Source organism: Agromyces sp. C10, assembly GCF_023217995.1.
Classification (GTDB): Bacteria; Actinomycetota; Actinomycetes; order Actinomycetales; family Microbacteriaceae; genus Agromyces; species Agromyces indicus.
Genome location: NZ_JALPSX010000008.1, coordinates 57241 through 114911 on the forward strand (window position 1 = coordinate 57241; position 57671 = coordinate 114911).

Consider the following 57671-nt stretch of genomic DNA (forward strand, 5'->3'; position numbering starts at 1 on the left):
ATCCGGCGCACGAGCGCGGCGAGCGGCAGCGGGTACACGCGGAGCACGAGCACGCACGCGGCGAGCGCCAGCAGCAGGGGCGCGGCCGCGAGGAGCGGGTCGACGCCGACGCTCGCCGACCCCGCGGTGCCCCGCTGCTGGAGCAGCATCACGGATGCCACGGCGACGATGACGACGAGGGCCTCGACGACGACGCGGGCGCGCCCGGCGCCCGACGTCCCGAGGTCGGCTCTCGCGCGGCGCAGCGGACTCAGCGCGGGCGCGCGCGCGACGAGGACGGCGGCGGGCGTGGCCGCGAGCACCGCCGCGAGCGGCCAGCCGGCGACCGAATCCGCCTCCGGCGTCGCCGCGATGCCGACGGCGGCGCCGACGAGAGCGGCCGGAACGCCGATCGCGAGGCCCTCGAGCACGAGGACGCCGCGCAGCTGCGCCGGTGACGCGCCTCGCGCGGCCGCCAGCTCGAGGCCGGGCCGACGGCGCTCGAACACGACCTGGACGGCGAGCACGAGCACGGCGATCGCGACGCCGAGCGGCCCGGACGCGACGGTGGCCAGCACGGTGTCGACGGATGCCGCCGCGGCCGTCGCGGCGTCGAGCTGGTCGCGCAGCCCGGAGGTGAAGCCGACGTCGCCCACGGTCCGCACCGCGAGGTACGGCACGTAGGTGCCCGGCGGCGCGTCGGGGAGCGTGACCTCGACGGTCCGCCCGGAGCCGAGCACCTGCTCGGTGCTCGCGAGCTCGCCGAGCTGGGCCGCGATCCTCGGGGCGTCCGCCGCGCGGATGCCCGCGTCGTCGATCGGGATCCACGCGTCCATCCGCAGCGCCAGCGCGAGCGGCGCGAAGTCGGGCCACGACGCGGGGTCCAGCCATCCGACGGCCGTGTACTCGGGCGGCGCGAGGCCGTTGTCGACGACCGACGCCCGCAGGCCCGTCGGCACGTGCGTCCAGAATCCCGCGGCGGCGTCGACGGGTTCGACGGTCCCGGCGAGCCGGACCCCGACCGGGATGCCGCTGTAGTCGATGTTCCGGACCTCGCCGATCGTCCAGCGCAGGTCCTCGGCGACCGGCCGGGCGAGCACGATCTCCATCGGTTCCTCGCGGGGCTCGGCGAGCGGTCCCGGAAGCGGCGCCGGCCACGCGCCCTCCACGAGCCGCACGTGCTCGCGGAGGCGCGGGTCGAAGCCGGGCTGGATGCGGTAGACCGGACTCGCGGGGCTCGCGCCCGGCACCTCGGCGCGAACGGGCCCCGAGACGGCGACCACCATCGGGTCGCCCGTGGCGGCGCGCAGCGGCTGCGGCAGGGCGTCGCGGATGGCGCGGAGGCGCTCCTCCTGCCCGCCCCACACGGCCTCGACGTCCTCGCTCAGGGAGGTGCCGCGCACGGAGGGCCCGGCGTCGGGACCGAGCGGCGTGGTCGCGGTGAGGTCGAGCTCGACCGCCGGCCGCTCGGCCAGTCGTGTCGCGAGCGCGTCGCTGTGCACGGCCGCGACCGCGCGCGGCACCGCCATGGCGAGGGCGGCCGCGGCGCACACGAGCAGCGCGACCGCGATCGACGGCAGCGGGCCGGAGGCCCACTGGCGGAGCAGGAGTCCGGCGGCGGAGGTGCGGGAGCGTCGGGCGGTCATCGGTCCGCGTCTCCCGGTCGGGCGCTTCCCGCGCGCACGCGGACCTCTCGGGCCGCCGCGACCGCGACGAGGAGGGCGCCCGCGACGAGGGCCGCGAGCCCGAGCGCGAAGGGGGTCCAGGTCGGTGCGTACGTGGCGGCGAGCCCCGGGGCCGCCGATGGCACGGCCGCCCGGCCGAGGTCGGGCGCCGTCAGCAGCCCCACGGCCACGCCGATCGCGATGCCGATCACCGTGGCGGTCAGGGCGACCCCGGCGAGCTCGGTGCGCCGGGCCGAGGCCTGTCCGCGCGACGTCGTGCCGAGCGCCCGGAGCACCGCGACCTCGTCGGAACGCGCGCTCCCGAGCGCCGCGGCGAGCCCGGCGAGGCCGACGAGCGCGAAGCCGGCGGCCCCGGCGGCGCCGATCCAGAGCGCCGAGAGCGCCGGCTCGACCAGCGCGGCGCTCGACGCATCGGCGCGCGTGTCGACGTCGATCGCGAGGCTCCGGTCGGCGACGAGCGCCGCCGCAGCGGCCGCCGGGTCGTCGGCGGCGAGCCAGAACTCGGTGTGCTGCGGGACGCCGGCATCGTCCGCGAAGGCCGCGGCGCCGACCGCGGCGAGGTCGGCGAGGATGCCGGGCTCCCCGCCGGCGACGACGGGAACGACGTCGGCGACCTCGGCACGGACCGTCGCGCCGCCGGCCTGGATCCGGAACTCGATCGGGTCGCCCGGCTCGGCGTCGGCGAGGGCGGCGATCCGTTCGTCGACGACGACGGGAACCGCCTCGTCGGTGGAGGTCGCCGCGAGCCGGTCCGCGGGCGCCGTCGACGACACGGCGAGCTCGCCGGCGAGCCCCGTGGCCCGACCGTCGACGCGCACGTCGCGGACGCCGACGACCAGGTCGCCCGATCCGCCGGTCAGCCGCGCCTCCACGCCCAGCAGCGTGAGTCCCTCGGCGTCCGGCGCGGTCGCGGCCAGGGCGACCGGGACCCCGGGGTCGGCGGCGCCCGCATCGACGCGGTGGGCGATGCCGGTCCCGTCGAGCATCCAGACGGCCACGGCCGCGCGAGGCGCGCCCTCGGTCACCGGCTCGTCCGCATCCGCGGGCACCGCGGATGCCGCCGGGGCGACCTCGACGTCGACGACGATCTCCGAACCGGGCGGCGCCTCCGGACCGCGCGCGGCCGACGCGAACTCGGTGGTCGCGCGAGACGGCAGCTGGGTGGCGGCACCGGGGGCAGCGGCCTCCAAGCGGTCGACGGGCAGGGCGACGAGGTCGACGGGATCCGACCCGACGCGGACCTCGCCGCGGAACACCGGGACCGCGGCCCGGACGCCCGCGCGTCCGGCGAGGTCGCGGCCCAGGGCGGTCGCGGCGTCGTCGCCGGTCACCACCGAACGGCCGGGGAGCGCGACGCGCACCTCTCCGCCGAGCTCGGCGGCCGCGGCCGCCCGGTCGAACGCCCGCCACGAGCCGTCGACGGCGCCGGTCAGCGCGAGGCCGCCGGCCGCGAACGAGAGCACGAGCACGGCCGACGCGTAGAGCGGCGTGCGACGCGCGATCTGCCGGGCCGGCAGGGCCGGAACGAGTCCCGGAAGGGTCGCGCCCCACCGTTCCAGCACGCGACCGGCTCCGCCGGCGACCGCCACCGCGGCGACGGCGAGGGCGAGCAGCACGAGCACGGGCGCGAGCGAGGCGAGGGGATCCACCTGCGTCGCCCCGGACGCCGACACGACGAGGGGCGACCCGTACAGGCGGAACTGCCACAGCGCGATGGCCGCCAGGGCGACCAGGAGCACGACCCCGCCCGCGGCGAGCGCCCGCCGGGCGCGCCCCGTCTCGTCACCCGACCCGCGCACGACCGGCCGCCGGGCGTCCGTCCACGCGGTCCCGGTGAGGACGCCCACGACGACGGCGACGACGCCGGCGGCCGCGAGCCAGGGGAGCAGGGGCTGCGCGGCGGCGAGCGGCGCGGCGGCCGCGAGCGCGACGGCGCCGCCGACCGCCCCGATGGCCGCGGCGGGAATCGCGACCGCGAGCGCCTCGATCACCGCGTCCCGCGACAGCGTGCCGGGCGAGGCCCCGCGGGCGAGGAGGAGCGTCGTCTCGCCGCGCCGGTCCGCCACGAGCAGGGCGGCCAGGCGTACGAGCGCGACGAGTCCGGCCACCCCGAGCAGCAGCAGGGGAAGCGGTGCGAGTGCGCGCACCGACCCGAGGCCCGCGAGCAGCCGATCGAGGGTCGCCCCGAGCCGGCCGCTCTCGATGATGCCGTCGGTGCCGAGCTCGGGCTCGTTGCCGAGCGCGGGCGCAACGGAGGCGAACGCGGCGCGGAGGGCCGCAACCGTCTCGGCGTCGGCTGACGCGCCATCGACGACGACCGTCCAGCGGACCAGCAGGGCGCCGTCGACCTCGGCGAGCGCCGATTCGTCGACGAGCACGGGTCCGAACGCCGCCCCGTCGCCCCCGGAGGACAGCAGCGGGTCGCCCGCCCACTCCGGAGCGGCGGGGTCGAGCGGACGCCACGTGCCCACGACGACGAAGCGGGCGCCGTCCAGTTCGATCAGCGAGCCGAGCCCGAGACCGGCGACCGCGGCGGCGTCGGCGTGCACAGCCGCGGGTCGCGCATCGGCCGGGATCCCCCCGTCGCCCGGCTCCGCGTCGTCCGGCCACGTGCCCTCGACGAGCTCGGCCCGGCCGGGCACGGCGGGGTCGGCGAGCAGCACCGCCCGGGGTGCGCCCTCGGCCTCGTCGAGGCGGGGGAGCGGCGCGCTCTGCACCGAGCGCGTCCAGGTCGCGGCGTACGGCGAGACGAATCGGTCGAGCACCCGCGCCGCGGCATCCGACTGGGCCTCGGCGTCATCGGCGAGCCGGGTCTGCCACCGCGCCGCGCCGTCCGCGCCGTCGGCCGCGGCGATCGCGTCGCGCGCCCCCGAGGTCGGCGCCGTGACGAGGATCGCCGTGACCAGCGCGAGCAGCGCGGTGAGCAGCATCGCGACCGCGGCGACGCCCGCGAGCACGCCCGATCGGGCTCGCGAGCGCGCGAATCGCACGCGCGTCGTCGCCACGCGACCTCCTCATCGTCCGGGCCCCACGCGCGAGGGAAGCAGGGGTCACCGGAGTCCGGCGCGTGTCGGGTCGGGACAGCGTAACCGAGAACCGGCTCTTGCGCGCCATGCCGGCTTGCACATAGCCTGAAGGGCTGGCCGCGCGGGGAACCATCCGCCGGTCAGGGGTTCGTGACGACGACGCAGGAGGACGACATGCAGACCACCGACACTCTCGCCCGCACGGTCGCGGCGTTCGGTCCTGCCGTTCCGACGTCCGCCACGGTCCTGGCCGGGTAGTCCCGACCGGGTCCGTCGTGCCGGCGTGACGCCGGCTCCTGCCCGCGGGGGGCGACTCCCCGCCGTTCGCGCGCCTCGGTGCGCCTCCACGTTTCTCCATCGACGAGGTCCTCGACCAGCGACCCGTCGCGCTCTCCGGAAGGATCCGGCGTGACCGCCACGCATTCCCAGCCCCACCCTCACCATGACCGCCGGGTCGGCACCGTGCGGGCCCTGCTGCGGCTCCGCGCGTACGCGCGACCCGCCATCCCGTGGATCCTCGCGGGCATGGCGGCGTCGCTCACCGCGCAGCTCGTCGCCCTGTCCATCCCGCAGGTGCTGCAGGCGATCGTCGACGGTCCGCTCACCGAGGGCGACGCGGCATCCGTCGTGCCCCTCGCACTGCTCGTGCTCGGGCTCGGCGTGCTCGAGGCGCTGCTCGTGGCGCTCCGCCGCTGGTTCGTCCTGAAGCCGGGCACGCGGGTCGAGGCGTCGATGCGCAACACCCTCTACGCCAAGCTCCAGGACCTGCCCGTGAGCTTCCACGACCGCTGGCCGAGCGGCCAGCTGCTCTCGCGCGCCGTGAGCGACCTCAACCTCATCCGCCGCTGGATGTCGTTCGGGCTCGTGCTGCTCACGGTGAACCTCATCGTGATCCTCGTCGGCATCGGCATCCTCGTCTCGATGAACTGGATGCTGGGACTCGCGTTCCTCGTCGCGTCGCTGCCGCTCTGGGTCGTGGGCTACCGCTTCGAGGGGCGCTACTCCGAGGTCTCGCGGCGGAGCCAGGACCAGCAGGGCGACCTCGCGACCGCGGTCGAGGAGTCGGTGCACGGCATCCGGGTGCTGAAGGCGTTCGGCCGCGGCAAGCACGCGCTCACGACGTTCCGCGCGCAGGCCGAGACGCTGCGCTCGACCGAGCTCGAGAAGGGGCGCCTCGAGGCGGCCATCTGGTTTTGGCTCATCGTGATCCCCGCGATCGCCCTCGCGGGCTGCCTCGTGCTCGGCGTATGGCTCGCCGCGCAGGGCACGCTCACGGTGGGCGAGCTCGTCGCGTTCTTCGCGACCGCGGGCGTGCTCGCGTGGCCGATCGAGTCGATCGGCTTCCTGCTCGCGTTCACGCTCGACGCGCGCGCGGCGACCGACCGCTACTTCGACATCATCGACAGCCGGAACGACATCGTCGACCCGGAGCGTCCCGTGTCGATCGAGCGGCCGCGCGGCGAGCTCGCGTTCCGCGACGTGCACTTCCGCTACCAGGACTCGCCCGAGCGGTTCGGCGACCTGCTCGACGGCGTCGACCTCGTCGTGCGGCCGGGGGAGACCATGGCGCTCGTCGGCCTGACCGGCTCGGGCAAGACCACGATGACCGCGCTCGCGACCCGCCTGTACGACGTCACGGCCGGCGCGGTGGAGCTCGACGGCGTCGACGTGCGCGCGCTCAGCCGCGAGGAACTGCGCCGCCACATCGCGATGGCCTTCGAGGACGCCACGCTGTTCTCGGCGTCGGTGCGCGACAACGTGCTGCTCGGCCGGCCCGAGCTCACGGGCGACGCGGCAGCCGACCCCGCCGTCGCCGCCGAGGCCGAGCGCGTGCTCGAGGAGGCGCTGCGCATCGCGCAGGCCGGCTTCGCGCACGGCCTGCCGGACGGGATCGACACGAAGGTCGGCGAGGAGGGCGTGCTCGCGACGACCACGGCCCTCATCGTCGCGCACCGGCCGTCGACGGTCATGCTCGCCGACCGGGTCGCCCTGCTCGAGGACGGGCGCATCACCGCGGTCGGCACGCACTCCGAGCTGCTCGCGACGAGCGACCACTACCGCTTCGTCATCTCGAGCCTCGAGGACGAGGAGCGCGGCCGGCAGGCCGGGACGACCGACCGCATCGACGGAGCCGCGACCGGATCGGCCGACCGCATCGACGGTGCCGACACGGAACCGGCCGAACGAGAGGAGGTGGCACGATGACCGTCACCGGTGTCGCCGGCGAGGAACGCCACGATTTCACCAAGGCCGAGTCGAAGCAGATCCGCCAGCGCTCGCTGCGCCTGCTCCGCTCGCTCCTGCACCCCGTGCGGGGAACGCTGTGGCTCACCATGGCCGTGGTGCTCGTCTCGACGCTCGCCCAGGTCGCGGGTCCCGCGCTCATCGCGTACGGCATCGACACGGGTCTGCCCGCCCTCGTCGAGGGCGATTGGGTGCCGGTCGGGTTCGCCGGGTTCGCGTACCTGTTCACCGGCGTGGTGGGTGCGTTCCTCATCGCCTGGTACATCCGGCTCGCGGCGCGCATCAGCCAGGCGGTGCTCATCGACCTGCGCACGCGCATCTTCCTGCACACGCAGAAGCTGTCGCTGGAGTTCCACGAGTCGTACACGTCGGGCCGCATCATCTCGCGGCAGACGAGCGACCTCGACGCCATCCGGGAGCTCCTCGACGAGGGCGTCAACGCGCTCGTCCGCGGCACGCTCTACATGGGCTTCACGGGCATCGCGCTCGTGCTGCTCGACCCGGTGTCGGGCATCGTGCTCGCCGCGTCGATCCTGCCGCTGGCGCTGCTCACGCGCTGGTTCCAGCAGCGCTCGCAGCGCCTGTTCCGCCGGTCGCGCACGGCCTCGGCGAACCTCATCGTGCAGTTCGTCGAGACCATGACGGGCATCCGCGCGGTGCAGGCGTTCCGCACCGAGCGCCGCAACCGGAAGGAGTTCGGCCGGCTGGTCGAGGACTACCGCGACGTCAACGCGCGCGTCATCCAGCTGTTCGGCATCTACGACCCCGGGCTGATCCTGATCGGCAACGTCACGGTCGCCGTCGTGCTGCTCGTGGGCGGCCTCCGGGTCATCGACGGACAGCTCGAGATCGGCGTGCTGCTCGCGGCCCTGCTGTACACGCGCCGGTTCTTCGACCCGCTCGAGGACATGGCGATGTTCTACAACGGCTACCAGTCCGCGGCATCCGCGCTCGAGAAGATCTCGGGCGTGCTCGAGGAGGACCCGAGCGTGCCCGACCCGCGCGACCCGGTCGACCTGTGGAAGGCCGACGGCCGCGTGCGGTTCGAGGGCGTCGAGTTCGCGTACACCCCCGAGCGGATGGTGCTGCCGAGGTTCGACCTCGACATCCCCGCGGGGCAGACGATCGCGCTGGTGGGGTCGACCGGCGCGGGCAAGTCGACGCTCGCGAAGCTCATCGCGCGGTTCTACGACCCGAGCGACGGCGTGGTCGAGCTCGACGGCGTCGACCTCCGTCGACTGCACCCGAAGGACCTGCGCCGCGCGATCGTCATGGTCACGCAGGAGGCGTACCTGTTCTCCGGCTCGGTGGCCGACAACATCCGGCTGGGCAAGCCGGATGCGACGCCGGAGGAGATCATCGCCGCCGCGAAGGCGGTCGGCGCCCACGAGTTCATCGAGGGCCTGCCCAACGGGTACGACACCGACGTGAACAAGCGCGGCGGACGCGTCTCGGCGGGCCAGCGCCAGCTGATCTCGTTCGCGCGCGCGTTCCTCGCCGACCCGGCCGTCCTGATCCTCGACGAGGCGACGTCCTCGCTCGACATCCCCTCGGAGCGAGCGGTGCAGGAGGGCCTGCAGACCCTGCTCGCCGATCGCACCGCGGTGATCATCGCGCACCGCCTGTCGACGGTCGCCATCGCCGACCGCGTCCTCGTGATGGAGCACGGCCGCATCGTCGAGGACGGCTCGCCGGCCGAGCTCATCGCGGGGTCGGGCCGGTTCGCGAAGCTGCACGCGGCCTGGCGGGAGTCGCTCGTGTGACCCAGCGGATGCCGCGGGTTCGGGCTCGCGGCATCCGCCGGTCACGCGTCGCGCGGCGCCGGGAGCACCAGCACGGGGGTCGGCGCGATGCCGTTGAAGCCGGTCGCGGTGGCCCACGTGTAGGCGCCCATCATGGGGGAGACGAGCAGGTCGCCGTCCGCGAGCGGCGGCAGCGGCAGTCCTCGCGCGATCACGTCCACGCTGTCGCACGTGGGCCCGGCGAGCGTGACGGGCACGCGCGTGCGGGTCAGGACGCGTCGCGTGACGCGATCGGCGGCGTCGTCGCCGATCCGCTGCACGCCGAGCTCCGCGGCGGCGAACACGAGCGCGTGCACGTCCTCGGCGGGGATGTTCGAGTACGCGCCGTAGAGCCCGTCGTCGAGGTAGTGCCAGCGTCCGTCCGGCCGATCGTTCGTCCCGATCACCCGGGTGACGAGCATCATGGCGGGGGCCGAAACGAATCGGCCCGGTTCCACGACGACGCGCACGTGCGGGGGCACGGCCGCGAGGGCCGGGCGGATGCCGCGCGCGAGCTCGGCGAGGGACGGCACGGGCTCGTCGTAGGGGACGGGGAACCCGCCGCCGAGGTCGAGCAGCTCGAAGCGGATGCCGTGGCGCGATTCGAGGTCGCGCATGAGCTGCAGCGTCGCGGCGATCGCCCGCTGCCACGGTTCGGCCGAGGTGGTCTGGCTGCCGACGTGGAACGTGAACCCGCGGACCGGCAGGCGTGCGGCGAGGCAGCGCTCGACGAGCGCGGCGGCGTGCTCCGGCGCGACGCCGAACTTCGACGAGAGGTCGGACTTGGCGCCGGGGTTCGGGAACGAGAGCCGGACGAGCACGCCGACCTCGCCGCAGGGGAGTCCGGCGAACTTCCCGATCTCGGAAGGGCTGTCGACGACGAAGGTGCGGATGCCGCGCAGGTACGCGCTCGTGATGTCGGCCACCGTCTTCACGGGGTGGGTGTGCAGGCAGCCGGCGATCGGGACCCCCCGGCGCTCGAGCAGGTCGATCTCGCCGCGCGAGGCGACCTCGAAGGACGCGCCGAAGGCGTGGACCGCGTCGATTACCGCGGGGTGCGGCAGCGACTTGGTCGCGAAGTGGATGCCGACGCCGGGCAGTTCCCGGCGGATCTCGGCGAGCTGATCGGTCACGCGTGCCGGATCCAGGACGAACAACGGCGACGCGTGCTCGCGGACGAGGTCCCCGAGGCGGATGCGCTGCGCCTCGGCGGCGAGGTCGCGGCGGACGAGCTCGCGGTGCGGCGGCTGCTCGGGCATCGGCCCGGCGTCGCGCCGGCGGCGCTCCGGGCGGCGCGACCGCTCGGGGCTGCGCGCGGATCCGGGGTGCGGGAGCGGTTCGGTCCGCGGGTCCGCGGGCGCCGGGCGGGGCGCGGTGATGGTGCGCCGCGGGCCGGTTCGGGTGAGGAGGCTCATCGGACCGCCACCCCCAGCTCGGGCCGGGGCGCCGACCCGCGGATCGCTCGCGTGCGACGGGCGGGTGCGGCATCCGTTCGGCCGTCGGGGAGGATCACCCGGCGCCCGAGTTCGAACGAGACGATGGCGATCGCGTAGAAGACCGCGTCGGCGGCGAGCTTGCCGACGAGCCAGGCCCGCGGATCGGGCCCCAGCCAGGCGGCGGACGCCACGAGCAGGGCGGGTCGCACGACGAGCGTGTCGAGCACCTCGGCCGGACCGAACTCGGCGAGCATACCGCGCAGGGTCAGGGCGACCGCGGCGACCACGCGGCCGGCGGGCGAGGGGATGCGCCCGACCCGATGCGACGCGAGGTGGCCCCGGACGCCGCGGACGACGACGAGCGCGTAGTAGCCCACGCTTTCGGCGACGGTGCCCGCGACCGCGGCGACCACGATCGAGCCGCTCGTCTCGTACGCCGCCCAGGAGCCGGCGACCGCCGCGACGGTGCCGAGCACCTCGAGCGGCAGGTACCGCGCGACCCACTCGGCGACGCGGTGACGACGCGTGCGATGTGCTCCGACCGAACCCGACATGCTCCGAGCGTCCCAGCGGGAGTGTCGTGCCGGATCCGGAGTCGCCCCTCGGATCCGTCGGGGCGGCCCCTGAGATCAGCGGTCCGGCGAAAGCGGGGCCCGCTGCACGGCGTCCTCGACCGGGGGCGCCTCGCGCACGGCCTCCGGAAGCCACCAGAGCACGTTCGCCCAGACGACGATGAAGACGGCCGCAGCGACCGTGTCGGCCAGCAGGTCGGCGGCGCCCGCCGTGGCGTACGTCGACGCCACCCAGTAGGCCACCACGGCGCTGCCGACGGCGGCCACGGTGACCGTGAGCCAGTTCACCAGCCGCGTCCCGCGGATCTCGGCGAGATTCCGCCCGACGCGCAGCCAGCCCCACGTGAGTGCGACCGTGACGGCGCCGGCCCCGACGGCGAGGACCGGGAGGTTCCACGACCCCTCCGGCGCGAGCCACACCGGAAGCGCGTCGGCGAGGTCGAGCCAGAGCTGGACGAGCGGGAGCACGCCCCCGAACAGCCCGAACACGGCGACCATGGCGATCGTCCGGGCGTCGCGGCCGGGGATCGGCTCGCGGCGAGCCGACGACGCCAAGCGCCGAGCGACCGCGCCGAGGACCACCGTGACCCCGATGCAGAGCAGGATCAGCAGGAAGTTGCTCTGCAGCAGGGCGATCACGAGCGGCACGACGCTCGCCGTGGCCACCCCGGCCATGACGTACGCGCGCCGTCGCGCGACGCGACGCGCCGCCTCGACCTCGTCGCCGAGCGACCCGCCGAGGGCCTGCGCCACGTCGTGCCATCGACGCTGGACGGCGACCGCACCACCCCAGGTCGACGCGATCGCGATCGCGGCGACGAGCGCGGCCACGATGGCCCATCCGGGCTGCACGGCGTCGATCGACTCCCACGTCAGCGGCCAGGCGACGGCGGCCACGAACCCCGCGACGAGCGCGAGGCGGGGCGGGTCGGCGACGGCGGGCAGCGCGACGAGCAGGGGGCGGAGCACGGCGAGCACCGTCCAGGCGAAGATCCGCCACGCCCGCCCGACGGGCTGGACGAGCACCCGGTCGAGGAGGCGGACCGTTCGCGACGCGATCGCGAACCGGTACGCGGGCGGCAGGTTCAGGACGGTGTCGGTGCCGGCCCGCAGGCGTGCGCGCAGCGCCCTCGGGTCGGCGGGGAGCGCGGCGGCCTTCCCGGACGACGCCGGCGCCGCGTCCGCCGTGCCTGCCCCGCTCGAGGACGGCGTCGGCGACACCGGGTCGTACGGCGACAGCCCCGTCGTCGCGTACGCGGGCTCGGCGGCCTCCTCGAGGACCGCGCCCTGCAGCAGCCGCACCGCGGCATCCGTCCGCACCCGCCCTCGAGCGAGGGAATCGAAGAAGCGCGCGAGGCCTGCCGCGGCGTCCAGGCGACCCCACCACCAGTCGTTCACGCGCCAGTCGCGCGAGAGGAACCCGAAGAAGTTCCCGAAGCCGTATCCCGCGAGCTTCGTCTGCCGGTCGATGAGCGGATGCTCGGCCTCGGAGCGGACCTCGGACGCGATCGCCTCCACGCTGCGCGCCGGGTCGCGCAGCGCCCGGCCGAGGACGGCGTACCGACGATCGGCCTCGAGCGCCGCGAAGTCGCCCGGGTCGGCGGGGGCCTCGTCGACGCCGATCGCCCAGTAGCGCACGTGCGACAGCGCCGCGGGGATGCCCGCAGCGTGGTACAGGGGCGGGAGGTGCTCGGCGGCCAAGGTCTTCGTCGAGGCGAGGGGCCGCCACGCGGAGCCCGTCCACGTGGGCGAGAGCCGGCGTTCGCCGCGCTCGGCCTCGCGCTCGACCCGCGTGCTGGTCAGGCCGAGCAGGGCGACCGCCCGGTCGAGCGCCTCCCACTGCTCGGCCGTGCGGATCCGGCCGGATGCCGTGAGCCAGGCGTCGACCCACTCGTCGAGCTCGTCGGAGGTCGGAGGTCGGCGTTCGGCGGCCGCCTCCTCCGCGAGACCCACGACCCGGGCGGCGAGCTCGTCGCGCCACTGCGTCGCCTGCTCCAGTGCACCGTAGGCGGCGGTTCGGACCGACCCCAGCTCGATCGCCTGCCGCGAGCCGGGGCGTGCGGGCATCGACTCGAGCGCGCGCGCCCAGCCGAGCACGCAGTTGGCGGCGTCGGCCAGCGCGAGCGGCGACCGGGCGACCTTGGCCGTGTCCGCGACGCCGAGGGCGGCGAAGCGCTGCCGCAGGGCCGGGCCGAGTGCGGCGAGCCGGCTGCGCGGGATCGGCCGGTACCGACGGCGCGTCGGCAGCGTGGACGCCAGCTGCCACAGGCTCGGCGCGGCGATGGTCTCCGCGAGGTGGTCGGCCAGGTCGGCCGAGAGCGCCCGGACGTAGGCGGACCTGCGCGCCTGCACGGCCTCGGGGGTCCACTCCGCGCTCGCCACGAGCGGTGCCGTGCCGTCGAGGCGCGCGGCGGCGACGAGCCGCTGCGCGTTGAAGCGCTCGAGCTCCGCGACCTCCCGCGCGACCGACTCGCTGCGCATCTGCTTCGACACCATGGCCCGCAGGGCGCGGAAGAACCGCGACGCGTTCGCGTCCCACTCGGTCTCGCGGCCCACGGGCGGGTCGGGCTCGGGATCGAGGAAGAGCATGACCCGGTCGGCACGACGCTCCGAGACGCGCAGGCGCGCCGAGCGCAGGGCGCGCTCGATGGGCACGTTGTCGAACACCGCGCCGTCGACGATGCGGTACGGCGTGCCGGACTGCTCGCGATGCGCGGCGAAGGCGAAGCGCATGCCGCGCTCGGCCGCGTCATCCGGTTGGCCCGCCGTGCCGCCCCACGAATCGACGTGGGCCGGCTCGAACCCGCCCGCGAGCGACGACGTGGAACGCGCGGCGAGGGCCAGTCGATGCAGGCTCGCCCGATCGTCGCCGAGCCGGGTCTCGTCGATGCCGTCCTCCTTGCGGGGGATCCGGTTGTCGAGGAGGTGCTCGTCGCTGCCGATGAACCGGAAGTGCCCGCGTCCCTCGTTGGCGTCCTCCTCGTAGGCGTCGTCGGCGTCGATCACGGTCGCCGACAGGTCCACGCCCGTGTAGGGCGAGACCAGGTCGGGATGCCGCTCGTCGGTGTCGTAGATCGTCGTCAGCGCCTCGAGCACCTTGGGCCGGAAGTAGCCCTCGCCCTGCATGAGCGCCACGATCCCGCCCGCGCCCGGAGGGTGCAGCAGCCCCCAGAAGCCGCCGACCTTGGCCCAGGTGTCGAGGAGCCGGTCGAGGCCCGTGCCCGCGCGCTGCGCGACCGAGTACACGACCGCGTTGAGCCCGCCGGCGCTCGCCCCCGCGAGCAGGTCGAACTCGACCCGGTCGTACCCGGCCGCGTCGAGCATCTCGGCGTACGCCTGGAGGCGGGCCAGCATGGGCGGCGTGAGCGGGCGGCCCGCCGGCTCCGGCACGAGCGCGAGGGTGCCGCGCTCGGTGTCGAAGAGGCGGATGCGGCGGATCAGGTCGAGCTCGGCCACGGCGCCGCCGATCCACACGGCGAGGCTCACCCCGCCGCGCATGGCGAGCGCGATCCGCATGGTGCGGTTGAACGACGGGACGGCGTGCCGCCCGAGCGCCACCGCCTCCACGCGTTCGTGCGGCCGCACCACGACGAGCTCGACGGCGCGGTCCGACATCGTCACGCCCCCGGCACGGGTGGGATCGGCATCGTTCGGGACCATGGCGTCGCTCCTCGGGGCTCGGGCGCCGCAGGCGCCGTCGATGCCGCGCGCGGTGGGCGGGCTGCGCGGCGGATCCCAGCGTGGCACGACCCCGACCCGCGATGCACGCCGGGCTCGCCGTGTGCGCCGCTTGCCCCCTGAACGGGGACGGCGCGGTGCGCACCGGGCACGCGGTAGCCTCGCGGTGGGCGGCGCATCGACGTCGACGGCTGTCGCACGCCTTCGAGCGGGAGGTGGAATGGAGCAGTCCGGAGAACAGCGAACCCTTCGGGTGGCGATCGCGGATGACGCGCTGCTGCTGCGCGAGGGCATCGCGAAGGTGCTCCAGGGCGGCGGCATCGAGGTCGTGGCGAGCGTCGGCACCGCCGACGAGCTGCTCACCGTGCTCGACGGCGACGACCTCGACGCGGCGATCCTCGACATCCGCATGCCGCCGACGCACCGCGACGAGGGCATCGTCGCGCTCGAGCGCATCCGCGAGCGGGGCGACGACCTGGGCGTGCTGCTGCTGTCGATGTACGCCACGCCCGAGTACGCGCTGCGCGTCATGGGCGCGGGCAGCGGCACCGGGTACCTGCTCAAGGAGCGCGTGTCCGAGCCGCAGACGCTCGTGCGCGCGGTCGAGACCGTCGCCTCGGGCGGGTCCGTCGTCGACCCCGAGGTCGTCGAGCAGCTCGTCAAGCGCACGCGCGCCGACGACCCGCTGGCGCGGCTCACCGAGCGCGAGCGGTCGGTGCTCGAGCTCATGGCGCAGGGCTACTCCAACGGCGGCATCGCCCAGACGCTGTTCCTCGGCCTGAAGACGGTCGAGACCCATGTGCGCAGCATCCTGCAGAAGCTCGACCTCGAGGAGTCGCCGGAGCACCACCGCCGCGTGCTCGCGGTGCTGACGCTCCTCGGCGAACGCTAGGGGGTGAGGCGCCCGTGATGGCGCACGGAGACCGCCGCCGCGTGCTGCTGCGCACCGCGATCATCGTGGGCGCCGTGGCCTTCAGCCTGTGGATGGAGACCGCGGGCTTCCTCGCGACGCCCGAGGCGGACCGCACGGAGGTCGCCTACGTCACCCTCCACGCCACCGTCCCCATCGTGTTCGCCGCGTGCGCGGCCATCGCGTGGGCGATCGGGCCGAACGCCGTGCCCGCACGACTCATGGTCGCGTTCGTGGTCCTGTGGATCCCGCAGTCCATCTTCCAGGTGATCGCCGGCATCGGATGGCTCTGGCCGATCGTGCGCGGCATCGACCTCGTCTGGGCGGTGGTCTCGGGCCTGCTCGTGCTCGTGTACCCGCGCGGCTGGCTCGCCGACCGCTTCGATCGCGTCATCGCCACGACGGCGGTGGTGGCATCCGTCGTCAACCTCATGGCGGTGCTCGCCCTCGCCGGGCCCGAGTCGGCCCCGTGCGACTGCGTGCCCAACCCGTACCGCATCGCCGACGCGCCGCTGCTGTTCGCCATCCTCGACTACGGCTACCGCGTGGTCGGCGTCGGCCTCGCGCTCGTCATCGCCGGGCGCCTGCTCGTGCGGTGGATCCGCGGCAGCGTGCCGGCGCGCGCGGTCGCGTTCCTCATGCCGGTCTCGCTGCTGGCCTGGGCGCTCGCGATCGCCGTGCAGGCGACCGGATACATCACCTCCACCTCGACCGGCATGGTCATCGACACGGTGGCGCTGCTCGCGATGGCGGCCGTGCCGGTCACCTTCGTCGCCGGCATCGCGCACACCCGCAACATGCGCGCCCGGGTCGCCGACCTCATGCGCATCACCCGCGAGGGCGCCGACCGCGGCCTCTGGGCGGAGTCGCTCGCGCGCACGCTGCGCGACGACAGCGTGCGCGTCTACTGGTGGGACGAGGAACGCGGACGGTACGTCGACGCGGCGGGCCGCCTCATCGACTCGCAGGAGGCGGGGCGCGGCCACAGCATCCTGCCGGTCGCCTCGCCGTCCGGCCTGCCGATCGCGCTGATCCGCCACGACCGGGTGCTCACCGACAACATGCGGCTGCTCGACGGGGTGTCGAGCGCGTTGCGGCTCTCGGTCGACAACGGCCGGTTGCGCTCGGACCTCGAACGCACCCTCGAGCAGGTCCGCCAGTCGCGCCAGCGCATCGTCGAGGCCGGCGACGAGGCGCGGCGGCGCATCGAGCGCGACCTGCACGACGGCGCGCAGCAGCAGCTCGTGTCGCTCGGGATGAACCTCCGCCTCGCGGCGAACACCGCGCGCTCGGCCGGGCAGCACGAACTGGCGTCCGAGCTCGAGGACGCCATCGCGACACTGAACCAGGGCCTGAAGGAGCTCCGCGAGCTCGCCCACGGCATCCACCCGAGCCTCCTCTCGCAAGGCGGGCTCGCGCTCGCCGTGCCGGAGCTCGCCGGGCGCTGTCCCGTGCCGGTCGAGGTCGACGTGCAGGCCGAGGGGCGACTGCCCGAGCTCGTGGAGTCGACCGCGTACTTCGCCATCGCCGAGTCGCTCGCCAACGTGGCGAAGCACTCGCAGGCGACCCGCGCCTGGGTGCGCGCCCACGTCGAGGGCGAGACGGTCGTGATCGAGATCCGCGACAACGGCGTCGGCGGCGCATCCCTCGACGCGGGCACGGGCGTGCTCGGCATCGCGGACCGCATCGAGGCCGTCGGCGGCGAACTCGAGCTCGTGAGCCCGCCCGGGTCGGGCACCACGGTGACGGTGCGGATGCCGCTGCACCCGCCCACCACGGACGCGCACGCCGCATCGGGGGCCGCGCTGCTCGTCGCCGCGGAGGCGTCCGATCCGGTACCCGGCGCACCCGGTGCGGCTGGAGTGCCGGCCGGGGGAGTGGGCACGCCGCTCGACGTCTAGCGTCGCGCCGGGGCGGCTCAGCCGTGCCAGCGGCAGGCGGCGAGGTCGATGCGGTAGCCGTCCTCGTCGTCGACGGGTCGGAGCGGCACGCCCTCGGCCTCGTAGTGCGGTCGGGCGACGTCGCCCTTGCCCGCGGGCGGGCGGCCCCCGGCACGGATCACCCGCCACCACGGCACGGAACCGCCGTACCTGGCCATCACCTGCCCGACGGCGCGCGCCCCGCGCGAGCCGAGCGTCGCGGCGACGTCGCCGTACGTCATGACCCGGCCGGGCGGGATGTCGCCGACCACGGCGAGCACGGCCTCGACGAAACCCTCGCCGGTGCGCGGCATCCGTCGACCCGACCCGCGCCCGTCAGCTCGCGAGCTGGAGTGATCCGATGATGTCGCCGTACTGGGTCTCGCCCACGTCGCGGAAGCCGATGCGGTGGAAGAACTCGCCCGGTCCTTCCTCGCCCGGCTCCCACAGCACGGTGATGTGGTCGAAGCCGCGGCGCTTGGCCTCCTCGGCCAGCGCGTGCGCGAGGAAGCGCCCGACGCCCTTGCCCTGCGCCTCGGCGTCGACGTTGATCCGCCAGATGCAGGCGCGGAACTCCTCGTGCTCGTTCTCGGGGTCGAAGTTGCCGTGGATGAAACCGACGACCTTGTCGCCGTTCAGCGCGACGCGCTGCCACGCGGTGGCGGGATTGACGACCGCGGTCTCGGCGGCATAGGTCACGGGGGCGATGAACTGCTCCTGCCCGGGCTTCAGCGACAGGTTGTTCGCGGCCACCACGTTCGTCGCGTTCAGTTCTTCGAGTCGCAGTTCAGCCATGCAACGCAGCCTAACGGAGCCGTCGTTCCCCCGGGTAGCCGCGATGAGGCGGTCGGATGTCTCGATGTCGAGATATCCCGGCGAGGCGGTAAGCTTTCAGGCGGCGTGTCGGACACCCCCGAGACTTCCTCGCTTCCCAAGCAATCCCACGAGATCCCAAGGAGACCGCCCCTTGTCGAAGATCAAGGTCGAAGGCACCGTCGTCGAACTCGACGGCGACGAGATGACCCGCATCATCTGGCAGGCCATCAAGGACCAGCTCATCCACCCGTACCTCGACGTGAACCTCGAGTACTACGACCTCTCCATCCAGAAGCGCGATGAGACCGACGACCAGATCACGGTCGACGCGGCGAACGCGATCAAGAAGCACGGCGTCGGCGTGAAGTGCGCGACGATCACGCCCGACGAGGCGCGCGTCGAGGAGTTCGGCCTGAAGAAGATGTGGCGGTCGCCGAACGGCACGATCCGCAACATCCTCGGCGGCGTGATCTTCCGCGAGCCGATCATCATCTCCAACATCCCGCGGCTCGTGCCCGGCTGGAACAAGCCGATCATCGTCGGCCGCCACGCGTTCGGCGACCAGTACCGCGCCACCGACTTCAAGTTCGACGGCCCCGGCACGCTCACGATGACCTTCACCCCGCAGGACGGCTCGGAGCCGCAGCAGTTCGAGGTCTTCCAGGCGCCCGGCTCGGGCGTCGCGATGGGCATGTACAACCTCGACGAGTCGATCCGCGACTTCGCGCGCGCCTCGCTGAACTACGGCCTGGCCCGCAACTACCCGGTGTACCTGTCGACGAAGAACACCATCCTCAAGGCGTACGACGGCCGCTTCAAGGACATCTTCCAGGAGGTGTTCGACAGCGAGTTCAAGCAGAAGTTCGACGAGGCCGGTATCACCTACGAGCACCGCCTCATCGACGACATGGTCGCGGCGTCGCTCAAGTGGGAGGGCGGCTACGTCTGGGCCTGCAAGAACTACGACGGCGACGTGCAGTCCGACACCGTCGCGCAGGGCTTCGGCTCCCTTGGGCTCATGACCTCGGTGCTCACCACGCCCGACGGCCGGATCGTCGAGGCCGAGGCGGCGCACGGCACGGTCACGCGCCACTACCGCCAGCACCAGCAGGGCAAGCCGACCTCGACGAACCCGATCGCCTCGATCTTCGCCTGGACGCGCGGCCTCGCGCACCGCGGCAAGCTCGACGGCAACCAGGAGCTCATCGACTTCTCGCGCACCCTCGAGGAGGTCGTCATCGAGACCGTCGAGTCCGGCGCGATGACCAAGGACCTCGCCCTCCTCGTCGGTCCCGAGCAGGAGTACCAGACGACCGAGCAGTTCCTCGACACGATCGACGCGAACCTCAAGGCGCGAATCGCCGCCTGAGCAACGCGCTCATCGAAGGGGTCGGATGCCGCGGCATCCGGCCCCTTCGCCGTATCCGGCGGTCAGCCAAGCATCCCCGTGGTGTGGGCGACGACCACGGCCTGCACGCGGTCGCGGACGCCCAGCTTCAGGAGCACGTGCGCGACGTGCGACTTCACCGTGGTCTCCGCGAGATGGAGCTCCCGGCCGATCTCGGCATTCGACAGCCCTCGAGCCATCTGCCGGAGGACCTCGAGCTCGCGCGAGGTCAGCTCAGCCGCCCCTGCCGGCGCGTTCGCCGGGTCCGGGCGCTCGATGTAGCTCTGGACGAGCCGAGCCATCACGCTCGGACCGAACGTCGCTTCGCCGGCCGCGCAGGTCTTCACCGCCGCGATGAGCTCCCGCGGCGGCGTGGTCTTGATGAGGAATCCCGACGCTCCCGCGCGCAGGGCACCCGCGACGTACTCGTCGAGGTCGAACAGGGTGAGCACCATCACCCTCGTCTCCGGCGAGGCCTCGAGCAACGGAGCAATCGCCGAGATGCCGTCGCCCCCGGGCATCTCGACGTCCATGAGCACGAGGTCGGGTCGAAGGCGCGCCGACTCCCGCACGGCCGACGGTCCGTCCGCGCAGACGGCTATCACTCGGATCTCGGGTTCGCTCTCCAGAATCGAGACGAGCCCGCTCCGAAGCAGCTCGTGGTCGTCCGCGAGGATCACCCTGATCATGCGGTCGTCTCCTGCCTGCGCGCGATCGGAAGCCGAGCCTCGACACGGAAGCCGCCGGTGCTCCCCGGGCCTGCGGCGAACTCCCCGCCCAGCTCGGCGACCCGCTCGGCGAGGCCCCGCAGCCCGTAGCCGGAATGCGTCGCTCCCGTCGTGACGGGGCCGTCATCGACCACAGACACGTCGACCGTGCGGCCGTCCATCGTGACGCGGACGTCGATGCGCGATCCCGGCGCATGGCGCGCGGCGTTGGCGACGCACTCCTGGACGATCCGGTAGGCGGTGGCGGCGATGTGGGGTGGGACACTCGGGAGCGGGTCGGGCAACGAGGCGCTGAGCTCCACTCCGGCGCGGGCCATCCGTTCGACCAGGGCCGGCAGATCACGCAGGCCCCGCAGTATCGACCCCCCGAGTTCGGCGTCGGCGAGGCGGGGAACGAGCTCGTCCAGCTCGCGCACCGCCTGGTCGGCGGAGGAGCTGATGACGGCGACCGAGCGGAGGGCGGCCGGACGATCCGTGTCCCATCGCAGTTCTGCGGCACCGGCTTGCATCACGATCACCCCGATCGTCCCGGAGATCGCGTCGTGGAGCTCCCGCGCCGTGGCGATTCGATCGTGCCGGACGGCCTCGGCGGCCATCCGCCGGAGTTCGGCTTCGCGCGCCGTCGCACGCTCGGCGCTGCGGCGTCGGCGCGAGTCGAACGCGCGGCTCGCCAGTCCGGTCGCCGCCGCGGCGCCCAGGACCACGACCAGGATGCCGACGTTCTCCTCCGAGAAGATCCACTGCGACGCCGACGCCGCAGCCGCGAGCGCAACCGGGCCGATCAGGGAGAACGGGCCTTGGGCGGGGGTGGCGATCACTCGCCACATGGGCAGGGCGAAGGCGAGTACCGACCACAACCCGAGCTCGACCGGCGCGCGGATCAGGAGTCCCGCGCCGACGGCGAGCGCTTGGAGCATCAGGGTTCTTCCGGGATCGCGACGCCACCAGACCGACGCGGCGGCCGTCACGATGCTCAGGGCGGCGCCGACGGGCGAGAGCCGACCCTCTGCCATCGCGAGCCACACCTCGATGCCGCAGGCCGTGACGGCAAGGAGGCCAGGGAGGAGGTCGGGCAACCCGAGCGGCCGCGGTGACGCCGTCGGTTGCGGGACTGCGTCGGGTGGGCCCACGTCCCCGCCGGAGGACGAGCGCAGCAGGTCCAGCAGCCCGCGCAGCTTCACGGTGGCCAGGCGCCCCGCGTCCTGGATCTCCCGGAGCGCAGCGGGCCCGTCGAACGACGCGGCGTCCCTCGGTTCGAGTGAGCCCGTTCCCGGCGGCGTCGTGCCGGACGCGTATTCCTCGATCGCGGTGGTACGAGAGCGGATGGCGACGAGGGCGCCCCGCACCACGGCATCGATGTCCGCCGACATTCTCGCCCGTTCCTCGAGGAGCGCAGTCCGGACGGCTCCTTCAACGGTGCGTGCCGCAGTCGCGCGGGCATGCTGCGCGGCACGACGCGCCGACTGCGAGCCGATCCACGCGGCTCGAACGGCGACGCCGAGCAGGGCGAACAGGGTGGAGAGGAACGCGACGTCGGGCACCGGCAGCTCCCCGCCGTACATGCCGGCGACGGTCACGACGGCTGCGACGATGGCGATGCCGACGACGACCGCATACGAAGTGATGCGCGCTCCCACGCACGAAACGTAGCGGCGGGGCGTCGGCGCCGCATCCTCCTCGCGGACGAGCCCGCACCGTCCGCGGGAACGAACGGTCATCCTCGAGATTGCCGAGTGGGCGAGGGACTCCGGGCCGATGCGGACACGGCGCGCGCGGGTGAGCATCGGCAGTGACGGCGCTCCGCCGCATCGAACGACGACGAAGGAGTTCTCATGTCCCGCCTCACCATCGCCGCCCTCGCGGCAGCGATCGCGACTTCGGCGATCGCGCTCACCGACGCCATGACCCGCGGGCTCACCGGCGACGACTCGATCTTCGCCGACGGGAGCGCCGTTCCGGTCGTCGAGGCCCTTGGCGACGTCGTGCACATCGCCTGCTACGCCCTACTGGTCGCGGTGCTGGTCCTCGTCGCCGGCCCGCTCTTCGCCGGGCATCCGTGGCGTCAGATCCTGCGCTGGGCCCTGGTCGTCGCGTACGGACTGATGGCGCTCGGCATGGCGGCCGGGCTGCTCGGACCGGGTCCGGACGGCGCGCTCGCCGTCGTCGTCACCGTCGGCTTCTTCGCGATGCTGCTCTTGCCCGGAGTGTTGGGGCTCACGCTGCTCATCCAGCATGACCGGTCTCCTTCGGCCTTCCTGTTGACACTGACGCTTCCCGCCGCGGTGCTCATGTTCGTCCTTCCCGAAGGCTGGGCGCATCCCGGGTATGCCGAGACGTTCGCGAACGTCGGCCTGGCGCTGCTCGGAGTGGGATCCGCGGTCCCAGCCGACCGGGGCGGCCGCGTGGCCGCAGCGAGCGCGACCTGAGCAGCACGCTCATCGAAGGGGTCGGATGCCGCGGCATCCGGCCCCTTCGCCGTCTCCGGCGCGCGCACGCCCGGGCCTCGCGCATCGGCGCGATCGGCGAGGATGGAGGGCATGGCCAGCGGCATCCGCCTCGTTCGTCGCTACCCGGTCGTCGCGCTCACCGTCGCGATCGGGCTCGTCGGCGCGATGCTCGCGCTCGCCGGGGCCGGCTGGCTGGTCGCCTGGGTCTTCAGCGGCTACGCGCTCACGATCGCGGCGTGGCAGGCCGTCGGCATGGTCCGCGACCTGCTCCGCGGCCACTGGGGCCTCGACGTGCTCGCGGTCACGGCGATCATCGCGACGGTCGTGGTGGGGGAGTACGTCGCCGCCCTCATCGTCGTGCTCATGCTCACGGGCGGCGAGGCGCTCGAGGACTACGCGGGCCGCCGCGCCAAGCGCGAGCTCGACGCGCTGCTCGCGCGGGCGCCGCAGCGCGCGCACCGGGTCGTCGACGACCACTTCGTCGACGTGCCCATCGACGAGGTGCGGCCGGGGGACGTGCTGCTCGTGCGCCCGAGCGAGATCGTGCCGGTCGACGGCACGCTGCGCTCGGCCGAGACCGCGGTCGACGAGTCCTCGATCACGGGCGAGAGCCTGCCCGTCGAGAAGCGGGCCGGCGACGACCTGCTGAGCGGGTCGGTGAACGGGCACGCCGCCGTGCAGATGACGGCGACCGCCCGGGCCGCCGACAGCCAGTACCAGCAGATCGTGGCGCTCGTCGCCGAGGCGGCCGCGAGCAAGGCCCCGGTGGTGCGCCTCGCCGACCGCTACGCGGTGCCGTTCACGGCGTTCTCCCTGCTCCTCGCGGGCGTCGCCTGGTGGGCGTCGGGCGACCCGGTGCGCTTCGCCGAGGTGCTCGTGCTCGCGACGCCCTGCCCGCTGCTCATCGCCGCCCCCGTGGCGTTCATGGGCGGGATGAGCCGCGCGGCCCGGAACGGCGTGATCGTCAAGGGCGGGGGCGTGCTCGAGCAGTTGGCGCACGCTCGCACGGCCGTGTTCGACAAGACCGGCACCCTGACGCACGGGTCGCCGGAGCTCGTCGCCGTGAGACCCGAGGCGGGCTTCGACGCCGACGAGCTGCTCGCCCTCGTCGCGTCGGCCGAGCAGTACTCGTCGCACGTGCTCGCGGCCTCGATGATCGACGCGGCGACCGAACGCGGGCTCCGCCTGTCCGAAGCGGATGCCGCACGCGAGGCGGCGACGAACGGCGTGGTCGCCCGCATCCGGGGGCGCGAGGTCGTGGTCGGCAAGTTCGCGTTCGTGCTCGAGCACGCGCCGGAGGCGCGGCGCACGCCCATCGCGCCTGGCGAGCTCGCCGTGTACGTGGCCGTCGACGGTCGGTACGCCGGCGCGCTGCTCGCGCGCGACCGGCTCCGCGACGACGCACGGGAGACCCTGGCCCGGCTCGAGGCGCTCGGGGTGACCCACACGATGATGCTGACCGGTGACGCGCAGGCGACCGCCGACCACATCGCGGCCGAGCTCGGCATCGAGCGCGTCCGGGCGGAGTGCCTGCCGGCCGACAAGGTCCAGGAGGTCGCCGCGATCACCGAGCGGCCCGTGATCATGGTCGGCGACGGCGTGAACGACGCCCCGGTGCTGGCGGCGGCCGACGTCGGCCTCGCGATGGGGGCGCGGGGCGCGACGGCGGCGAGCGAGTCCGCCGATGCCGTGATCCTCGTCGACGACGTCTCACGGACGGCGAAGGCCGTCGAGATCGGGCGCGACACCGTGCGCATCGCCCTGCAGAGCATCTGGCTCGGCATCGTGGTGAGCGTGGGACTGATGGTGGTCGCGGCGTTCGGCTACATCCCCGCGACCGCGGGCGCCCTGCTGCAGGAGTTCGTCGACCTCGCGGCGATCCTCGCGGCGCTCCGCGCCATCGGCGGCCGGCGCGATGCGGCGTCGACGGTGGCGGCGGCGGCCCGGGTCGGCGCGACCGCCCGCTGACACCTGCGCCTGCGGGAACGAGGTCACGGACGGGTAACGACCTCTTGCGCCGGAGTTTGTTCGTAAGGTTTACTAACAAACGTGACCGCAACGGAGACCACCCCGGCCCAGCAGCCCCAGGCGCCTGCCACGAGCGCGACCGCTCCGCTGTTCGCGGGCCGGGCGCTCCGGGCGTCCGGCAAGGTGCTCCCCGAGCACGCCCGCAGCCACAACCGCTCGCTCGTGCTCCAGACGCTGTACACCCAGGGCGCGCAGAGCCGGGCCGATGTCGCCCGCGAGACCCGCCTCACGCGCGTCACGGTCTCCGACCTCGTCGCCGAACTCATCGCCGAGGGGCTCGTCGTCGAGCTGGGCCAGCGCGAGGACGCCCGCCCGGGCAAGCCCGCGACCCTCATCGACGTCGACCGGGCCGGGTTCCACGTGGTGGCCCTCGACCTCTCCGAGCACACCCGCTTCCGGGGCGCCGTGCTCGACCTCGACGGCGGCATCGTCGCGCGCGCCGAGGTCGCGCTCGACGGCGCGACCGGCGAGCGCGCGGTCGAGCTCATCGTCGAACTCCTCGACGGGCTCCTCGCCCTGACGACCGCGCGCGTGCTCGGCATCGGCGTCGGCTCGCCCGGTGTCGTCGAGCCGAACGGCGTGGTCCGCTCCGCGCCGAACCTCGGCTGGACCGACCTGCCGCTGCAGGAGCGGCTGACCGCCGCCTTCCACCTGCCCGTGCACGTCGCCAACGACGCCAACGTCGCCGTGCTCGCCGAGCACGCGACCGCGCCCGGCGACCTCATCCTCGTGAAGGTGGGCCACGGTGTCGGCGCCGGCCTCATCGTCGGCGGCCGCCCTGTGCTCGGCGCCGGCTCCGCCGCGGGCGAGATCGGCCACGTCGTCGTCGGCACCGACGGCGGGCCGCGCTGTGCGTGCGGCAAGCACGGATGCCTCGAGTCGTGGCTCGCCGTGCCCCGGCTCACCGCCGAGCTCGAACGGCTCGGCACGACGGATGCCGCGGCATCCGCTCGCGAAGAGACCCTGCGGGAGGCCGGCCGTCGTCTCGGCATCGTGCTCGCCCCCGTCGTCGGTGCGCTGAACCTCTCCGAGGTCGTGCTCAGCGGACCGACGGAACTGCTTGACGGACCGTTGCTCGAGGCGGCCGTCGAGACGCTCCGGAACCGGACCATGGCGGAACACCACCGCGATCTGAGGCTCCGGATGACGGCACACGGGCAGGACATCGTCCTGCGCGGCGCGGCCGTCATGGTCCTGTCCGGGCAGCTCGGGGTCTCGTAGAGGCCCACCCCGCACCACGGGTGGACGCACCCCGCCCCACCCCACGTCCCATCGAAAGGAACCCCAGCAATGAGGAAACTCGGCATCGCGGCGCTCGGCGCCGCTGCTGCGCTCACCCTCGCCGGCTGCGCCACGACCGGAAGCGACGTCGCCTCCGACGAGGGCGCCGAGATCCGCGTCTGGCTCGTCGGCACCGACACGCCCGACGCCGCGCGCGACTACCTGGTCGAGACGTTCGAGGAGGAGCACCCCGGCTCCACGCTGGTCATCGAGGAGCAGTCGTGGGACGGCCTGGTCGACCGCCTGACCACGAGCCTGTCCGGCTCCGACAGCCCCGACATCGTCGAGGTCGGCAACACCCAGGCCGCGGCGTTCACCTCGGCAGGCGCGTTCCTCGACCTCACCGAGCACTACGACGAGCTCGGCGGCGACGACCTCCTGCCCGGCTTCGTCGAGGCCGGCTCGTACGACGGCAAGTTCTACGCCGCACCGCTCTACTCCGGTTCGCGGCTCGTGTTCTACAAGAAGGACGCCCTCGAGGCGGCCGGCCTCTCGGTGCCCGGCGACCTCGACGAGTACATCGCCAACGGCGAGGCGCTCGCCGAGGCGAACCCGGGCAAGTCGGGCATCTGGTGGCCCGGCCAGGACTGGTACAACGCCCTGCCCTACATCTGGGAGAACGGCGGCGAGGTCGCGGTTCCGGACGGCGACCAGTGGGATGCGCAGCTCTCCAGCGACGAGTCGGTCGCCGGGCTCGAGCAGGTGCAGCAGGTCATGACCAACGCCTCGCTCGCGCCCAAGGACGGCAACGAGACCAACCCGCAGGTCGGCTACTGCGACGGCACCACGCTGCAGCTGTCGGCCCCGAGCTGGGTCAAGTGGTCGATCCTCGCGCCGGCCGACGCCGAGACCCCGGGCTGCCCCGAGGAGGAGGCCAACCTCGGCGTCTACGCCCTGCCGGGCAAGGACGGCGGCGCCGCCCAGGTCTTCGCGGGCGGCTCGAACATCGGCATCTCGGCGAAGTCGAAGCACCCGGAGCTCGCGCTCGACGCGATGAAGATCATCCTGTCCGACGAGTTCCAGACCATCTACGGCGAGAACGGCCTCGTTCCGGCCAAGCTCTCGCTCGCCGACACCCTCGGCACCGACGAGGTCGCGCAGGCGATCGCGGCGGCCGCGGGCAACGCCAAGCTCACCCCGGCGTCGCCGAAGTGGGCCGACGTGGAGGCCGCCGGCATCCTGCAGGACCTCTTCGTCAAGATCGCGCAGGGCGGCGACGTCCAGGCGCTCGCCGAGGAGGCCGACCAGAAGATCGAGGACATCCTCAACGGCTGATCCCGTCCCGACCGGGTGCGGCCGCGCAGCATGGCCGCGCGACCGCACCCGTCCTCCAGGCCCCGGGCCGGCAGCCGCCCACACACGCTGCCGGCCCGGAACCATGAGCGGGCCCCGCCCGCGGCCTCCGTCGACTGCAGGAGAACCCCATGACCACCACCGACAGCGTCCCGCCCCCGGTCGTCAGCTCGGTCGACGGCGAACGGCTCGTCGCGCCGCAGCCCGCGCCCCGGCGATCGCCCCGGCGTCGTCGGCCCACGGGCGGACTCACCCCGTACGCCCTCCTCGTGCCGGCCTCGATCGTGCTCGCCGCGATCGTCGGCTGGCCCCTCGTCCAGCTGCTCGTCACGTCGATGCAGGAGTTCGGCCGGGCGCAGGTCTTCGGCGCCCCGCCCGAGTGGGTGTGGTTCGACAACTACGTGTCGGTCCTCACCGATCCCGCCTTCTACGCGGTGCTCGGCCGCAGCCTCGTGTTCGCCGCGGCGTGCGTCGTCATCACGATGCTGCTCGGCACCCTCATCGCCCTGCTCCTGCAGCGCCTGCCGAAGGGCTTCCGCCTGCTGCTCTCGCTCGGGCTGCTGCTCGCGTGGGCGATGCCGCCGCTGTCGGCGACGATCGTGTGGGGCTGGATGTTCGACACCGACTACGGCGTCGTCAACTCCGTGCTGGTGAACGCGTTCGGCCTCGAGCAGTACACGCAGCACTCGTGGCTCATCGAGCCCCTGAGCTTCTTCCTCGTCGCGGGCGTCATCATCGTCTGGGGCGCGGTGCCGTTCGTCGCATTCGCCCTCTACGCCGGGCTCACCCAGGTGCCCGACGAGGTGCTCGAAGCCGCGCAGCTCGACGGCGCGGGCGGGTTCAGCCGATTCCGGCTCATCGTGTTCCCGTACCTCAAGCCGATCTTCCTCATCACGACGATCCTGCAGATCATCTGGGACCTGAAGGTGTTCACCCAGATCTTCGCGCTGCAGGACATCGGCGGCATCCGCGAGCAGACGAACACGCTCGGCGTGTACATCTACCAGGTGTCGATCGCCGGCGGCGACTTCGGCACCGGCGGCGCGATCGCCGTCATCACCGCGATCATCCTCATGTCCATCTCGCTCTACTACGTGCGCCAGACCGTCAAGGAGGAGGAGCTGTGAGCGCCCTCGTCGCCCCCGGGACGCAGCCGGCCGCGTCCGGCCGCCCCGCCGGTCGGCCCGCCGCATCCCGGCGCCGCCGCATCCGCCCGTCGACCATCGGCTGGAGCGCCCTCTCGGTCGTGCTGTTCGCGCTGTTCGCGTTCCCCGTCTACTGGATGGTCAACACGTCGTTCCAGCCGAACAACGAGATCCGCGGCACCGACATCCACTTCTGGCCCGACAACTTCACGCTGCGCAACTACGCGACGGTGCTCTTCGACCCGGGTCGCACGCCGTTCGCCCCCGCCGCCCTGAACTCGCTCATCGTGACGCTCACGACCGTCGCGGTCGCGCTGATCTTCGCGTTCCTCGCGGCCCTCGCGGTCACCCGCTTCCGGTTCAAGAGCCGCCGGACGTTCATCATCGTGATCCTCGTCGTGCAGATGATCCCCGGCGAGGCGATGATCGTCTCGATCTTCCGCGTCATCGACGGATGGCAGCTGCTGAACACCCTCATCGGCCTCACGATCGTGTATGTCGCCACGGTGCTGCCGTTCACGATCTGGACCCTGCGGGGCTTCGTGAACGGCGTCCCCGCCGAGCTCGAGGAAGCTGCGATGATCGACGGATGCTCTCGTTCCGGCGCCTTCTGGCGGGTCACGTTCCCACTGCTCGCCCCGGGCCTCGTGGCGACGGGCGTGTTCGGCTTCATCCAGGCGTGGAACGAGTTCGTGATCGCGCTCGTACTGAACGCGCGACCCGAGATGATGACCCTGCCGGTGTGGCTGCGCACCTTCCTCGTCGCCAACGGCACCACGAACTGGGCGGCGATCATGGCGGGCTCCACGCTCATGGCGATCCCCGTGATCGTGTTCTTCCTGATCGTGCAGGGACGCATGACGAGCGGCCTCGTGAGCGGGGCGGTGAAGGGGTGAGCACCATGACGACGGATGCCGCGACCGGCGACCTGCGCCGCGACATCCTGACCACGCTGCTGCCCGGATTCACGGGGCCGACGGCGCCCGAGTGGCTGCTCGGCCTGCTCGCCGAAGGGCTCGGGGGAGTGTGCCTGTTCGCCACGAACGTGCGCACGCCCGGCCGGCTCCGCCGGCTCACCGCGAGCCTGCGCGCCGCGAACCCGCACGCCGTCGTGGCCATCGACGAGGAGGGCGGCGACGTCACCCGGCTCTTCGCCGACCGTGGTGCGCCGTACCCGGGCAACGCCGTGCTCGGCCGCATCGACGACGAGTCCCTGACGCGCGAGATCGGCCGCGCCGTGGGCGACGCCCTCGTCGAGGTCGGGTGCACCATGACGTTCGCACCCGACGCCGACATCAACTCGAATCCGCTGAACCCGGTGATCGGCGTCCGCAGCTTCGGCGCGACCCCCGCGCTCGTCGCCCGGCACACCGCCGCGTGGATCGAGGGCGTGCAGTCGACGGGCATCGCCGCGAGCGCCAAGCACTTCCCGGGCCACGGCGACACCGCGACTGACTCGCACCTGGCGCTGCCCGTCGTCGACCTGCCGCTCGAGCGGCTCCGCGAGCGCGAGCTGGCACCGTTCCGCGCGGCGATCGCGGCCGGCACGCGCACGATCATGACCTCCCACATCCTGCTGCCGCAGCTCGACGCGGAGCAGCCCGCCACCCTGTCTCCCCGCATCCTGCACGGCCTGCTCCGCGGGGAGCTGGGCTTCGAGGGCGTCATCGTCTCCGACGCGCTCGACATGGCCGGGGCGAGCGGCGTGCACGGCATCCCCGAGGCGGCCGTGCGCGCACTCGCCGCCGGCTGCGACCTCCTGTGCATCGGCACGGGCAACACCGCCGACCAGCTCGCCGAGATCGTCGCGGCGATCGAGGCCGCGATCGAGGCCGGCCGCCTGCCGGCCGAACGGGTGGCGGATGCCGCGGCCCGCGTGCGGGCGCTCGCACCGGCGTCCGACGCCGAGTCGGGAGCCGACACGAGCGCCGACCTGCCCGCCGACCTCGGCGCGCGCATCGCGTCGTCGTTCCACGAGGCGCCCGGCGCCCTCGAGCGCCTCGCGGGTGCGGGGCGCCTCGGCACCGTCGTCCGCATCGACACGGCGGCGAACATCGCCGTGGGCGAGGTGCCGTGGGGGCCGTTCGCCCTCGTCGCCGCTCCCGACCCGAGCCGCCCGGCGCCGATCTGGCTGACGGAGGCCGCGATCGTGCCGGTCGACGCGTCGACGCCGCTCGCCGACCCGACCGGCCTCGCCGGGCCCGTGCTCGTCGTGGGCAAGGACCTGCACCGGCATCCGTTCGCCGTCGACGCGATCGAGCGCCTGCGCGCGGTGCGCGACGACGTCGTGACCGCCGACCTGGGCTGGCCGAGCGACGACCTCGCGCTCGCCGACGTCGCGACGTTCGGTGCGTCGCGGTCGGTCGCCGAGGCGTTCGCCGAGCGCATCGACGGTGCCCTGCGCACGACGCCGGCGGAGGCCTCGTGAGGCTCGGCATCGACATCGGCGGCACGAAGACCGCGGCCGTCGCGATCGGCGACGACGGCGCCCTCAGCGACCAGGTGCGCATGCCCACGGGCTTCGGCGCCGATGCGGTCGTCGAGACCGCGCTGCGCACGGTCGAGCGGATGTCGCAGCTCGCCGGCGTCGACGCGCATGCCTTCCACTCCATCGGCATCGGCATCCCCGGCTCGGTCGACAGCGCGACCGGCCGCGTCGCGCACGCCGTCAACCTGGGCCTCGAGGGCCTCGACCTGGGCCCGCGCCTGGCCGACCGCCTCGGCGTCGACGTGCGCGTCGAGAACGACGTGAACGCCGCCGCGCTCGGCGCCCACCACCTGCTCGGCCTCGCCGACGGGCAGCGGGCGCACTCGATGGCCTACCTCAACCTCGGCACCGGACTCGCGGCGGGCATCGTCCTCGACGGGCACCTGCTCCGCGGCCGCCGCGGCGTCGCGGGCGAGATCGGCCACATCCCCGTCGACCCGGCCGGTGCGCCCTGCCCGTGCGGCCAGCGCGGCTGCCTCGAGACCGTCGCGTCGGGGTCCGCGCTCGCCGCGATGTGGCCGAGCGAGCACAAGCATCCGAGCCTCGAGCTCTTCGACCGGGCCGACGCCGGCGACGCCGCCGCGGTCGCCGTGCGCGACCGGTTCCTCACCGGCGTCGCATCGGCGGTGCGGCTGCTCGCGCTCACGACCGACGTCGACGACATCGTCATCGGCGGCGGGCTCGCCGCGCTCGGCGACCGCCTGCTCGTCGGCACGCGGCGCGTGCTCGCCGACTGGACGGCCTCGTCGCCGTTCCTCGCCTCGCTCGACCTCGCGTCCCGCGTGCAGGTCATCCCGCGCGGCTTCCCCGCCGCGGCCGTCGGCGCCGCGCTCGTCGGCGACGAGCCGGCGCCATCCGGCGGAGCCGAACCGCTCCGCACGCCCGCGATCCAGGAGGAGGTGCCCGCATGGCCGAGGTCGTGATCGTCGGTTCGGAGGAGGAGGCCGGAGAGCTCGCGGCATCCGCGCTCGTCGACCTCGTGCGCTCGCGACCCGACGCGGTGCTGGGGCTCGCGACCGGGTCGACGCCGCTGTCGACCTATCGGGCGCTCGCCCGGCGCCTGCGCGACGACGGCCTCGACGTGTCGCGCGTGCGCGGGTTCGCGCTCGACGAGTACGTGGGACTGCCGCCCGGGCACCCCGAGTCGTACCGCGCGGTCATCACGCGCGAGGTGGTGGAGCCGCTCGGGCTCACGCCGTCCCTCGTGCGCGTGCCGAACGGCGACCCCGATACGATCCGCACGGCGGCCGACGACTACGAGCGCGCCATCGCCGAGGCGGGCGGCGTCGACCTGCAGATCCTCGGCATCGGCCGAACCGGGCACATCGGGTTCAACGAGCCCGGCTCCTCGCTCGCCTCGCCCACCCGCGTGAAGACGCTCACCGAGCAGACCCGCGCCGACAACGCGCGCTTCTTCGACTCGCCCGACGACGTGCCCGTGCACTGCATCACCCAGGGCATCGGCACGATCCTCCGGGCTCGGCACCTCGTGCTGCTCGCGTTCGGGGCGGCGAAGGCGCGCGCGCTCGCCGACGCGGTCGAGGGCCCGGTGTCGGCGAGCCGGCCCGGCTCGGCCATCCAGCTGCACCCGCACGCGACCGTGATCGTCGACGAGGCCGCGGCCGCCGAACTCGAGCACGCCGACTACTACCGGCACGCGTGGGCGAACAAGCCCGACTGGCAGGGCATCTGACGTCGCCGGTGGACGGACGCGCGTGGACGGGTGACGGATGCCGCGGCATCCGTCACCGCGGTTAGGCTTGAACCTCGTGACCGACGCCACGCCCGACACGCCCCAGGTGGGCTTCAACGACCTGCTGCGGTTCCTGCTCGAGGTCTTCGCGATCGTGACCCTCGGCATCTTCGGGTTCGTCGCGTTCGAGCTGCCGTGGCCGGGCGTGCTGCTCGGCATCGGCCTGCCGCTCGCCGCGATCCTGCTGTGGGCCCTGTTCCGATCGCCGAAGGCCGTGTTCCGCGTCGACCCGTTCGTGAAGGCGCTCGTGGAGATCGCCGTGTTCTCGAGCGCGGCGATCGCGTGGTGGGTCATGGGCCAGCCCGTGATCGCGGTCGTGTTCGCGGTGGTCGCCGCGGTCAGCGGCGTCATCAACGGACGCCGCGAGTTCCGCTGATCCGGCGGCGCCGGCTGCCTCCGGTGGTCGAGGAGCGCCGGAGGCGCGTACCGATACCCGCGCGCCTCAGCGGAAGATGACGGTGCGCTGCCCGTCGAGCAGCACGCGCCGCTCGGCGAACCACTTCACGGCCTGCGAAAGCGTGCGGCTCTCCTCGTCCTGGCCGATCGCGACGAGTTCCGCGACCGAGCGCGAGTGGTCCACGCGCACGACGTTCTGCTCGATGATCGGGCCCTCGTCGAGGTCGCTCGTGACGAAGTGCGCGGTCGCGCCGATGAGCTTCACGCCTCGGGCGTGCGCCTGGCGGTACGGGTTCGCGCCCTTGAAGCCGGGCAGGAACGAGTGGTGGATGTTGATGCACCGGCCGGCGAGCGCGTCGCACAGCTCGGGGGAGAGGATCTGCATGTAGCGGGCGAGCACGACGAGCTCGATGTCGTGCTCCTCGACCGCATCGAGGATCCGCCGCTCGAACGCCGCCTTCGTCTCGGGCGAGACGACCGCCTCGGACTCGAACGGCACGCCGTAGAAGTCGACCAGGTCGCGCAGCGTGCCGTGGTTCGAGAGCACGAGCGGGATCTCGACGGGCAGCTGGCCCGCGCGCTGGCGGAAGAGCAGGTCGTTGACGCAGTGCCCGGCGGTCGACGCGAGCACGAGGGTGCGCAGCGGCCGGCCCACCTCGTCGAGGTGCAGGTCCATCTGCCAGCGCTCCCGCACGGGCGCAAGAGCGGCTTCGAGCTCGGCCCGGTCGGCGGGCGACTCCACCTGCACGCGCATGAAGAACCGGCCGGTGTCGTGGCTCGCGAACTGCTGGCTCTCGGTGATGTTGCCGCGCGCGGCGACGATCGCGCCGCTCACCGCGTGGACGATCCCGGGGCCGTCGGTGCAGCTCAGCGTGACGACCCAGTGGTTCAGGTGCGTGCCCGTGGCATCCGCGGTCTCGGTGGCATCCGTGATCATCCGGACAGCGTACCCGGCGGTCGCGCGACGTTTCGGGCGTTCAGGCGACGCACGGATGCCACGCGGTAGACTGCTCGCGGTCGTGCGGTCACCGCCGGCCCCGGGCGCGCACGTGAGCGCGTAGTCGACCCGCCGCAGGCATCGCCGCGAGCGGGGAACGCCGTCGGATGAACCTCATGCCGATCACCTCATCGTCGCGCGTCGCCGCGACCCCCACCGCCGCCCTGCCGTGGAAGCCGCTCATCGCGCTCGCCTCGGCGGTGTTCCTGTCCATCACCATCGAGATGATCCCGATGGGCCTGCTCCCCGAGATGAGCGCCGACCTCGGCGTCGGCGAGCCGCTCGTGGGCCTGCTCGTCTCGGTCTTCGCGTTCGCCGTCGTCGTGACGTCCGCCCCGCTCACCGCGCTCACCCGACGGATGCCGCGGCGCACGCTGCTCACGGCCGTGCTCGTCCTGCTCGGCCTCACGAGCATCGCGAGCGCGCTCGTGCCCGAGTACTGGATGCTCGTCGCCGTGCGCGTGCTCGGCGGCGTCGCCCACGGCGTGTTCTGGGCGCTCGTGGGCGCCTACCCGGCCCGCCTCGTGGCCCACGGTCAGCTCGGCCGCGCCGTGTCGACGGTGCTCGGCGGCGGGACGATCGCCCTCATCGCGGGCGTGCCGATCTCGACCGCGCTCGGTCAGGCCCTCGGCTGGCGGCCGGTGTTCGCGCTCGTGGGCGTGCTCACGCTGGTGGGCGCGCTGGTGGTGCGCGCGGTGCTGCCGACGGATGCCGCGGCGCCGGCCGCGACCCGTCCGGCGACCGGCTCCACGGCCGCGATCCGCGTCTCGGAGGCCGGCGGCATGGCGGCCGTGCTCGCGGTGTGCGTCGTCACGGCGGTCGTGATGATCGGCCAGTACGCCGCCCTCACCTACGTCGCGCCGATCCTCACCGACGTCGTCGGCGCCGCGCCCGAGGCGGTCGCCCCGCTGCTGTTCGCGTCGGGGCTCGCCGGCGCCGCGGGCCTCGTGGTCGCGGGCAGCCCGATCGCCCGCAACAGCGTGCGCGCCCTCGTGGTCGCGATGACCGCGATCGCCATCGCCCTGGTGGTGATGGCCGCCGAGCCCGGCCTGTCGCCGGCCGTCATCGCCTACACCGCGTGGGGCTTCGCGTTCGGCGCGGTGCCGCCGCTGCTGCAGACGCGCCTGCTCCAGGCCGCCCCGCCCGAGCGACGTGACGCGGCCAGCGCCCTCTACACGACCGCGTTCAACATCGGCATCGGCGGCGGCGCGCTCCTCGGCGGGCTGCTGTTCGGCGCGTTCGGCGTGGGTGCGGTTCCGCTCGCGTACGCCGTCATGCTCGTCGCGGCATCCGTGATCGTCGTCGTGTCGTCGACGCGCGCGGCGGCCGGTCGCGCCCGCGTCGCCGCGGCGACCGGCTCGATCACGCCCTCGGCGTAGGGGGCCGATACACCCCGAACCGACCTCCTCGGCCAGATCACGGAATGCTCCCAGCGGGCTCACGGGTTCCGGGAGGCAGGATGAGATCGCGGCCGGAGTTCGGGCCGGCCGCGGTCGGCACGACCCGCATCGGGGGAACGAGGCGCGGGTTCGACACGCGGGCCGGGCGAGCGGAGACGAAGGGGAGCAGGCCTCCGCCCCGGCCCGAAGCCGACCGACGCCCGCGCCGCGGGACCGCGGGGATCAGACCAGTCGCGCGCCCGCGCCCCAGACCGCGGTCACGGCGAGGTCGTCGTCGAGCAGCACCGCGTCGGCGGCGTATCCCACGTCGAGCCGACCGAGGTCGTGCGCGCGACCGACGGCCGCCGCGGGCGTCTCGGTGAGGGCGGTCACCGCGTCCGCGAGCCCGATGCCGCACTCGAGCACGGCGCGGCGGAGCGCGGCATCCTGCGTCAGCGTCGAGCCGGCGATCGCCCCGCCCTCGGCGAGGCGCGCGATGCCGTCGACCACGTCGACCTCGAGCGACCCGAGCACATACCGGCCGTCCGCCGATCCGGTCGCGGCCATGGCATCCGTCACGAGCGCCACCCGGCCCGCCGCCCCCGCGAACGCGAGGCGCACGACGTCGGGATGCACGTGCACGCCGTCGTTGATGACCTCGAGCGTGACGTGGTCGGCGTGCATGGCCGCGACCACGGGACCCGGCGCGCGGTGGTGGATGCCGCGCATGCCGTTGAACGCATGCGTGAGGATGCTCGCGCCCGCCTCGAACGCCGCGAGGGCGGTCGCGAAGTCCGCGCCGGTGTGGCCGAGCGCGACGGCGACCCCCGCGTCGACGAACCGCGCCGTCGCCTCGCCCGCCCCGTCGTGCTCGGGCGCGATCGTGATCTGCCGCAGCGTGCCCGCGGCCGCGTCCAGCAGCCGGTCGACGGATGCCGCATCCGCCCGCCGCAGGCGCGCCGGGTCGTGGGCCCCGCGGAAGTCGTGGTCGAGGAACGGCCCCTCGAGGTGCGACCCGAGCACGAGCGGGTCGGATGCCGCGACGCGGGCGATCGCCCCGAGGCGGCCCTCGAGCTCGTCGATGCCCGCCGTCACGAGCGACACGACGCTGCGGGTCGTGCCGTGTGCGCGATGCGTCGCGAGCACCGTGCGGATCGCGTCCTCGCCGTCGTCGGCGGCGGCGCCGCCCCCGCCGTGGCAGTGCAGGTCGATGAACCCGGGTACGAGCCACCGACCCGCGGCATCCGTCACGGTCACGCCCCCGTCGGCGGCGCCGTCGCGGGGGAGGCCGTCGCGCCATCCGTCGCCGACGCTGCGTGCGGCGACCCGGTCGCCGTCGAACCGCACCCAGGCCTCGGGCACGACGTCGCCCCCGGACACGAGGCGGGCGGAGTGGATCACGTCGACGCGCGGGGAGCTCACCCGCTCACGTTATCCCGCTGCGCGCGTCGGCGGATGACGCACGGCGTGCGGTCGCGGCATCCGTTGGTATGCTTGCGAGCGTCGCGACTGGCGTTGAGATGGGTGACCATCGGGGAGCGACTGGCACGGACCGACCGCACGCCTGGGCCGGTACGCGAAGCCTCGGGGCGCGAGTCGCGCACGAGGCGATTTCCGCAGGTCCGCATGTCATCTTCGAAGGAGCCAGTCTTGGCCGAATCACTCTCCACCGTCGCGCCCGGCACCGCCGCCGGCGCCGACTCCGTCTTCAACAAGCCGCTCGCCGAGGTCGACCCCGAGATCGCCGAGGTGCTCGAGCAGGAGCTGAACCGCCAGCGCCACACGCTCGAGATGATCGCGAGCGAGAACTTCGTGCCGGTGTCGGTCCTGCAGTCGCAGGGCTCGGTGCTCACCAACAAGTACGCCGAGGGCTACCCGGGCCGCCGCTACTACGGCGGCTGCGAGTACGTGGATGTCGCCGAGTCGCTCGCCATCGAGCGCGCCAAGTCGCTGTTCGGCGCCGAGTACGCCAACGTGCAACCCCACTCGGGTGCGACCGCGAACGCGGCCGTGCTGTCGGCGATCGCGACGCCCGGCGACACCATCCTCGGCCTCGAGCTCGCGCACGGCGGCCACCTCACGCACGGCATGAAGCTGAACTTCTCGGGCAAGCTCTACAACGCCGTGTCGTACGGCGTCGACCCCGAGACGTTCCTCGTCGACATGGACGCGCTGCGCGACAAGGCCAAGGAGACCAAGCCGCAGGTCATCATCGCCGGCTGGTCGGCGTACCCGCGCCACCTCGACTTCGCCGCGTTCCGCGAGATCGCCGACGAGGTCGGCGCGAAGCTCTGGGTCGACATGGCCCACTTCGCCGGACTCGTCGCCGCGGGCCTGCACCCGTCGCCCGTGCCGCACGCCGACGTCGTCTCGACCACCGTGCACAAGACCATCGGCGGCCCCCGCTCGGGCCTCATCGTCTCGCGCGACACCGAGCTGGCGAAGAAGCTGAACTCGAACGTTTTCCCCGGCCAGCAGGGCGGCCCGCTGATGCACGTGATCGCCGCGAAGGCGACCGCGTTCAAGATCGCGGCCTCCGAGGAGTTCAAGGACCGCCAGGCGCGCACCATCTCGGGTGCGAAGCTGCTCGCGTCGCGCCTCACCGCCGACGACTCGCGCGCCGCGGGCGTCGACGTGCTCACGGGCGGCACCGACGTGCACCTCGTGCTCGCCGACCTCCGCACGTCGGAGCTCGACGGCCAGCAGGCGGAGGACCGCCTGCACGAGGTCGGCATCACCGTGAACCGCAACGCGGTGCCGTTCGACCCGCGTCCGCCGATGGTGACGTCGGGCCTGCGCATCGGCACGCCCGCGCTCGCGACGCGCGGGTTCGGCGACGCCGAGTTCGCCGAGGTCGCCGACATCATCGCGCTGGCGCTGCAGCCGTCGGCGGATGTCGCGGCGCTCCGCTCGCGCGTCGAGGCGCTGACCGAGGCGTTCCCGCTCTACCCGGGGCTGCAGCAGTAGTCTCGCGGAGCTCCGGGTCCGGCCTGCCCCATCGTGGTCCGGCCGGACCCGGAGCCTCCGGCATCCCGTCGCAGCGAAGGAGTCCGCTCCCGACACGCCGCCCGCGGCATCCGCCCCACGGCGTGTCGGCTCGGATCTCCTTCATCCCGCTCCGCTGACCAGCTCGGAAGAGGTACCCACATGACCGCGATCACCCTCGACGGCGTCGCCACGGCGTCGGCCGTGAAGTCCGAGCTGGCGTCGCGCATCGCCGAGTTGCGCGCCCACGGGGTGGTGCCGGGGCTCGGCACGCTGCTCGTCGGCGACGACCCGGCGTCGCGGTCGTACGTGGCCGGCAAGCACCGCGACTGCGCCGAGGTCGGGATCGAGTCGATCCGCGTGGACCTGCCCGCGTCGGCGACCACGGCCGATGTGCGTGCGGCGATCCGCGACCTGAACGGGGCTCGCGAGGTCACGGCCTACATCGTGCAGCTGCCGCTGCCGACGGGGCACGACGAGAACGCGATGCTGGAGCTCATCGACCCCGACAAGGACGCCGACGGACTGCACCCCACGAACCTCGGCCGCCTGGTGCTCGGCATCGAGGGCGACCTGCAGTCCCCGCTGCCGTGCACGCCCGCCGGCATCGTCGAGATGCTGCAGCGGTACGAGGTGCCGATCCGCGGGCGGCACGTCGCGGTGATCGGTCGCGGACTCACGGTCGGCCGTCCCCTCGGCCTGCTCTTCACCCGCAAGGGGCTGGATGCCACGGTCACCTTGACCCATTCGCGCACGGTCGACGTGGCCGACGAGGTGCGTCGCGCCGACATCGTCGTCGCCGCGGTGGGCGTGCCGCACATGGTGAAGCCCGACTGGATCAAGCCGGGTGCGGCGGTGCTCGACGTGGGGATCACGCGCGTGGCCGACGAGGAGACGGGCAAGGGGCGGCTCACCGGCGACGTTGATCCCGAGGTCGCGTCGGTCGCCGGTCACCTGTCGCCGAACCCCGGCGGTGTCGGCCCGATGACGCGGGCGATGCTGCTCGCGAACGTGGTGAAGGCGGCGGAGCTCCGGCTCAGCAGCCGCTGACCGCTACCCGCATCCCGGGCTGCCCGGGTGCGTGGTGCACGGCCCGGTGACGAGCACGGTGTCGAAGTCGCCGACGAGCACCGGCTGCGGCGTGCCCTGGACGACGAGCGTGCCGTCGATCCACCGCCAGGCCGACCCGTCGAAGCGGTACTCGGCGACGTAGGTCACGTCGAGCCGGGCGGTGTGCTCGCCCTTGCTGCGATAGACGTGGCTCGTCGGCGTGGCGGTGAACTCGCGCTGGCCGAGCTCGGCCCAGGTCGCACCGGGACCGGCGCTGCCGACGGTCGCGCCGTCGGAGTACATCCAGCGGTAGCCGACCGGGTGGAACCGCACCTGCACTGGTCGGGCGAAGAGCGTGCCCGATCGCGTCACGGTGCCGGCCTCAGCGACGGCGTTCGCCGGGAGGTCGACGACCGCCCAACCCGCCGGCTCAGCGGTGTGCTCGTGCGGCGCCGGCTGGAACGTGGCGACGTCGCGAAGCGTCACGGCCGGCTCGCCCGCCGGCGGGGTCGGCTCGGCGCCGGTGAAGAAGCAGTCGGTCGGGTTCGTGGGACTGCAGATGTCGCGCGGGGGAGCGGCGGGGCGAGTGGGTTCGGTGGTGCCGCCGAAGCCGATCCCCTCGGCGACTTGGCCCGGGTCGGGGCTGTGGCCGTCGACCGGTCGCGAGTCCGTGCCGGGACGCGTGTACTGACCACCGACAGCGGCACCGTTTGCACCATCCTCATCCTGAGCAAACCAGCCGCTCAGTACTGAGTCTCCGTCGAGCGGTTCGTCCGCGAAGGAGGGCTCAGCGATCGAAAGCGCGAATACCAAACCTGCCGCGACTACTGGCAGAACGAATTGTCGTCCCATTCCTCGGATCCAGTCAAAATGAGCGTCTTTGAGTTCTCGTCGGCGGGCTCGAACCATGCAAGAGTCGCGCTGAGTGTCGGGCGGTCCGGTGAGGTGATGTCGTTCCCTTCGGAGTCCAGAATGCGAACATCGGAGTAGTCGCGGCATAGGTAAGCGGACACAGCCGAGGGAGAGTGCTCGGCCAACTTAGCCCCGAAGATCCGGGCTTCGCCGCTTGACCGGATCTCCGCCTCGGCGATGGACTCAAACTCCGTGATGTAGCCGGGGGCGATTTCCTTGGACACGTACGGTCGAATGCGGTCGGGATCCTTTCCGCCTTCTGCGGAGATCAGTGCCGACATCTCGCTATACGCCTCATACGCCTCCACCGCCGCCGCGAGCGCCTCCTCGTCCGACGCGAAGATGGGCTCGTCGGTCGCGGCGGCGGACGGGGCGGTCGTGGAGGCGCGGGGCGCGTCGCCGTCCGGCGAGGCGCAGGCGGCGGTGCCGAGCAGCAGGGCGCACGACAGCACGGCGGCGGTGGCGCGGGGGTGCGGCATCCGTCTCGAGGGCCTGGCGGGGGAGGCTTCGGGCATGCGCTCCACCGTAGGCGACGGCGGCGCGGCGGGAGGAGGTTATCCCCAGCGCACGGGGGTGCGGCGGCATCCGCTCGCTGCCTGAACGACGTCGGACGTTCACCGGGCGTGCACCGGGCGGACGAACGGCGCGCATAGGTTCGCGGCATGAGCACCGACCTCACCGAGGCGACCGCCGCCGGCGCGAGCGCGAGGGGACTCGCTCGGAACGGTGCCGGCGGGTCGGGGGACCTCGCCGGCGCGCCGGGCGACCGCGCCACGACCGGCGGCGGGTCGGGAGGGGACGCGCCGGCGCGCACGGCCGTCGCGATCGTCCCGGCGCGCGGCGGCTCGCAGGGGCTGCCCGGCAAGAACGTCGCCCGTGTCGGCGGCGTGCCGCTCGTCGCCCGCGCCGTGCACGCCGCGCTCGCCGCGGAGCGCATCGGACGCGTCGTCGTCACGACCGACGACGACGAGATCGCTGACGTCGCACGCGCAGCCGGCGCCGAGGTGGTCGCGCGACCCGCCGAACTCGCGAACGCCACCGCGTCGAGCGAGTCGGCGCTGCTCCACGCGCTCGAGGTGCTCGACCTGGTGTCGCCCTCCGCGGCCGCGAGCCGCTCGCCCCAGGCGCCGGCGCTGGCGCACGTCACGGTCTTCATCCAGGCGACGTCGCCGTTCATCGACCCCGCCGACCTCGACGCGGCCGTCTCCCGGGTGGAGCGCGGTGAGCGCGACGTGGTGTTCGCGGCCACGCCGACGCACGGTTTCCTCTGGCGCGAACGCGCCGACGACGCCGACGGGGCCAGTGCGGTCGGCGTCAACCACGACCCGGGCAACCGCCCGCGGCGGCAGGACCGGGCGCCCGAGTACCTCGAGACCGGCGCGTTCTACGCGCTCCGCACCGACGGGTTCACCGCGGCCCGGCACCGGTTCTTCGGTCGCACCGGCATCCAGCCGGTGCACCCCGACCTCGCGATCGAGATCGACGACGCGGCCGACCTCGCCCGGGCGCGCGCGCTCGCCCCGCGCATCGACCGCCGGCTCGCCGGTGCGCTCGCCGCGGCGCAGGCCGCGCGGGCTGCCGGCAGCGGCGCGACCGCGGCCGGCGGCGCGGCGTGGCCGGCCGACCCGCGGCATCCGTTCATCGACGTCGACGCGGTCGTCACCGACTTCGACGGCGTGCACACCGACGACACCGCCGGCCTCGACGAGCTCGGCCGCGAGTCGGTGCGCGTGTCTCGGGCCGACGGCGCGGGCGTGGCGCGGCTGCGCGACGCCGGCATTCCCGTTCTCATCCTCTCCGCCGAGGCGAACCCGGTCGTGAGCCGCCGCGCCGAGAAGCTCGGCGTCGGCTGCGTGCAGGGGCTCGCCGACAAGGGCACCGCGCTCCGCGAGTGGGCGGCGACGCGCGGCATCCGCCTCGACCGCATCGCGTACCTCGGCAACGACCGCGGCGACATCCCCGCGCTCGACCTCGTGGGCTGGCCCGTGGCCGTGCCGGATGCCGCGCCCGAGGCGCTCGCCCGCGCCCGGCACGTGCTGCAGCGCCACGGCGGTCACGGTGCGGTGCGCGAGCTGGCCGAGCTCGTGCTCGCCGCCCGCGAGGCCGGGGCGGTCGCGGCGACCGCGACGCGTGGCGGCGCGGCCCACGGCGCCGCGGCATCCGTCGACGACGACTGGCGCGGCGAACGCGACGCCCGCGCCGCCGCCCGCGAGGCGCGCGAGCTGGAGCCCGCCCACCCGACCCGGCTGCAGCGCGAGGCGATCGCCGCGGCATCCGCTCACCCGCCCGCCGCGCCGCCGGCGCCGGAACCCGCCCCCGCACCCTGAACGAGAGCGAGCCCACATGTCCGTGCGCATCGGCCACGCCGCCATCGGCGAGTACGAGCCCGTCTACGTCATCGCCGAGATCGGCCTGAACCACAACGGCGACGTCGAGCTCGCCAAGCGGCTCATCGAGGTCGCCGCGCGGGCCGGCGCGCAGGCGGTGAAGTTCCAGAAGCGCACGCCCGACCTCTCGACGCCCGAGCACATGAAGCTCACGCCCCGCGAGACGCCGTGGGGCACCATGACCTACCTCGAGTACCGGCACCGCGTCGAGTTCGGCCGCGACGAGTACGCGGCGATCGCCGACCACGCCTCGCTGCACGGGCTCGACTGGTTCGCGTCGCCGTGGGACGCGCCCGCCGTCGCCGACCTCGAGTCGTACGGCGTCGTCGCGCACAAGATCGCGTCGGCATCGGTCACCGACCTCGAGCTGCTTGAGGCGGTGCGCGACACCGGCAAGCCGGTCATCCTCTCGACGGGCATGTCGACCCTCGACGAGATCGACCGCGCGGTCACCGTGCTCGGCACCGAGAACCTCGTCATCATGCACGCCACCTCGAGCTACCCGATGCCGCCCGAGGAGGCGAACCTGCTCATGATCCCCGCGCTGAAGCGCCGCTTCCCTGGGGTCCCGATCGGCTACTCCGGGCACGAGCGCGGCCTGCAGATCTCGCTCGCGGCCGTCGCACTCGGCGCCGTGGCCGTCGAGCGGCACATCACCCTCGACCGCACCATGTGGGGCTCCGACCACTCGGCCTCGCTCGAGCCGCAGGGCCTCGACCACCTCGTGCGCGACATCCGCATCATCGGCGAGGCGCTCGGCGACGGCATCAAGCGCGTCTACCCGGGCGAGGAGGCGCCGAAGGCCAAGCTCCGCCGGGTGCTCGCGTGACGGATGCCGCGACGCGCGACGCGCGCGGAGGCCGCCGACTGCTCGTCGTCGCCGACTCCGACTCGTACGTGAAGTGGGGCGCCGCCCTCGCATCGACCCTGCCGAGCGGATGGCGCACCCGCCTGATGGTCATCGCCTCGCCCGTGCAGCCGAGCCCGCGGCAGCTCGCCGATGCGCTCGCCGGCTCCGCGTTCACCACGGATGCCGCGCACGTGCGCCACCTCGACGACCTCGACGCCGAGCTCGACGCGTTCGACCCGCACGCGGTGCTGCTCTCGCTGCGTGGACCGTTCGTCCGCGTCGTCGCACCACGCCTGAACGCCCGCCCGAACCGGCCGGTGCTCCTCAGCGGATTTCCCGGCCTCACCATCCCGGCCGTGCCGAAGGCCGTCGTCTACCGCGAGCAGACCGACCTCGTCGTGCTGCACAGCCGCCGCGAGGTGCGCGAGTTCGAGGCGAACGCGTGGGCGCTCGGCGTCGACCGGATGTTCGGGCTCGCCACCCTCCCGTTCCTCGCGACGGACGACCGCGAGGCACCCGGGCGCGAGCGCACCGATCTCGTCTTCGCTGCGCAGGCCAAGGTGCCCGCCGAGCGCGCCGACCGCGTGAAGCTGCTCGCCGCGCTCGCCGAACTCGCCCGGCGCCGCCCCGAGCACCGCGTCGTCGTCAAGGTGCGCGCCCGCGCGGGAGAGGCGCAGACCCACGCCGAGGAGCACGACTACGCCGACCTGCTCGCCGACCTCGACCGCGTGCCCGCCAACCTCGTCGTCGAGGACGGCCCGATGGCCGCGCACCTCGCCCGGGCCGCCGCGCTCGTCACGGTGAGCTCGACCGCCGCCCTCGAGGCGATCGCCCTCGACCTGCCCGTACTCCTCGTCGACGACTTCGGCGTCTCGCCGGCGATGATCAACACCGTGTTCGAGGGTGCCGGCGTGTTCGGGTCGACGACCGACCTCGTCGCGGGTCGGTTCCGGTACGCGGATGCCGCGTGGCTGGCCGACAACTACTTCCACGAGCCGCACGAGTCCGATTGGGCCCGGCGGCTCACCGCGCTCGTCGAGGCGCGGGAGATCGTGCCGCTGCCACCGCTGGAACGCCGCCACGACCTGTGGGGCGGCGCGCTCCGTGCGGCGTTCGAGCGCCGGCGCATGCTGGGCGCGTTCGACCGCTCGCTCGCGGGCACGCTCGCGTGGGGCATCGGCGTGCCGGTGCGGGCCGTCGTGCGCCGCGTCCGGCGGGTGCGGCGAGGACTGCGGCGCTGGACGGCGACGGATGCGGCGCGAGCCGCCACGGCGGTCGCACCCGTCCACGGTTCGGCCGCGGCATCCGCCGCGACGCCCACCGCGACGCCCAGCCGGGACGAGACCGTCGGGGCCGGCTCGCGCGACTGATCAGTCGACGGGCGCCGTGTGCCGGTCGACGTGCGCGAGGTACGCCTCGGCGTTGCGGCGGATGCCGGCCTGCTCCTCGGGCGTCAACTCGCGGCGCACCTTGGCGGGCACCCCCGCGACGAGCGAGCCCGGCGGCACCACCGTGCCCTCGAGCACGACCGCGCCGGCCGCCACGAGCGAGCCCGCGCCGATCACCGCCCCGTTGAGCACGGTCGCGCTCATGCCGATGAGGCAGTCGTCCTCGACGGTGCAGCCGTGCAGCACCGCGCGATGGCCGACCGAGACGCCCGAGCCGATCGTGACCGGATAGCCGGCGTCGACGTGGCAGACCACGCCGTCCTGCAGGTTCGAGCGCTCGCCGAGGGTGATCGGCTCGGCCTCGGCGCGGAGCACCGCCGTGTACCAGACGCTCGACCGCGCGGCCAGGCGCACCTGGCCGACGATCACGGCGCCCGGCGCGACGAACGCGGTGTCGTCGATGTCGGGCGCGGGCACGTCGGCGATGGTCAGGATCCGGGCGGACGGGTCGGCGGCGGTCATGCGCCCCAGCCTAGGCCCGCTCCGTCAGCGACGGCGGCCCGCGCGAAGACGGATGCCGCGCACCGCCGCCCCGACCGCGAACACCGCCACGCCCGCCGCGATCGAGACGAGCGGAAGCGTCATCACGAGCACGACGCATCCGATCGCGCCGGACCACGACACCCAGCGCGGCACCAGCCGCTCGGCGGCGGGCTGCGTCAGCGCCGACCAGTTCGCGACGAGGTAGTACACGAGCACGCCGAACGACGAGAACCCGATCGCGCCGCGCAGATCGGCGATGAGGACGAGCACGATGACCGCCGCGCCGACGGCGAGCTCGGCGACGTGCGGCACGCCGAACCGTCGGTGCACCCGGGTGAGCGGATGCGGCAGCTCCCCGTCGCGCGCCATCGCGAAGCTCGTCCGGCCGACCCCGGCGATGAGGGCGAGCAGCGACCCGAGCGCGGCGACCCCCGCGGCGACGCGGACGACGGGGTCGGCCCAGGCCCAGCCGGCCGCGACGACCACGTCGGCGAGCGGCGCGGGCGATCCGGCGAGGGCGACGGCGCCGAGCGACCCGAGCGCGGCGGTGCCGACCGCCGCGTAGACGACGACCACGACGCCGAACGCGACGCCGATCGCGCGTGGGATGGTGCGCGTCGGATCGCGCACCTCCTCGCCGAGCGTCGCGATGCGGGCGTAGCCGGCGAAGGCGAAGAAGATCAGGGCGGCGGCCTGCAGCACGCCGTAGGGGCCGGGTGCCGCCGCGAGCCCGGTCGATCCGGCCGCGGCCGCCCCACCCCACCCCGCCTCCGCGATCGTCGCGACGCCGGCGGCCACGACCACGACCAGCACCGCGAGCACGGCCGACACGATCACGGTCGCCGCGCGCGCCGTCCGCGTGACCCCCAGCACGTTGACGCCCACGAGCACGACGACCGCGGCGATCGCGACCGGCTTCTGCCAGGGCGCGGGCACGAGGTAGGCGGCGGCGGTCAGCGCCATGGCCGCGCAACTGGCGGTCTTGCCGACCACGAACCCCCAGCCGGCGAGGAACCCGGGCCAGGCGCCGAGCCGTTCCCGCCCGTACCGGTACGCGCCGCCGGCCTCGGGATGACGCACCGCCAGCTGCGCGGTCGACCCGGCGTTCGCGAACGCGACGAACGCCGCGACGACCAGCCCGGCGAGGAGCCACCCGCCCGCCGCCTGGGCGGCGGGCGCCCACACCGCGAACACGCCCGCACCGACCATGGCGGCGAGCCCGATCGCCACCGCGTCGCGGAGACCCAGCCGTCGGGCCAGCCGGCCCGACGCGGTCCCGCCCGGTCCGGGCTCGGGTGTCGGCTGGGGCGCGTCGCGGCTCACGGTCGCACCCTATGGCAGTGCGGTGCAGTCCCGCGGCGGGCGTGGCGGATGCCGCGACATCCGCTCGTAGGATCGACGCATGTCCGCCGAGCAGTCCGCCCCCTCGCACGCCGCCGTCGACCGCGTCATCGCCGCCCTCGAGGCGCGGGGCGTCGAACCCCGCGTGGTCTGGTTCGGCGACGCCGTGACGACCGCGCAGCTCGCCGCCGACGCGCTCGGCGTCGAGGTGGGCCAGATCGCGAACTCACTGGTCTTCACGCTCGACGACGAGCCGATCCTCGTGCTCACCTCCGGCGCGCACCGCGTCGACACCGACTGGCTCGGCGAGCGCCTCGGCGGTCGGATCGGGCGCGCGTCGAAGGAGATCGTGAAGGCGGCGACCGGGCAGGTCATCGGCGGGGTCGCGCCCGTCGGGCACCCGGCGCCCGTGCGGACGTTCGTCGACGTCGACCTCGCCCGCTACGACGAGGTGTGGGCCGCGGCCGGGCATGCGAAGACGGTCTTCCCGACCACGTACGACGAGCTCGTGCGCCTCACCGGCGGCACGCCCACGCCCGTCGAGCCCGGGTCCGCGGACGAACCGACGCGCGAGGCGTGACCTCCACGCGGCCCGACGCGTGAACGCGCCTCAGGCGTCGCGCCGCGCGCCCTGCGCCGCGTGCACCGTGAAGATCGCGGGCTCGCGGAAGCGGCGCTCGGCGAACGCCTCCTGCACCTTGCGGGCGACCACCGGCACGAGGTCGTCGATGACGAGCGCGATCGCCGCGCCGCCGAAGCCGCCGCCGGTCATGCGCGCGCCGATCGCGCCGTTGGCCTGAGCGGTCTCGACGGCGAGGTCGAGCTCGGGCACCGAGATCTCGAAGTCGTCGCGCATCGACACGTGCGAGGCGTCGAGCAGCGGCCCGATCGCGCCCGGGCCCTGCTCGCGGAGCGTGCGGACCGTGTCGAGCACGCGCTGGTTCTCGGTCACGACGTGCCGCACGCGGCGGAAGGTCTCGTCGTCGAGCAGCTCGCGAGCCCGGTCGAGGTCGTCGACGTCGAGCCACCTGAGCGACTCCACGTCGAGCGCTCGCGCACCCGCTTCGCACGACGCCCGTCGTGCGGCGTACCCGCCGGTGGCGTGCGAGTGGCTGACGCGCGTGTCGATGACGAGCAGCGACAGGCCGGCTTCGGCGAAGCCGAGCGGGATCACGTCGGCGTCGAGGCTGCGGCAGTCGAGGAAGACGGCTGAATCCGTCTCGCCGAGCAGCGACGCGGACTGGTCCATGATGCCTGTCGGCGCGCCGACCGCGCGGTTCTCGGCGAGCTGGCCGACCTTCGCGAGGGTCGGCCGATCGAAGCCCAGCGCCCAGTGCTCGTCCAAGGCGAGGGCGACGGCGCATTCGATGGCGGCCGAGGATGACAGGCCGGCGCCGACGGGCACGTCGGAGTCGATGTGCAGGTCGACGCCGCGTGCGTGCGCCAGGTCGGCGCCGAACTCGGCGAACGCCCACACGACGCCGAGCGGGTACGCCGCCCAGCCCGAGACGGTGTCGGGCGAGAGCTCGTCGAGGTGGACCTCGACGGTCTCGGGCGAGAACGTCGAGGCGACGCGCACGAGGCGGTCGTCGCGGTCGCCGACGGCGACGGTGGTGCGCCGGTCGATCGCGAACGGGAACACGAACCCGTCGTTGTAGTCGGTGTGCTCGCCGATGAGGTTGACGCGGCCCGGGGCCGACCAGACGCCGACCGGGCGGCGCCCGTACTGCTCGGCGAAGCGCTGCTGGGCGGATGCCACGGCGTCGGTCACAGTTCGAATCCTTCGATCGCGTCGCGCAGCGCGCGCGCCTGGGTCTCGGGCGGGACGTCGCCGATCCAGGCGCCCATGGCGGCCTCGGAGCCGGCGAGGTACTTCAGCCGCTCGGCGGCGCGGCGCGGGCTGGTGAGCTGCATGGTGAGGCGCACCTCGTCGCGGCGCTCGTGCACGGGCGCCTGGTGCCACGCGGCGATGTAGGGCGTGGGGGTGTCGTACAGCCGGTCGACGCCGCGCAGCAGGCGCAGGTACAGCCCGGCGAGCTCGGCGCGCTCCGCCTCGTCGGTCGCCGCGAGGTCGGGCACGTGCCGGTGGGGCATGAGGTGCACCTCGATCGGCCACCGTGCGGCGAACGGCACGAACGCGGTCCAGTGCTCGCCCGCGATGAGCACGCGGTCGCCGTTGCGCTCCCGGTCGAGGATGTCGCCCTGCAGCGTCGGTCCGTACGCGTCGATCGAGGCGAGCAGCCGCTCGGTGCGCGGGGTCACGTAGGGGTACGCGTAGATCTGGCCGTGCGGGTGGGGGAGCGTGACGCCGATGTCGCGGCCGCGGTTCTCGAACGGGAACACCTGTTGGACGCCGGGCAGCGCCGACAGCGCCGCGGAGCGGTGCGACCACGCCTCGATCACGGTGCGGGCGCGCGAGACGGTCTGTGTGCCGAACGACCCCTCGTGCTCGGGGCTGAAGCAGACGACCTCGCATCGGCCGTGCGACGGGTACGTGCGGTCCAGGCCGACGGCGCGCAGCTCGGCGAGGGCGGATGCCGCGGCATCCGTCGACTCGCCCCAGTCGGGCAGGTCGGGCCCGAAGGACGGCGAGCGGTTCTCGAACACGGCGACGTCGTACGTGCTCGGGATCTCGGACGGGTTCGTCTCGGTCTGGGGTGCCAGGGGATCGGCTTCGGCGGGCGGCAGGAACGCCCGGTTCTGGCGTGCCGCGGCGACCGAGATCCAGTCGCCGGTCAGCGGGTCCTGGCGCATCTCGGCGGTCGCGGGGCGCGGGTCGAGCGCTCGCGCGTCGACGGCGCGCTCGGCGCCGAGCACGGTGTCGGCGTCGTCGAAGTAGATGAGCTCGCGCCCGTCGGCGAGGGTCGAGCGGCGCACCGCGATGCGCGGGTCGAGGATGCCGGGTTCCGTCTGCTGCACGCCGACACGCTACGCGATCTTCGTTTCGGAAACAAGCGGGTTTCGTATTGCAAAGTGCGCTTCGCCTCGCGATGATGGGCCCATGGAACCCGACCGCCCGCCGCGCGACGCCCGCCGCCGGCGCACCCTCGCCGCCGACCTCGTCGTGGAGCGCGGCTTCGTGCGCGTCATCGAACTCAGCGAGTCCTTCGGCGTGACGCCCGTCACCGCGCGGGCCGACCTCGACGCGCTCGAGCGCGAGGGGCGCGTGCGCCGCGTGCACGGCGGCGCGGTGCCGGCCGGAGCGGGCCCCGACGCTCCGCGACCCGACCGCGAGCCGACCTTCGAGGAGGCCCTCGAGGCCTCGGTCGTGCCCAAGCAGCTCATCGGGCAGCGCGCCGCGGCCCTCGTGCGGAGCGGTCAGAGCATCATCCTCGACGTCGGCACCACCACCCTGCAGGTCGCACGCGCCCTGCGGGCCCGCACCGACCTCGACGACCTCACGGTCTTCACGAACGGTCTCTCGATCGCGCTCGAGCTCGAGCCGGAGATCCCGCGCTTCACGGTCGTCGTCACGGGCGGCACGCTGCGGCCGCGCCAGCACTCGCTCGTGCACCCGCTCGCCGGGTCCGTGCTCGACGAGATCCACGTCGACCTCGCGTTCCTCGGCTGCAACGGGGTCGACGCGCGCCACGGCGTCACGAACGCCAACCTGCCCGAGGCCTCCGTCAAGGCGCTCATGCTGCGCCGCGCGCAGCGCGCGGTCGTCGTCGCCGACGCGTCCAAGCTGGGCGAGGTCCACCTGGGCCGGGTCGCCCCGGTCGACGCATTCCACACCCTGGTGACGGATGCCGCGGCCCCGGCCGTGCTCCTCGGAGAGCTCCGCGACGCGGGGCTCGAGGTCCTCGTCGCCCGCGGAGCCGAGCAGCCATAAGGTGGAGTGCATGACCCTCCCGACGGGCGAGCAGTTCGAACTCGAGACGACCACTTCCACCGGCGATGTCCGCGCGACCGTCACGGCCGTCGCAGCGGGCCTGCGCACGCTGACGATCAACGGCATCGACCTTGTGCCGTCCTACGGCGAGGACGAGACCCCGCCGTCGGGCTCCGGGATCGTGCTCGTGCCGTGGCCGAACCGCATCCGCGACGGCGTCTGGACCCACGAGGGCACGTCGTACCAACTCGCGATCACCGAGCCCGCCCGCAGCAACGCGATCCACGGCCTGCTCCGCTACACCGAGTACACGCCCGTCGAGCAGGACCGCGACTCGGTGACGTTGAGCGCCACGATCCACCCGCAGATGGGCTACCCCTTCACCGTCCGCACCGCCGTGCGCTACGAACTCGTCTCGGACGGGCTCAAGGTCACGCACTTCCTCGAGAATCAGGGCGGCGAGTCGGCGCCCGTCGCGGTCGGCACGCACCCGTTCCTGAAGATCGGCGGCGTGCCCACCGAGGACCTCGTGCTCCGGCTCCGCGCCGCCAGCCACATCGAGGTCGACGACCGGCTGCTGCCGACGGGCGAGATCTCGGTCGAGGACACCCCGTGGGACTTCCGCGAGGGCCGCCGCGTGGGCGACCTGCAGCTCGACGACGCGTTCGGCGAGCTCGCCTCGGTCGACGGCACGGTCGAGCACACGCTGACGGCGCCCGACGGCCGCTCCGTCTCGGTGTGGGCCGACGACGAGTTCGCCTACGTGCAGGTCTTCACCACCGACAGCTACCCCGGCGAATCGATGGCGATCGCCGTCGAGCCGATGACCGCGCCGGCCGACGCCTTCAACTCCGGCAAGGGCGTGCGCTGGCTCGACCCGGGCGAGCAGTGGGAGATCAGCTGGGGCATCCGCTTCGCCGGCTTCACCGCCGAGTAGCCCCGCGGGTCAGTTCACGCAGCTGCCGGAGTCGACCTGCTGGCTGAGCGACGGAGCCCGGTCGGCGAGCGGCGCCAGGGTGCCCACCGGCACCGCGAAGCCCACGTTGTCGACGGTCTGCGACTTGGCGAACGCCACGCCGCCGACGAGTCCGTCGCCGGTGAGCACCGGGCCGCCCGAGTTGCCCTGGTCGACGTCGGCGGCGAGGGTCACCACCTCGCGCGACGAGGTGGTCCCGTCGACCGAGATGGTGAGCGGGCCGTTGGCCATCACGCGCGCGGGGCGCAGCTCGAGCGGGCCGCCGTACGGGTAGCCGGCCACGGCCACGTTCTGCTCGGCCGCGGGCGGCTCGGCGAGCCCGAGCGGCGTCACGCCGAGGCCGTCGGTTGCGATGAGCGCGAGGTCGTTGTCGGGGTCGAACGCGACGACGCGGCCCGCGACGGGGGTGCGGCCGGGCGCGTGCACGATCGGCTCGTCGACGCCGGCCACGACGTGCGCGTTGGTGACGACCCGGTCCTCGGCGACGACGAAGCCCGATCCGGTCAGGTTGCCGCCGCACTCGAAGGCGAGTCCGGTGATGCGCACGACGGATGCCGCGGCCGCGGACAGCTCGGGATCGTCGACGCCGCCCGTGGGCAGCTCGGGCGCGACCGAGGGGCCGTCGAGGACGCCCACCAGCCACGGGATCGCCTCGCCGACGGCCGCGCCGCGCAGCTCGGCCATGAGCGACCGCGCGGGCTGCGGCGTGATCTGGTCGATTCCGCGCACGACCCACGAGTTCGCCACGGCCGGTGAGACGACGGGGACGCCCATGGTGGACACTCCGGCGCCCACGAGGGCGATGACGAAGGCGGTGACCATGGTGTTGCCGATCGCGCCGAGGACGCGGTCGAGCGGGCCGAGCTTCACCGCGTCGGCGCCGCGTCGCAGTCCGCGTCCGATCGCGCCGCCGAGCGAGGCGCCCGCGACGAGGAGCATGATGGCGATGGCGATGGCGACGGGCGCCCGCCACTCCGGGGCCGGGATGAACGACACCACCCACGGCATGGCGAAGTACGCGGCGATGCCGCCCGCGATGAGGCCGAGCAGGCTCGCGGCAGTGCGGAGCAGGCCGGCGCGCCATCCGTGCACGAGCGCCCCGATGAGCACGAGCACGAGCACGACGTCGAGGATGATGCTCCAGCCCACTCGGTCTCCGATCGCTCACGGGGAATCTCAAGCCTCCCGCATCCGCCTCGGAACGCGCTGAAGGCGCCCGGGCCGGAGCCCGGGCGCCTTCAGCCGTGCGCGTCGGTCACTGCGGGAGCAGCACCGTGTCGACGAGGTAGACGGTCGCGTTGGCCGTCATGACGCCGCCGCAGATCACGTTGGCGTCGTTCACCATGAGCTCGTCACCCGAGCCGGTCACCTCGACGGTGCCGCCCTGCACGGTGGTCTGCGTGCCGACGACCTCGTCCGGCGAGAGCTGGCCGGGAACCACGTGGTACGTGAGGATCGAGGTGAGCAGCTCGCTGTCGGTCTGCAGGGTCTCGATGGTCGCGGCGTCGATCTTCGCGAACGCGTCGTCGACGGGCGCGAAGACCGTGAACTCGTCGCCGTTCAGCGTGTCGACCAGGTTCACGTCGGGGTTCAGCTCACCCGAGACCGCCGAGACGAGCGTCGTCAGCAGCGGGTTGTTGGACGCCGCGACCGCGACCGGGTCCTGGGACATGCCCTCGACCGAGCCGGCGCCGTCCGGCACCTGCTCGGCGTAGTCGGCGCAGCCGGGGCCGACGAGGTTCGCGGCGGGGTCCGCCATGCTGTCCTCGGTCTCCATGGGCTCCTCGGACATCGTCGTCTCGTCGTCGGCGGCCGGCTCATCGGTCGAGCCGGCGCTGCATCCGGCGAGGCCGAGCGCGGCGACGGCCACGATCGAGAATGCGGCGAGCGTGGTGCGCTGCGAGCGGAACGTGGTTCGCATCGGTTCTCTCCTTCGGTGTGCGGCCCGCCCCTCGGGGCCGTCATGGTGGGGTTCGGGGCGGGCGACGAGACGGTTTGGTCCGGGTTCGGCCGGGCGTGTCGGCCCGGCGATCGCGAGCGGATGCCACGGCGCCGTCGCCGCGGTCAGGGTCCGTCCATCGGCATCCCATACGCTCGAACGCATGACGACGACCCCCATCGCCGCCGCCGAACCCGAACTCACCGGCCTCGCCGCGTGGGCCGTGGACCTCATGGAGACGCTCGGCGCTCCGGGCGCCGGCCTCGCGATCGCGCTGGAGAACCTCTTCCCCCCGCTGCCGAGCGAGGTCATCCTCCCGCTCGCGGGCTTCACCGCGAGCCAGGGCTCGTTCAGCCTCGTCGAGGTGCTGTTCTGGACGACGCTCGGGTCGGTCCTCGGCGCGGTCGCGCTGTACACGATCGGGCGCGTGCTCGGCCGCGAGCGCACGCGGGCCATCATCAAGGCGGTGCCGCTCGTCGACGTCGCCGACGTGGATCGCACGGAGCAGTGGTTCCTCGACCACGGGAAGAAGGCCGTCTTCTTCGGCCGCATGATCCCGCTGTTCCGCAGCCTCATCTCGGTCCCGGCGGGCGTCACCCGCATGAACGTCCCGCTGTTCCTCCTGCTCACGACCGCGGGGAGCCTCATCTGGAACACGGTCTTCGTCCTCGCCGGCTTCTTCCTCGGCGAGAACTGGGAGGTCGTCGAGCCCTGGGCCGACGCGTTCCAGGTGCTCGTGATCATCGGCGTGGTCCTCGCCGTGGCCGCGTTCGTCGTCAAGCGCGTCATCCGCAACCGCGAGCACCGACGCCGCATCGCCACGGGTGAGGACACCCCGGGCGGCATCTGACCCGTCCCGCCCGGTCCCGCCCTTCCGCCGCGCGGCAATCCTCGCGAGCCTCCGCACCGAACCACCTGCGAACCCCGACCGCAGGAGCACCGATGAGCATCGCACTGGCCCCCGCGCGGATCGCGCCGGCCCCGGTGCGACGCCGCCGCCCCCGGTCTGACATGCTGGGACGCGTGGTGGACGCGCAACACGAGGCTGCGGCATCCGACCCCAGCGTCGACGACCTGCTCGTCGCCGCCGGTGCCGGTGACCGCGACGCCTTCGGCGCGCTGTACGACCGGATGTCCGCCCGGATCTTCGGGCTCGTGCGGCGACTCGTCGTCGACCCGGCCCAGGCCGAGGAGGTCACCCAGGACGTCTTCCTCGAGATCTGGCAGACCGCACCCCGGTTCGACCGGGAGCGCGGGTCGGCGATCTCGTGGATGTTCACGCTCGCCCACCGCCGCGCGGTCGACCGCGTGCGGTCCGCCCAGTCCGCCCACGACCGCGACCTCCGCATCGGCGCGCGCGACCTCGACGTGCCCGTCGACACCGTCGCCGAGTCGGCCGAGGTGCGGATCGAGCACGAACGCGCGCGCGGCGCGCTCGCGGAGTTGAGCGACCTGCAACGCGAGTGCGTGGCGCTCGCGTACTACGGCGGGCTGACCCAGTCCGAGATCGCCGAGCGGCTCGACGTGCCGCTCGGCACCGTGAAGACCCGATTGCGCGACGGCATGATCCGCCTGCGCCGGCTGTTGGGGGTGACCGCATGACCGAGCCCGAGTTCCCCGGCCGTCGAGACCCCGTGGACCCCGAGGAGCTGCTCGCCGCCTACGCGCTCGACGCCGTGTCCGACGAGGAGCGCGCGATCGTCGAACGGCACCTCGCCGCCTCGCCGGAGGCGCGCGCCGAGGTGGAGGCCTATCGCGAGGCCGCCGTCGGCCTGGCCGACGAGGCCCCGGCCGTCGCGCCGCCGCCGTCGCTGAAGGACGCGATCTTCGCTCGACTCGACGACGCGCCCCAGGTCGACGCCCCCGCGCCCTCGGAGTCCGCGCCGGCCGCGCCCGCTGCGACGACCTCGCCCGCCGCGTCGGCCCCGGCCGAGTCGCTGGTGCCGCCGCCGGCGACGCCGCTCGCGCCCGTCGGACCCGCCCCCGTCGCCACGCCCGCCGATGCCATGGCACCGGTCGGTGCCGGACCGGCCGAGCGGGCCGCTCGGCGCCGCTGGTTCCAGCGGCCCGCGGCACTCGTCGCGTCCGCCGCGGCGGCCGTGCTCCTCATCGCCGGTGCCGTCGTCGGCCTCAACTGGTCCGGTACCGCCGGCTGGGGCGCCCAGCGCGAGGTCCAGGCCATCGCCGCGGCCGACGACGCGCAGACCGCCACGGTCGAACTCGCCAGCGGCGGCGAGGTCACCCTCGTCTGGTCCGAGCAGCTCGGACGATCCGCGATCCGGGCCGAGCGCCTGCCCGAGCCCGGCGACGACCGCACGTACGAGCTCTGGTACATCGACGCCTCGGGCGAGCAGCCCGCCGCGACGCCCGCCGGGCTCTTCGATCCGGACCGCGGGGCCGCGTACGTCGTGCTCGACGGCGAGTTCGAGCCCGGACTGCTCGTGGGCATCACCGTCGAACCGGCCGGCGGCTCCGAATCCCCGACGACCGAACCGATCGTCGCCTTCGAGACCTGAGACTCGGATGCCGCGGCGGCCCTCGGGGGATCGGGGGCGCCGCGGCATCCGTTCGCCGTCGGCTAGGGTCGTGGTGGCCCGCCGCGCGCCCCCACGCCGTGTGCCGGCCCGCCCGAACCCCACGACGACGAGGAGTGACGCATGCGCGTCGGCATGTTCCTGAACTACGCCGGAGGATTCCGCGAGGTCGCCGACGAGGTGACCGAGCTCGAGGCGGCGGGCGTCGACCTCGTCGCCGTGCCCGAGGCGTACTCGTTCGACGCGGTCAGCCAGCTCGGCTTCCTCGCCGCGCGCACCTCCCGCATGACGCTCATGAGCGGCATCCTGCAGCTCTACACCCGCACGCCCACGCTCACGGCGATGACGGCCGCCGGCCTCGACTACGTGTCGGACGGGCGCTTCGAGCTCGGCATCGGCGCCTCGGGCCCGCAGGTCATCGAGGGCTTCCACGGCGTGAAGTACGACGCGCCGCTCGGCCGCACCCGCGAGATCATCGACGTGTGCCGTATGACCTGGCGGCGCGAGCCCGTCGTGCACACCGGACGCCAGTACCGCATTCCGCTGCCCGAGGGCGAGGGCACCGGCCTCGGCAAGCCGTTGAAGCTCATCAACCATCCGGTGCGCGAGCGCATCCCGATCACGGTCGCCTCGCTCGGTGCGAAGTCCGTCGCGCAGACCGCCGAGATCGCCGACGGCTGGCTGCCCATGTTCTTCCACCCCGAGCGGGCGCGCGACGTCTGGGGCGACGCGCTCGACGCGGGCCTCGCGAAGCGCGCACCCGAACTCGGCCCGCTCGACGTGTTCGCGAGCCCGGCCCTGGCGATCACCGACCGAGCGGATGCCGCGGCCGCCGCCATCGCGGCCGTGAAGCCCAACCTGGCCCTCTACGTGGGCGGCATGGGCGCGCGCGGCAAGAACTTCTACAACGACCTGATCGCGAGCTACGGCTACGCGGACGAGGCGGCGACCATCCAGGACCTCTACCTCGAGGGCCGCCGCGAGGAGGCGATCGCCGCGGTCCCCGACGACCTCGTTCGCGCGATCTCGCTGATCGGCTCGCCCGCCGAGGTCGCCGAGCGGGTGGCGGCGTTCGCCGCCGCGGGCGTGACGACGCTCACCGTCACGCCGCTCGCCCGAAACTCCGCCGAGCGGGTGGCGCTCATGGGCGCGTTCCGGCGCATCGTCGGCTGACATCCGCGGGCTCGGCGGCACGTCGCGCCGGCATTGTTCCACGATCCTCGCCCCAGTCCACCCCCAGTTCAGGGGTGTGTCATCACGCCGGGTCGGGCGCGTACGCTCGGTGCACCGCAGCTCAGGTTGCGGCAGGGGAAACCATGGGGGTGGGGCTGCCGTGGCGGGGCGACGAGGCCGATGCGGCCGCGACCCCGCCAGGCGGTGCCCCGGTTCGCGGCATCCGTCGAGGGGTTGCCTTCGACCGGTGGCGCGCCCGTAGCATCGGAACAGGCCGTGCGCGGGTGCGCCGCGGCCGGGGGAGGACCGATGGCCCACAACGTCCGGCGGCTGGCATGCCCGCCCGAGGCCGTGTTCGAGGTGCTGGCCGAGGGCTGGCTCTATCCCGTCTGG

General features: G+C 73.8%; 48 protein-coding genes and 1 riboswitch (2 of these 49 only partly in view). Of the genes, 29 read left to right on the forward strand and 19 right to left on the reverse strand.

Annotation, left to right across the window (positions count from 1 at the left end):
* Both M1L56_RS10410 and M1L56_RS10415 read right to left on the reverse strand, forming a co-directional pair.
* A protein-coding gene (locus M1L56_RS10410; protein WP_248599182.1) for an FtsX-like permease family protein crosses the window boundary here: on the reverse strand, positions 1-1625 show its 5' portion. Its footprint begins 1168 nt before the window's first position; the window shows 1625 of its 2793 coding nt (coding positions 1-1625); the start codon lies at positions 1623-1625; the stop codon falls past the left edge of the window.
* A complete protein-coding gene (locus tag M1L56_RS10415) occupies positions 1622-4669 on the reverse strand; it encodes an FtsX-like permease family protein (protein ID WP_248599183.1) in 3048 nt (1015 codons plus the stop codon). The genes M1L56_RS10410 and M1L56_RS10415 overlap by 4 nt, the downstream gene beginning before the upstream one ends.
* A gap of 429 nt (positions 4670-5098) precedes the next feature.
* On the opposite strand from M1L56_RS10415, the gene M1L56_RS10420 reads away from it, so the two are divergent.
* The gene (locus M1L56_RS10420; protein ID WP_374256498.1) at positions 5099-6895 is read left to right on the forward strand and encodes an ABC transporter ATP-binding protein; all 1797 of its coding nucleotides are present in this window, start codon (positions 5099-5101) and stop codon (positions 6893-6895) included.
* Entirely contained in the window at positions 6892-8697 is a 1806-nt protein-coding gene (locus M1L56_RS10425) for an ABC transporter ATP-binding protein (RefSeq protein WP_248599184.1), read from the forward strand. The genes M1L56_RS10420 and M1L56_RS10425 overlap by 4 nt, the downstream gene beginning before the upstream one ends.
* Before the next feature lie 41 nt (positions 8698-8738).
* Here M1L56_RS10425 and M1L56_RS10430 read toward each other — a convergent pair whose 3' ends face one another.
* The 3 genes from M1L56_RS10430 to M1L56_RS10440 form a co-directional block, all read right to left on the reverse strand.
* Positions 8739-9974 (reverse strand): type III PLP-dependent enzyme, encoded by a 1236-nt coding sequence (locus tag M1L56_RS10430; protein WP_248599185.1) that lies wholly within the window; start codon positions 9972-9974, stop codon positions 8739-8741.
* A 152-nt stretch (positions 9975-10126) separates the two neighbouring features.
* Positions 10127-10705 carry a hypothetical protein gene (locus M1L56_RS10435; protein ID WP_248599186.1) on the reverse strand — a complete coding sequence of 193 codons (579 nt, stop codon included), beginning with the start codon at positions 10703-10705 and terminating at the stop codon, positions 10127-10129.
* A 75-nt stretch (positions 10706-10780) separates the two neighbouring features.
* Positions 10781-14383, reverse strand: coding sequence for a DUF3376 domain-containing protein (locus tag M1L56_RS10440; RefSeq protein WP_248599187.1), 3603 nt, complete (start codon positions 14381-14383; stop codon positions 10781-10783).
* 238 nt (positions 14384-14621) lie between these two features.
* Between M1L56_RS10440 and M1L56_RS10445 the strand changes: the two genes are divergently transcribed.
* Together M1L56_RS10445 and M1L56_RS10450 are read left to right on the forward strand one after the other, a co-directional pair.
* Positions 14622-15293, forward strand: a complete 672-nt coding sequence (locus tag M1L56_RS10445) for a response regulator transcription factor (protein ID WP_248599188.1) — start codon at positions 14622-14624, stop codon at positions 15291-15293.
* Between the two features lie 17 nt (positions 15294-15310).
* The gene (locus M1L56_RS10450; RefSeq protein WP_248599189.1) at positions 15311-17212 is read left to right on the forward strand and encodes a histidine kinase; all 1902 of its coding nucleotides are present in this window, start codon (positions 15311-15313) and stop codon (positions 17210-17212) included.
* Positions 17213-17229: 17 nt separating this feature from the next.
* Here the strand turns inward: M1L56_RS10450 and M1L56_RS10455 are convergent, their stop codons facing one another.
* Positions 17230-17544: an MGMT family protein gene (locus M1L56_RS10455; RefSeq protein WP_067945068.1), complete on the reverse strand. Its 315-nt coding sequence runs from the start codon at positions 17542-17544 to the stop codon at positions 17230-17232.
* Positions 17545-17566: 22 nt separating this feature from the next.
* Positions 17567-18025, reverse strand: coding sequence for a GNAT family N-acetyltransferase (locus M1L56_RS10460; protein ID WP_067945069.1), 459 nt, complete (start codon positions 18023-18025; stop codon positions 17567-17569).
* A 172-nt stretch (positions 18026-18197) separates the two neighbouring features.
* Between M1L56_RS10460 and M1L56_RS10465 the strand changes: the two genes are divergently transcribed.
* Complete coding sequence (locus M1L56_RS10465; protein WP_067945071.1) at positions 18198-19415, forward strand: NADP-dependent isocitrate dehydrogenase; 1218 nt, start codon at positions 18198-18200, stop codon at positions 19413-19415.
* A 62-nt stretch (positions 19416-19477) separates the two neighbouring features.
* Here the strand turns inward: M1L56_RS10465 and M1L56_RS10470 are convergent, their stop codons facing one another.
* Both M1L56_RS10470 and M1L56_RS16110 read right to left on the reverse strand, forming a co-directional pair.
* Positions 19478-20122, reverse strand: a complete 645-nt coding sequence (locus M1L56_RS10470; protein ID WP_248599190.1) for a response regulator transcription factor — start codon at positions 20120-20122, stop codon at positions 19478-19480.
* Positions 20119-21798 carry an ATP-binding protein gene (locus tag M1L56_RS16110; RefSeq protein WP_248599191.1) on the reverse strand — a complete coding sequence of 560 codons (1680 nt, stop codon included), beginning with the start codon at positions 21796-21798 and terminating at the stop codon, positions 20119-20121. The genes M1L56_RS10470 and M1L56_RS16110 overlap by 4 nt, the downstream gene beginning before the upstream one ends.
* A gap of 195 nt (positions 21799-21993) precedes the next feature.
* On the opposite strand from M1L56_RS16110, the gene M1L56_RS10480 reads away from it, so the two are divergent.
* The 10 genes from M1L56_RS10480 (at position 21994) to M1L56_RS10525 (ending at position 32972) form a co-directional block, all read left to right on the forward strand.
* Positions 21994-22587, forward strand: a complete 594-nt coding sequence (locus M1L56_RS10480; protein ID WP_248599192.1) for a hypothetical protein — start codon at positions 21994-21996, stop codon at positions 22585-22587.
* A gap of 111 nt (positions 22588-22698) precedes the next feature.
* Positions 22699-24576, forward strand: coding sequence for a heavy metal translocating P-type ATPase (locus M1L56_RS10485; RefSeq protein WP_248599193.1), 1878 nt, complete (start codon positions 22699-22701; stop codon positions 24574-24576).
* A gap of 147 nt (positions 24577-24723) precedes the next feature.
* Positions 24724-25857 (forward strand): ROK family transcriptional regulator, encoded by a 1134-nt coding sequence (locus tag M1L56_RS10490; protein WP_067945107.1) that lies wholly within the window; start codon positions 24724-24726, stop codon positions 25855-25857.
* A gap of 69 nt (positions 25858-25926) precedes the next feature.
* Positions 25927-27192 carry an extracellular solute-binding protein gene (locus tag M1L56_RS10495; RefSeq protein WP_248599194.1) on the forward strand — a complete coding sequence of 422 codons (1266 nt, stop codon included), beginning with the start codon at positions 25927-25929 and terminating at the stop codon, positions 27190-27192.
* A gap of 149 nt (positions 27193-27341) precedes the next feature.
* Positions 27342-28337 carry a carbohydrate ABC transporter permease gene (locus tag M1L56_RS10500; protein ID WP_248599195.1) on the forward strand — a complete coding sequence of 332 codons (996 nt, stop codon included), beginning with the start codon at positions 27342-27344 and terminating at the stop codon, positions 28335-28337.
* Positions 28334-29251 carry a carbohydrate ABC transporter permease gene (locus tag M1L56_RS10505; protein WP_369798119.1) on the forward strand — a complete coding sequence of 306 codons (918 nt, stop codon included), beginning with the start codon at positions 28334-28336 and terminating at the stop codon, positions 29249-29251. The genes M1L56_RS10500 and M1L56_RS10505 overlap by 4 nt, the downstream gene beginning before the upstream one ends.
* A 5-nt stretch (positions 29252-29256) precedes the next feature.
* Positions 29257-30783, forward strand: a complete 1527-nt coding sequence (locus M1L56_RS10510) for a glycoside hydrolase family 3 protein (protein WP_248599273.1) — start codon at positions 29257-29259, stop codon at positions 30781-30783.
* A complete protein-coding gene (locus M1L56_RS10515) occupies positions 30780-31766 on the forward strand; it encodes an ROK family protein (RefSeq protein WP_082846870.1) in 987 nt (328 codons plus the stop codon). The genes M1L56_RS10510 and M1L56_RS10515 overlap by 4 nt, the downstream gene beginning before the upstream one ends.
* The gene (gene nagB / locus M1L56_RS10520) at positions 31751-32536 is read left to right on the forward strand and encodes a glucosamine-6-phosphate deaminase (protein WP_248599196.1); all 786 of its coding nucleotides are present in this window, start codon (positions 31751-31753) and stop codon (positions 32534-32536) included. The genes M1L56_RS10515 and nagB overlap by 16 nt, the downstream gene beginning before the upstream one ends.
* Positions 32537-32612: 76 nt before the next feature.
* Positions 32613-32972 (forward strand): YrdB family protein, encoded by a 360-nt coding sequence (locus M1L56_RS10525; RefSeq protein ID WP_248599197.1) that lies wholly within the window; start codon positions 32613-32615, stop codon positions 32970-32972.
* 66 nt (positions 32973-33038) lie between these two features.
* On the opposite strand, the gene purU is transcribed toward M1L56_RS10525, so the two are convergent.
* Positions 33039-33929 carry a formyltetrahydrofolate deformylase gene (gene purU / locus M1L56_RS10530; RefSeq protein ID WP_248599198.1) on the reverse strand — a complete coding sequence of 297 codons (891 nt, stop codon included), beginning with the start codon at positions 33927-33929 and terminating at the stop codon, positions 33039-33041.
* Between the two features lie 176 nt (positions 33930-34105).
* On the opposite strand from purU, the gene M1L56_RS10535 reads away from it, so the two are divergent.
* Positions 34106-35368, forward strand: a complete 1263-nt coding sequence (locus tag M1L56_RS10535) for an MFS transporter (RefSeq protein WP_248599199.1) — start codon at positions 34106-34108, stop codon at positions 35366-35368.
* A 243-nt stretch (positions 35369-35611) separates the two neighbouring features.
* Here the strand turns inward: M1L56_RS10535 and M1L56_RS10540 are convergent, their stop codons facing one another.
* Positions 35612-36790, reverse strand: a complete 1179-nt coding sequence (locus M1L56_RS10540; RefSeq protein ID WP_248599200.1) for an N-acetylglucosamine-6-phosphate deacetylase — start codon at positions 36788-36790, stop codon at positions 35612-35614.
* 73 nt (positions 36791-36863) lie between these two features.
* Positions 36864-36945: riboswitch (ZMP/ZTP riboswitch) on the forward strand.
* 73 nt (positions 36946-37018) lie between these two features.
* Between M1L56_RS10540 and glyA the strand changes: the two genes are divergently transcribed.
* Both glyA and M1L56_RS10550 read left to right on the forward strand, forming a co-directional pair.
* Complete coding sequence (gene glyA / locus M1L56_RS10545; RefSeq protein ID WP_067945088.1) at positions 37019-38335, forward strand: serine hydroxymethyltransferase; 1317 nt, start codon at positions 37019-37021, stop codon at positions 38333-38335.
* 180 nt (positions 38336-38515) lie between these two features.
* Positions 38516-39403: a bifunctional methylenetetrahydrofolate dehydrogenase/methenyltetrahydrofolate cyclohydrolase gene (locus tag M1L56_RS10550; protein WP_248599201.1), complete on the forward strand. Its 888-nt coding sequence runs from the start codon at positions 38516-38518 to the stop codon at positions 39401-39403.
* A 3-nt stretch (positions 39404-39406) separates the two neighbouring features.
* On the opposite strand, the gene M1L56_RS10555 is transcribed toward M1L56_RS10550, so the two are convergent.
* Both M1L56_RS10555 and M1L56_RS10560 read right to left on the reverse strand, forming a co-directional pair.
* A complete protein-coding gene (locus M1L56_RS10555) occupies positions 39407-39889 on the reverse strand; it encodes a hypothetical protein (protein WP_248599202.1) in 483 nt (160 codons plus the stop codon).
* A 338-nt stretch (positions 39890-40227) separates the two neighbouring features.
* Complete coding sequence (locus M1L56_RS10560; protein WP_248599203.1) at positions 40228-40830, reverse strand: hypothetical protein; 603 nt, start codon at positions 40828-40830, stop codon at positions 40228-40230.
* 147 nt (positions 40831-40977) lie between these two features.
* On the opposite strand from M1L56_RS10560, the gene M1L56_RS10565 reads away from it, so the two are divergent.
* The 3 genes from M1L56_RS10565 to M1L56_RS10575 are packed head-to-tail and all read left to right on the forward strand — an operon-like array spanning position 40978 to position 44922.
* Positions 40978-42642 (forward strand): acylneuraminate cytidylyltransferase, encoded by a 1665-nt coding sequence (locus M1L56_RS10565; RefSeq protein ID WP_248599204.1) that lies wholly within the window; start codon positions 40978-40980, stop codon positions 42640-42642.
* A 16-nt stretch (positions 42643-42658) separates the two neighbouring features.
* A complete protein-coding gene (locus tag M1L56_RS10570; protein ID WP_248599205.1) occupies positions 42659-43531 on the forward strand; it encodes an N-acetylneuraminate synthase family protein in 873 nt (290 codons plus the stop codon).
* Positions 43528-44922, forward strand: coding sequence for a DUF6716 putative glycosyltransferase (locus M1L56_RS10575; RefSeq protein ID WP_248599206.1), 1395 nt, complete (start codon positions 43528-43530; stop codon positions 44920-44922). The genes M1L56_RS10570 and M1L56_RS10575 overlap by 4 nt, the downstream gene beginning before the upstream one ends.
* On the opposite strand, the gene M1L56_RS10580 is transcribed toward M1L56_RS10575, so the two are convergent.
* Both M1L56_RS10580 and M1L56_RS10585 read right to left on the reverse strand, forming a co-directional pair.
* Positions 44923-45462: a gamma carbonic anhydrase family protein gene (locus M1L56_RS10580; RefSeq protein WP_248599207.1), complete on the reverse strand. Its 540-nt coding sequence runs from the start codon at positions 45460-45462 to the stop codon at positions 44923-44925. It abuts the gene before it with no gap.
* A gap of 24 nt (positions 45463-45486) precedes the next feature.
* Positions 45487-46806 (reverse strand): APC family permease, encoded by a 1320-nt coding sequence (locus tag M1L56_RS10585; protein WP_374256513.1) that lies wholly within the window; start codon positions 46804-46806, stop codon positions 45487-45489.
* Positions 46807-46885: 79 nt separating this feature from the next.
* Here M1L56_RS10585 and M1L56_RS10590 point away from each other — a divergent pair, with 79 nt between their 5' ends.
* Entirely contained in the window at positions 46886-47404 is a 519-nt protein-coding gene (locus tag M1L56_RS10590; RefSeq protein WP_248599208.1) for a YbaK/EbsC family protein, read from the forward strand.
* Between the two features lie 30 nt (positions 47405-47434).
* Here M1L56_RS10590 and galK read toward each other — a convergent pair whose 3' ends face one another.
* A complete protein-coding gene (gene galK / locus M1L56_RS10595) occupies positions 47435-48595 on the reverse strand; it encodes a galactokinase (RefSeq protein WP_248599209.1) in 1161 nt (386 codons plus the stop codon).
* Positions 48592-49743 (reverse strand): galactose-1-phosphate uridylyltransferase, encoded by a 1152-nt coding sequence (galT, locus tag M1L56_RS10600; protein WP_248599210.1) that lies wholly within the window; start codon positions 49741-49743, stop codon positions 48592-48594. The genes galK and galT overlap by 4 nt, the downstream gene beginning before the upstream one ends.
* Positions 49744-49825: 82 nt before the next feature.
* Here galT and M1L56_RS10605 point away from each other — a divergent pair, with 82 nt between their 5' ends.
* Entirely contained in the window at positions 49826-50656 is an 831-nt protein-coding gene (locus tag M1L56_RS10605) for a DeoR/GlpR family DNA-binding transcription regulator (RefSeq protein ID WP_248599211.1), read from the forward strand.
* A 10-nt stretch (positions 50657-50666) separates the two neighbouring features.
* Positions 50667-51593 (forward strand): aldose 1-epimerase family protein, encoded by a 927-nt coding sequence (locus tag M1L56_RS10610; RefSeq protein ID WP_248599212.1) that lies wholly within the window; start codon positions 50667-50669, stop codon positions 51591-51593.
* A gap of 9 nt (positions 51594-51602) precedes the next feature.
* On the opposite strand, the gene M1L56_RS10615 is transcribed toward M1L56_RS10610, so the two are convergent.
* Together M1L56_RS10615 and M1L56_RS10620 are read right to left on the reverse strand one after the other, a co-directional pair.
* Positions 51603-52781 carry a MarP family serine protease gene (locus M1L56_RS10615; RefSeq protein ID WP_248599213.1) on the reverse strand — a complete coding sequence of 393 codons (1179 nt, stop codon included), beginning with the start codon at positions 52779-52781 and terminating at the stop codon, positions 51603-51605.
* A gap of 106 nt (positions 52782-52887) precedes the next feature.
* Complete coding sequence (locus M1L56_RS10620; RefSeq protein WP_067945887.1) at positions 52888-53553, reverse strand: fasciclin domain-containing protein; 666 nt, start codon at positions 53551-53553, stop codon at positions 52888-52890.
* Positions 53554-53734: 181 nt separating this feature from the next.
* Between M1L56_RS10620 and M1L56_RS10625 the strand changes: the two genes are divergently transcribed.
* From M1L56_RS10625 to M1L56_RS10645, 5 genes are all read left to right on the forward strand, one after another.
* Positions 53735-54421, forward strand: coding sequence for a DedA family protein (locus tag M1L56_RS10625; RefSeq protein WP_248599214.1), 687 nt, complete (start codon positions 53735-53737; stop codon positions 54419-54421).
* A 161-nt stretch (positions 54422-54582) separates the two neighbouring features.
* Positions 54583-55173, forward strand: coding sequence for an ECF RNA polymerase sigma factor SigK (gene sigK, locus M1L56_RS10630; protein WP_067945920.1), 591 nt, complete (start codon positions 54583-54585; stop codon positions 55171-55173).
* A complete protein-coding gene (locus M1L56_RS10635) occupies positions 55170-56087 on the forward strand; it encodes an anti-sigma factor domain-containing protein (protein ID WP_248599215.1) in 918 nt (305 codons plus the stop codon). The genes sigK and M1L56_RS10635 overlap by 4 nt, the downstream gene beginning before the upstream one ends.
* 141 nt (positions 56088-56228) lie before the next feature.
* Positions 56229-57278 (forward strand): LLM class F420-dependent oxidoreductase, encoded by a 1050-nt coding sequence (locus tag M1L56_RS10640; protein ID WP_248599216.1) that lies wholly within the window; start codon positions 56229-56231, stop codon positions 57276-57278.
* Between the two features lie 309 nt (positions 57279-57587).
* Positions 57588-57671, forward strand: partial view of an SRPBCC family protein gene (locus M1L56_RS10645; RefSeq protein WP_248599217.1) — the start only. Its footprint extends 360 nt past the window's final position; only the first 84 of its 444 coding nucleotides appear in the window; it begins with the start codon at positions 57588-57590; its stop codon lies off the right edge, out of view.

Coding starts and splice junctions, on each gene's coding strand:
- M1L56_RS10425 (WP_248599184.1), top strand. CDS start 6,892: ATGACCGTCACCGGTGTCGCCGGCGAGGAACGCCACGATTTCACCAAG.
- M1L56_RS10430 (WP_248599185.1), bottom strand. CDS start 9,974: ATGCCCGAGCAGCCGCCGCACCGCGAGCTCGTCCGCCGCGACCTCGCC.
- M1L56_RS10435 (WP_248599186.1), bottom strand. CDS start 10,705: ATGTCGGGTTCGGTCGGAGCACATCGCACGCGTCGTCACCGCGTCGCC.
- M1L56_RS10440 (WP_248599187.1), bottom strand. CDS start 14,383: ATGGTCCCGAACGATGCCGATCCCACCCGTGCCGGGGGCGTGACGATG.
- M1L56_RS10445 (WP_248599188.1), top strand. CDS start 14,622: ATGGAGCAGTCCGGAGAACAGCGAACCCTTCGGGTGGCGATCGCGGAT.
- M1L56_RS10450 (WP_248599189.1), top strand. CDS start 15,311: ATGGCGCACGGAGACCGCCGCCGCGTGCTGCTGCGCACCGCGATCATC.
- M1L56_RS10455 (WP_067945068.1), bottom strand. CDS start 17,544: ATGCCGCGCACCGGCGAGGGTTTCGTCGAGGCCGTGCTCGCCGTGGTC.
- M1L56_RS10460 (WP_067945069.1), bottom strand. CDS start 18,025: ATGGCTGAACTGCGACTCGAAGAACTGAACGCGACGAACGTGGTGGCC.
- M1L56_RS10470 (WP_248599190.1), bottom strand. CDS start 20,122: ATGATCAGGGTGATCCTCGCGGACGACCACGAGCTGCTTCGGAGCGGG.
- M1L56_RS10480 (WP_248599192.1), top strand. CDS start 21,994: ATGTCCCGCCTCACCATCGCCGCCCTCGCGGCAGCGATCGCGACTTCG.
- M1L56_RS10485 (WP_248599193.1), top strand. CDS start 22,699: ATGGCCAGCGGCATCCGCCTCGTTCGTCGCTACCCGGTCGTCGCGCTC.
- M1L56_RS10495 (WP_248599194.1), top strand. CDS start 25,927: ATGAGGAAACTCGGCATCGCGGCGCTCGGCGCCGCTGCTGCGCTCACC.
- M1L56_RS10500 (WP_248599195.1), top strand. CDS start 27,342: ATGACCACCACCGACAGCGTCCCGCCCCCGGTCGTCAGCTCGGTCGAC.
- M1L56_RS10510 (WP_248599273.1), top strand. CDS start 29,257: ATGACGACGGATGCCGCGACCGGCGACCTGCGCCGCGACATCCTGACC.
- nagB (WP_248599196.1), top strand. CDS start 31,751: ATGGCCGAGGTCGTGATCGTCGGTTCGGAGGAGGAGGCCGGAGAGCTC.
- purU (WP_248599198.1), bottom strand. CDS start 33,929: ATGATCACGGATGCCACCGAGACCGCGGATGCCACGGGCACGCACCTG.
- M1L56_RS10535 (WP_248599199.1), top strand. CDS start 34,106: ATGCCGATCACCTCATCGTCGCGCGTCGCCGCGACCCCCACCGCCGCC.
- M1L56_RS10550 (WP_248599201.1), top strand. CDS start 38,516: ATGACCGCGATCACCCTCGACGGCGTCGCCACGGCGTCGGCCGTGAAG.
- M1L56_RS10560 (WP_248599203.1), bottom strand. CDS start 40,830: ATGCCCGAAGCCTCCCCCGCCAGGCCCTCGAGACGGATGCCGCACCCC.
- M1L56_RS10565 (WP_248599204.1), top strand. CDS start 40,978: ATGAGCACCGACCTCACCGAGGCGACCGCCGCCGGCGCGAGCGCGAGG.
- M1L56_RS10570 (WP_248599205.1), top strand. CDS start 42,659: ATGTCCGTGCGCATCGGCCACGCCGCCATCGGCGAGTACGAGCCCGTC.
- M1L56_RS10580 (WP_248599207.1), bottom strand. CDS start 45,462: ATGACCGCCGCCGACCCGTCCGCCCGGATCCTGACCATCGCCGACGTG.
- M1L56_RS10590 (WP_248599208.1), top strand. CDS start 46,886: ATGTCCGCCGAGCAGTCCGCCCCCTCGCACGCCGCCGTCGACCGCGTC.
- M1L56_RS10605 (WP_248599211.1), top strand. CDS start 49,826: ATGGAACCCGACCGCCCGCCGCGCGACGCCCGCCGCCGGCGCACCCTC.
- M1L56_RS10610 (WP_248599212.1), top strand. CDS start 50,667: ATGACCCTCCCGACGGGCGAGCAGTTCGAACTCGAGACGACCACTTCC.
- M1L56_RS10620 (WP_067945887.1), bottom strand. CDS start 53,553: ATGCGAACCACGTTCCGCTCGCAGCGCACCACGCTCGCCGCATTCTCG.
- M1L56_RS10625 (WP_248599214.1), top strand. CDS start 53,735: ATGACGACGACCCCCATCGCCGCCGCCGAACCCGAACTCACCGGCCTC.
- sigK (WP_067945920.1), top strand. CDS start 54,583: ATGCTGGGACGCGTGGTGGACGCGCAACACGAGGCTGCGGCATCCGAC.
- M1L56_RS10635 (WP_248599215.1), top strand. CDS start 55,170: ATGACCGAGCCCGAGTTCCCCGGCCGTCGAGACCCCGTGGACCCCGAG.
- M1L56_RS10640 (WP_248599216.1), top strand. CDS start 56,229: ATGCGCGTCGGCATGTTCCTGAACTACGCCGGAGGATTCCGCGAGGTC.